Source organism: Rhodococcus sp. IEGM 27 (assembly GCF_033142305.1).
Taxonomy (GTDB): domain Bacteria; phylum Actinomycetota; class Actinomycetes; order Mycobacteriales; family Mycobacteriaceae; genus Rhodococcus_F; species Rhodococcus_F oxybenzonivorans.
Genome location: NZ_JAWLSG010000004.1, coordinates 176,549 through 232,278, shown reverse-complemented (window position 1 = coordinate 232,278; position 55,730 = coordinate 176,549). Strand labels below are relative to the sequence as shown.

The following is a 55,730-nucleotide window of genomic DNA, read 5'->3' as shown; positions in this document are numbered from 1 at the left end:
TCGAGGACCCAGCGTCGGCGGTCTTCGGACCACGCTGCCTCGATCAGCTCCGTGTGCATCGAGATCTTGGATCGGACGCCGAACTTGTCGACCGTTTTCTCGATATACGACAGCAGTTCCGGCTGTAGTGCAAAGTTGCTCCGCCATTGCGGGTTGGGATTGAAGGAGAACGAGTACACCGGTGCGGGTATGTCGACACCGCAACCGGGGTAGGTGTTCTCCCGCCACACGCCGCCGACGCGTGCTGATTTCTCGAGCACGAGGTAGTCCGTGATTCCGGCCTTTTCCAGCTTGACCGCTGCGGCGACGCCGGACAGACCGGCGCCGACTACGACGACCGACAGATGCCGTTCGGCCTCGGAGGCCTGGGAGGCGACGCCGGCCTGCTGCGGGGCACTCACTGTCATGTCCTCTTCCTGGGCCGAGGTGGAACGGTCACCGATAATTAACTGAGACTCGATGTCACAGTAAAAGGAAGAAGGCGCAATGGCAAGTGGCGCTCCGCGCCCGTGCGCCTTTCTGGTAGCGGTGGCAACCAGAAAGGCGCACGGAGCGGCTGGAAAGCTCGAGAGATGGCTCGGGAAACTTACGGCTGAGGGACCTCGACGCTATCGGGCAGCTTGTCCCGCATCTTGTCGAGTTCCTGCTCGATTCGTTCGACGGCACTGTCGTTGTTGAGCACAGTGACCATTCCGGCCGCGAAAGCTATCGAGATGACGATCGCCAGCGCGCTCAGTACAGTGCCGGCAATCGCCACGCCTTTACCGGTGATACCCACCTTGCGGGACGCCCTCAGTCCGAGGATGCCGAGAATCAGCCCGATGATGCCCAGCACCAGTCCGACCGGAGACAGGATCACGATCAGCACGCAGACGAGGGCGGCAACACCAATAGCGAGGGCGAATGCGGCAGCAGTACTGGTACGTGCGGGTTTGGTGACTACTCGTTGCTCGACGTCGACGGAACGACCGTCGACGGAACGACCGTCGATATCGGTCACTCGATGCGGGTCGTTTTCGTCGCCGCGACCTGTCAGTGGTCTGCTCATCATTGCCTCCGGGCGTAGTCGATCTAAGGTGTACAACGCATGCCCGGTTCGGTGGCCTTCAAACCGTATCGGTGAGGGGCCGGGTGCCTACTCGGTCGCGGCGTGGTCGGCGAGCAGGGCGGTCAACTCTTCGGCGTAGGCGACTTGTGTGCGGAGTTTGCGGCAGCTTTCCTCCGCCCGCGTGTGGCAGTCGGTGACGAATGCCTGGGCGTCGGCGCGTTCGTCGGCTGCGGGGTCGGACGCCAGAATCTCGAGCGAGTCGAGGAGCTGGCGCATCTCGTCGAGGGTGAATCCGAGCGGCTTCATCCGCCGGATGACGAGCAGGCGTTGGACATCAGCATCTGTGTAGAGGCGGAAGCCGCCGGCACTGCGCTCAGAAGGCCGTACCAGGCCGACCTCGTCGTAGTGGCGGATCGTCTTGATCGACAGTTCGGTGCGTTCGGCGACCTCGCCGATCTGCATGTGCCGCAATGTCGAACCCTCGATGCGGTCCGTCATCTGCTCACCTTTCTCTGCATTCGTCCGGGCACTGATGATGTCAGTGCTCGGCACCCATCTGCCCGCTCAGGCGCACGTGGCGTTCGGCGGAGGCGGCGTTGAGGCCGACGATCTCCACGTTCTTACCCTTGGCAGCGTATTTCGTGGTGATCGCGTCGAGGGTCGCGACGGTCGAGGCATCCCAGATGTGGGAGTCGGACAGGTCGATGATGACGTTCTCCGGATCGCCGACGTAGTCGAACTGGTAGATCAGGTCGTTGCTCGAGGCGAAGAACAGTTCGCCGCGCACCTTGTAGATGCGGGTGTTCTCGTCGGGGTGGGCAACGTCCACCACTTCGGTCAGGTGCGCGACCCGGCGGGCGAAGAGCACCATTGCGGTGACGACACCGACGATCACCCCATAGGCGAGGTTGTGGGTGGCAACGGTGACCGCGACGGTCGCAAGCATGACCAATGTTTCGCTACGGGGCATGCGCCGCAACGTCTTCGGGGCGATGCTGTGCCAGTCCAGGGTGCCGACCGAGACCATGATCATCACCGCGACCAGGGCAGCCATCGGGATCAGCGCGACGATGTCGCCGAGTCCGACGACGAGGATCAGCAGGAACACCCCGGCCAGGAAGGTGGAGATGCGGGTGCGGGCTCCGGAGACCTTGACGTTGATCATGGTCTGGCCGATCATGGCGCAGCCGCCCATGCCGCCGAAGATTCCGGTGACAATGTTCGCCACACCCTGCCCCCAGCCTTCGCGGGTCTTGTTCGAGTGGGAGTCGGTGATGTCGTCGACCAGCTTCGCGGTCATCAACGACTCGAGCAAGCCCACCAGGGCCATCGCCAACGCGTAGGGCGCGATGATCGACAGCGTGTCCATGGTGAACGGCACGTCCGGGATCACCCAGGACGGCAGCGAAGACGGTAGCTCGCCTTCGTCGCCGACGTTCGGGACGTTCAACGCGAAGATCACGGTGGCAGCGGTGAGCAGCACAATGGCCACCAGCGGGGCGGGGATCGCGGTCGTGAGCTTGGGCAGGAACACCATGATCAGCAGTCCGGCCGCGACCATCGGATAGACCAGGGCGGGCACGTCGATCAGGTGGGGGAGTTGCGCGGTGAAGATCAAGATCGCGAGAGCGTTGACGAAGCCGACCATCACACTGCGCGGGATGAATCGCATCAGTTTCGCGACACCGAGCAGGCTCAGGACGATCTGCAGCACACCGGCCAGCAGGACGGCGGCGATCAGGTAGTCCATGCCGTATTCCCGCGACAGCGGCGCGACGACGAGGGCGATCGCACCGGTCGCCGCGGAAATCATCGCGGGGCGGCCGCCGACGATGGCAATCGTCACCGCCATGGTGAAGGAGGCGAACAGACCCACGCGGGGATCGACCCCGGCGATGATCGAGAACGAGATCGCTTCCGGGACCAGGGCCAGCGCGACCACCAGTCCGGCCAGTACCTCAGTCTTCAATCGGCGAGGAGATCGAAAGGCATCACGAACAGACCCTTCGTCGAGGACGCGGTCGTCGTGCTGGGGCCGGTCGTTCTGGGGCACTGCCATTCACTCCGTTCGCACCAGTGCAGGCGCACAGTGCTGTCGAGTCGAAGCGCCGCCGTGGCGCCGAGGGTCGGGTCTGCGGACTAAGACGATCCGCGCGAATCCTTCGTCCACCCGCGCAGACTCTACCCTCACGGGAGGGTAGAGTTTGAACCGGTCGATAGATTCAAGACTCCTTTGGCCGGATGCTGAGGGATTGGCCGGCGAGTCCCGCGAATCGGTGCGCGGATGCAGAGCGTCTGCCACGGGTCGGTGACGTGGTCCGCGCCGAGTTCGGGGAGATTCGGCGACCCACGACTTGCTGCCGCAGTGCCGCACATCCTGGGAGAATCGGTGTATGACCGAGCGCAAGCCTCCCGAGGTGAGCTTCGAGAGCTGGATCGACAAGCAGATCCGGCTGGCGCAGGAGCGCGGCGACTTCGACAACCTTCCCGGAGCAGGTAAACCGATACCACTGTCCGGCGACGTCGATGACGAGTTGTGGTGGGTCAAGGGTTATTTGCGGCGCGAGAACCTGCCCCTCGACGCACTGCTACCCACGCCGCTGCAGTTGCGCAAGCAAATCGAGCGGCTCCCCGAGACGGTCCGCGGAATACCGTCGGAGGACGCGGTGCGCGAGATCGTGCATCAGCTCAACCTTGAAATCGTGGCCTGGTTGCGCGCGCCGTCCGGTCCGCGAGTGCCGGTCAGCCCCGTCGACGCGGACGAGGTGGTGTCGCAGTGGCGAATGGACCGCCGAGCGGTGCGCACGCCGCCCCCATCGCTGCCGCCGTCCGTAGAGAACCCGCCGTTCGCAGAGAACCAGTCGCCGACGCCGCGACCGCGGCGGTGGTGGCGTCGGGGACGGTGACCGGTCAGGCGCCGGGCGGCCAGGGTTGCGCGGGTGCGACCCTGGCGGCCGGAGCAGCACGCGACGGACCAGGGTGAGGGTGGCTGGTGATGAAATCGCTTCTCCGAAAAGTTGATGTGCCCAGTGCTGTTGGTGTAGCCGGGCTGGTGATCACGGCGCTCTACGCATACTGGGCAACCGGACTGGAGCCGTTCACGGGCCTTGCCTACATCGCCGTCGGAATACCCGTTGTTCTGCTGGCAGGTGCGGCCGTCATCGGCGGCGCTCCCGAACCTCGGGACAACGGCACGCCACGGGCAGGGGAGATCACGCTACGCTCGGTGCTCCCGTGGCTGGTTTTGCTTTTTGTTGCCGCCGGCCTCGAAGGACTCGGTCTCGCCCTGGGTGGCCGGTCCACCACCGTTCCCACACTCAGCACGGTGATCGATCATGCGCTGGCGTGGCATCCGGTTCGATTCGTCCTGTTTTGCGGATGGCTTGCTATCGGCGGAGGCCCAGTCGTCCGGATGTACCACAGGTGGGTGCGACCCCATTCTTCCGCGGGAGGGTGAGGTGATAGTCACGATCATCTGGCTGATGTTGATCGGCACCGGCATCGGCATCGAGTTGTACAGCCGCCGAGCCGGCGGACGGTGGTCGAGCCTTGCGAACGTCGTCTCCGCGCTGTGGGCCCGGCTGCCCGGACGACTACTTCTCGTCGGCCTCTGGGCTTTCGCTGGGTGGCACATGTTCGCCCGGTACACCCTGCCCTGATCGCCTGGTCAACCGCCGTCCAAGGGCGACTTCGGGGCCGTGCCGGTGCCGGAGCGGTGAGCCCGAAGCGGGGTGAGCGCGTCGCGCCGCTGGCGGCCGGGGGGCTGTGGGACCTGCGGTTCGCAACCGGCGATGCGGCAACAGGGCACGGGGCATCCCAAGCAGACCGAATGATGTTGCCGAAGAAATGAATGGGGCCGAATCGACGTCATCGGAGTCCGGGGTGGCGAGCCGTCGTGCGCTCGCTTCGTGCCTCGGCAATCAGGAGACGAGGTCGTCACGTGCGGCGGCAAGCTCGAGTAATCGGGGCAACATGTCGGGGGCGGCGATCGAGGGGAGCAGCAGCGCCCACATGTCGGCGAGGCGTTCGTACAGGTCGGCTCGACCGCTCAGTGCCTCGGACACGAGTTGCATCCCGGTGAAGGAACTCACCAGGAAGCGGGCAAGAGCGGCGGAATCGACCGTCGCCCGAAGCTCACCCGCGGCTGTCGCCTTGACGGCCAGTGCCACGAGCGTGTCGGTCCAGTCGATGTAGGGATCGGTGGCCGGTCCGCGAGAATTGCCGAGTTCGAGGGTGAGACGGACCCCCGCCCGGACGATCGGTTCGGTCAGCAGTTGCCGCGCCATTTCCTTGGCGCACAGGACGATAGCCTCCATCGGGGACTGGGCCGTGGCGAGCACTCGCTGCGCCGCCAGCATCGACATGGCGTGCTGCTCCTTGATCACCGCCCAGGCGAGGGCTTCCTTGGACTCGAAATGGAAGTACAAGGCACCCTTCGTGACATTGGAGTACGCAAGTATCCGGCTCAGGCTGGCGCCGCCGTAGCCGAGCTTCTCGAAGCTGAGCGCGGCGCCTTCCAGGACCTGATGGCGGGTGGCTGCCGCGCGTGCCTGTACTGCCATGACCTTTGCCTCACGATCGCCCTCGTCACCGTCGCATTCCAACCTCCAGTCAACCACTCGAGCGCGCGGTACCCTCGGCGCGACCGCAAGTGTGGGAGGAAGATGTGACGTCGAAGGATGACTGGGGTCTGGAGCACATGGTGTTCGCGGGGGCGACTGTGGCCACCGTGGTCGGCGCTGTGACCAGACGCGAGCGACTGCAGAAGTTCGCGAAGCCTCTGATCGCTCCGGCACTGGCGGCCCGGGTCGTGCGCCGGCGAGGCGCGACCGACTCCGTGGACGCGGCGCTGTTGCTGGCCGGGCTCACGGGTGCGACGGTCGGTGACGTCTTCATGATCGACCCGGATGACGAGGCCCGCCTGGTGCGGGGCGCTTCGGCCTTCGCGGTCATGCAGGCGTGCTACTCGGCTTTGTTGCTGCGCAACGGTGCGCGTCCCATTCCGGCGGCGTGGGGTCCGCGGCTGGCCGGCTGGATCGGGGCGGCCGTGTTGCTGCGGGCTCGGTCCGCCGGTGTCGCTGCGCCCCTCACTGCTTATGGATCAGCCTTGGCTACGACGTCCACACTGGCTGCCGATCCGTCCCTCGCCCCCGGCGCAGGCGTCGTTGCGAGCGTGGCGATACCGAGCGGCGACCGGCGCAGCTGGCTCGGTCTGGGCGGGGTGCTGTTCACGGCGTCGGACGGGCTGATCGTGGTGCGGAGATTGTTCGTGCGAAGTGGCCGCGGCAGGGCTGCCTCCGAAGGACTGATCCTCGCCAGTTACGCCGCCGCGCAACTGTTGCTGGTCGAGGGGATGCTCGCGCTGCGCCGCCGGAACACAGGTCGCCGGGTCACAGGCACAGCATGATGCGGTCCCGATTGTTCGGGTCCACCAGGATCGTGATGGTTTCGCCGGGCACGAAACGGGTGGCCTCCTCGCGCCGCACCTCGTACACGACGCGTCCGGAGTAGCTCTCGGACCCCGGCACGGTCAACCGCAGATCCAGTTCGGTCAGTTCGCCGTTGTCGGGGGTGCGGCGAAGCGGGGTCACGCGCTCGATGCTGGCCCATCCTTCGAGCCCGCGCCGCGCGAGTTGGCGGTCTGCCCGGGAGGGTCGTTCGGCGGCCATCATGCCGAACCCGAGCGCCGACCCGAAGGCGGCGACCAGTCCCATGATCTGGTACGGAATCGTGGCCTCGGGGGTGTGCTCGATCAACCATCCCAGCCAGACTGCGAGGACGATGACGTAACCGGCTGTGATGAAGCAGACCGTACGCACGATTCGCTGATGATTCATCGTTGTGCCTCCGTGTCCAGGGTAGACCGCCGCGGGGACGCCGGGCAGTGGTGCCGTTAGAGTGCAGTGTCGGCAGCAGGCAAGTATGTGGAGGTGGCCGTATGGCGTGGCGTCGGGTGTCGTTGGTAGGTTTGAGCATTGGTGCTGCTCTGACGCTCGCAGCATGTGGGGGTTCGTCCGAGGCGGTGGCTCCGCCGACGACCACCACCACCGCAGCGCCGGTGACTACTACCACCACCACGGTTCCGCCAGTCACGACCACCACGACCACGATCGCGCCGACCACGACGACGGAAGCACCGACCACCACCCTCGTCGACGTTCCGTACGAGCACAACGAGTCGTACTTCTTCACCTCCCCGGACGGCGCATTCCAGTGCGGCATCATCAAGCTGCCGAGTCGCACGGAGGCGGGATGCCAGGGGTCGACCAGTCCGGTCCCGCCGCGGCCGGCAGACTGCATGGTCGACTGGGGCCACGGCATTCGCGTCGAGAACGAGGGTGAGGGAGCGTTCATGTGTGCCGGTGGCCTCGTGTACACCTCGGGCGATGCCGAACCTGATCCGGTGTTGCCTGCCGGATCCAAGCTCACCGAACTCGGCTACTCCTGCAGCACCACAGCGACCGCTGTGACGTGTGTCAACGACGAGACGTCCCACGGATTCACGGTCTCACCCGACTCCAACGAGACGTTCTGATTTCATGATGGGCGCAGAGGTGGGTTCACTTCCGGTCCTGGCCGAGTCGGGCGAGCCGGGCCCTACCGAGTGGGGCGAGAATACTCACGGTGTCGGTCCGTGGACGGAAGAACACGACGTACCGGTCCCGACGGATCCCCGCTACGATCCCGAACTGCTGGCCGGCGGTGACCGACGGAACGTGGTCGACGCCTACCGCTATTGGACACGTGAAGCCATCGTCGCCGACATCGACAGCCGGCGCCACCCGCTGCATGTGGCGATCGAGAACTTCGGGCACGACGCCAATATCGGCACCGTGGTGCGGACGGCCAACGCCTTCGCCGCCGCGGAAGTTCATATCGTGGGACGGCGGCGCTGGAACCGGCGCGGGGCGATGGTCACCGATCGGTACCAGCACGTCAGGCACCACTCGAGCATCGACGAATTGGTCGAGTTCGCGCGTGAGGAGGGTCTCACGATCGTGGCCGTGGACAACACGCCTGGCTCCGTTCCGCTCGAAACCGCGAGCCTGCCGCGGGACTGCATGCTGCTGTTCGGTCAGGAGGGTCCCGGAGTCACCGACGAGGCGAAAGAGGTTGCAGCCATGACCGTATCGATTGCGCAGTTCGGTTCCACGAGGAGCATCAATGCGGGTGTCGCGGCAGGCATTGCCATGCATGCGTGGGTGCGGGAGCACGCCGACCTCGGTCGGGCGTGGTAGCGGATCGCCCGGAGAATAGGCAAGATCAACCTTCATGCAGGACGAGTGGTCGGCGCGCGCCGACGCCGCTGAAGAAGCGGTGGTGAGCAGGCATCTTCGCCGGCTGTGGGGTCTTCCGGGCACCACGCTGGGCGTGGTGGCCTGGCCGGCGGTCAAACGTGAACGGTTGTTCGTCAGTTGGCATTACTGGTGGCAGGCGCACCTCATCGACTGCGCCGTCGACGCACTCGAACGCGACCCCACTCCGCGTCGTCGCCGTCGGATCGTGAAACTGGCTCGTAGTCACCGCCTTCGGAACATTACGGGCTGGACCAACAATTATTACGACGACATGGCGTGGCTGGGCATCGCGCTCGAGCGCGCGCAGCGCACGCACTTGATCGACAACCGGAATGCGGTGCAGACACTCGAATCTCAGCTGTTCGACGCCTGGGATCCCGACGGTGGCGGGCTGCCCTGGCGCAAGGGCTCGGATTTCTACAACGCTCCGGCCAACGGCCCGGCCGGAATCATGCTGGCCCGCACAGGCAAACTGTGGCGGGCACAGGCCACCGCGGATTGGATCGACGACACACTGCTGGACGAGAACACCGGCCTCGTCATCGATGGGATCCATCGCGGCGGTGAGGCCGAAAGGGTCATCTATTCGTACTGCCAGGGGGTCGTCCTCGGGCTCGAAACCGAGCTGGCGGTGCGTCTCGGTGCGCCGCGGCATCGAGGCCGCATTCACCGGCTGGTCGACGCCGTCGACGAGCACCTGGCTCCGGGTGGGGTCATTCGCGGCGGTGGCGGGGGAGACGGTGGTCTGTTCAACGGTATCCTCGCCCGCTATCTGGCGCTGACCGCGGTGATGTTGCCCTGGGAGAACCATGACGACATCCGCGCGCGTGAGATCGCAGCGCAGATCGTGCTCACCTCTGCCGAAGCTGCGTGGGAGAACCGCTTGCAGATCGAGGGTCAGCCCTTGTTCGGCGCCGACTGGGGCAAGCAGGCCCGGCTTCCCGGTCTCGGCAGGAATATCGCGGCGTTCACCGGGGGCACGGTGCGTTCGTCCGACATCCCCGAGCGCGACCTCTCCGTCCAGTTGGGTGGCTGGATGCTGATGGAGGCGGCGCACGCGGTCTCGGCCGCCGGGTATCCCCGGCGGTAGTGCGTTTCGATCACACGAAACTTAACCGTGGGCAGGCGGTTTCCGCGCTGCTAGACATCTCGGTATGTCAGATCAACAGCGGAAGCTGAGTCTCAATGCGTTCATCTATCCGGCCGGGCACCACGAATCGGCCTGGCGTCACCCGCTGACTTCACCGGAGCGGTTGTTCGACGTCGACTACTTCCAGGAGATCGCGCGGACTGCGGAGGCGGCGAAACTGGATGCACTCTTCTTCGCGGACGGTCCCGCGCTGCGTAGCGATGCCGGGCACGGCGCGGCCGGAGCGCTGGAACCGATCACCTTGCTGACGGCGATCGCCGCAGTCACGGAACGGATCGGGCTGATCGCCACCGCGTCCACGACGTACTTCGAGCCCTACAACCTCGCGCGTCTGTTCGCCTCCTTGGACCACATCTCGAAGGGCCGGGCCGGCTGGAATATCGTCACCACCGGAACGGATCTGGCGGCGGCGAACTTCGGCCTTTCCAGTCATCCCGACCACGCCGACCGATACGCGCGGGCACGCGAATTCGTCGATGCGACGGTCAAGCTGTGGGACAGCTGGGAAGACGACGCCATCGTTCTCGACACCGCCGGGGGTGTCTACGCCGACACGTCGAAAATTCATGAGATCAACTACGTTGGACGCCACCTGCGGGTCCGCGGACCGTTCAACGCGCCGCGCTCGCCGCAGGGTCACCCCGTGCTGGTACAGGCGGGTGCGTCGAACGAGGGACGCAGCTTCGCAGGGCAGTACGCCGAGGCCATCTTCACCGCCCATCAGCGACTGTCGGACGGGCAGGCGTTCTACGCAGACATCAAGAGACGTGCGTCGCAGTTCGGACGCAACCCCGACCACGTGAAGATCCTTCCCGGAATCAGCCCGTTCATCGGCGACACCGAGGCGCAGGCAAAGGATCTCGAACGCGAATTCAACGAGCTGACCTCCCCCGAGTACGGCCTCGCCCAGCTCGAGAGCATCACCGGAACTCAGGTGCGCCACCTCGACCTCGATGCCCCCGTGCCCGCCGAGTTGTTCGGCGACGCCGGCGACGTGACGGACAACCAGCAGAGCCGGCTGCAGGTGGTCGCAGGCATCGTGCAGCGGGAGCGTCCGACGCTGCGAGGGCTGCTGCATCGCCTCGCGGGCGCCCGAGGACACCGAGTGTTCGTGGGAACGCCGGTGCAGGTGGCCGACACCATCGAAGAATGGTTCACCCAGGGAGCAGCCGACGGCTTCAACGTGATGCCCCCGTACTACCCGGGAGGTCTCGAGGTGTTCGCCGAGAAGGTGGTGCCGATCCTGCAGGAGCGGGGTCTGTTCCGCACAGAATACTCGGGTACGACGCTGCGCGACCACTTCGGGCTGGAACGTCCGGCCAGCCAGTACGCGCAGACGTCGGGCAGGGTGGCCCTCTAGTCCCGTCCTTCGCCCGACGCCACCGCGTACTTCCCCTGACGACGACGGTGGCATCGGGTGGAGTGGCTGCTCGAATCGCTCGTTTATGAAAACAGTTATCATTTCCGGATGACTCGTCCACTTCCTGTCACCGTCCTGTCCGGCTTCCTCGGCGCGGGCAAGACCACTCTTCTCAACCACATCCTCGCCAACCGGGACGGCCGGCGTGTCGCCGTGATCGTCAACGACATGAGTGAGGTCAACATAGACGCCGCCCTCGTCGCAGGGCAGGGACATCTCGATCGGACGCAGGAGAAGCTGGTCGAGCTCACCAACGGCTGCATCTGCTGCACGCTCCGCGAGGACCTGATCGAGGCGGTCGCCCGCCTGGCCGAGGAGGGACGGTTCGACCACCTCGTCATCGAGTCGACGGGCATTTCGGAACCCATGCCCGTCGCCGCCACGTTCGACTGGGAATTCGAGGACGGCTTCAGCCTCGGCACGGTCGCGGCGCTCGACACCATGGTGACAGTGGTGGACGCGTCGACGTTCGTCGGCGAGCTCGCGAGGGGTGAGCGCCTCGACGAGCGCGACCTCGAGGCGGGAGAGGGCGACGAGCGCAGCATTTCCGACCTACTCGTCGACCAGGTCGAGTTCGCCGACGTGATCTTGCTGAACAAGACCGATCTGGTGAGCGAGCGCACAGCCGGCACGGTCGAGGCCCTCCTGCGCAGACTCAATCCGACGGCGAGACTCCGGCGCACCACACGTGGTGTGGTCGACCTGGCCGACGTTCTCGACACCGGTTTGTACGACCCGGAGTCGGCTGCCCTGGCGCCCGGGTGGGCGGAGGAGCTTGCGGGCGGCCACACACCTGAAACGGAGGAGTACGGGATCCGAAGTGTCACCTACCGGGCGACGCGGCCGTTCCATCCCGCACGGCTCGACCAGGCTCTGGGCCAGTTCACCGGACTGCTACGAAGCAAGGGGTCCTGCTGGATAGCGAGCCGCCCGGACCTTGCGGCGATCTGGTCGCAGGCGGGACCCAATCTGGTGATCGAACCGGCGCAGCTGTGGTCGGGCGCGGAGGAGACGCCCGGTCAGGAGATCGTCTTCATCGGTGTCCGGCTCGACCCGGAGGCGCCTGCGCGCATCCTCGATTCGGCGCTCCTCACCGACGACGAATGGGCGTCCGGTCCGGCCGAGTGGGTGCATTTCGACGACCCGCTGCCCGAGTGGGAAGCGGTGCATCAGCACTAGTCGAGAACTTCCTCGACTTCCACCTCTTCGGGCGGACGGGCCATTTCCTGGCGGTAGTGCCAGATGCCGACCACAGTGCCGATCACCAGCAGTGCAACCATGCCGCCCAACACCACCGGCATCAACCACGACACCCGGTCGAGGAAGGAACCGCAGTAGAACCCGATCAGCAGCAGCACCGGCGCCCAGAACACGGCGCCGATGCTGCTGGCGACGGTGTACTTGGTGTGGTTCATCTTCGCTGCCCCCGCAACGAGTGGGCAAAGGGTACGTACCCACGGGATCCAGCGGGCGATGAGCACAGCCCAGAACCCGTGACGTTCCAACAGGATGTTCACCCGGTGGAGGTTGGCGTAGTTGAGGTACTTGCCGCCCTTGCGCGCCAAGATGCGGTTGCCGGTGCGGTGCCCGATGACGTACCCCACCTGATTTCCGCAGATAGCAGCGACCATCGCGCCGACCGACAGGGCCCACACGTGACCTGCTCCCGACTCGTGACCCGCGAGCACGATGCCCGCGGTGATCAGCATCGAGTCACCTGGCAGGAAGAGCCCGAGGATGACGGCACATTCGATGAAGACGAACGCCAGCACGATGACCCATACCAGCGCAGGGCCGGCGGAGACGAGGGGCCCGAAGGTGCCAGATGCCGATACGACCATGGTCAGCGCATTGCCTCGATCTCGATCAGGAGGGATCGGTGGGGGTGGAGACAGGCCGTGCGGCCTCGGGAGCAGCCGTCTCTCCCCGGCGAGCCTTGAGGACACGCTTGCCGACCTCGACGATGATCGGGAGCACCGACACGAACACGATCAACAAGAAGATGATGTCGACGTTGTCGCGGATGAACTCGATCTGGCCGAGCAGATAGCCGAGCAGCGTGACGCCGGCACCCCAGAGGATGCCGCCCACGATGTTGTACGTCAGGAACAGCGAATACTTCATGCGCGATGCGCCCGCGACCACCGGTGCGAACGTGCGGACGATGGGCACGAAGCGGGCCAGGATGATCGTGATCGGGCCGTGCTTCTCGAAGAACGCGTGCGACTCGTCGATGTACTTCTTCTTGAAGAACCGGGCGTCGTCGCTCTTGAAGAGCGCCGTTCCGCCCTTGCTACCGATGAAGAAGCCCACTTGGTCGCCGAGGATCGCGGCAATCGGGATCAGAACCAATAGTGCCCAGATGGGGGCGAACGGTTCGATCTCCGTCGACTTCGACGCCGCGATGAGACCCGCGGTGAAAAGAAGCGAGTCGCCGGGGAGCAGGGGGAACAGCAATCCCGACTCGATGAAGACGACCAGGAGAAGTCCGACGAGCACCCACGTGCCGAAGGAGTTGAGGAGGTTCACCGGGTCGAGGAACCCCGGCATCAACGCGAGGTTGGTCACGGAATCCGATGCTGCCTGCACAATCACGGCCCTCAGCGTACCGGCGTATGCGCGGAGTATCGGAATACTGCAGGTCAACGATTCCTGTCCGGTCTCGGACGGCCCGGAAACGAGGTGCCACGACAGCCACCGGGCGACGTAGGCTACCGGTATTGCCATACTGCTAGGACCACATCGCGCGCTGCGCTGATCGCGTGCGCGAAATCGACACGTTTATGGAGGACTGCCGCCGTGCCAATCGCGACTCCCGAGGTCTACGCCGAGATGCTTGGTCGAGCCAAGGAGCACTCCTTTGCCTTCCCAGCCATCAACTGCACTTCGTCCGAAACCATCAACGCCGCTATCAAGGGTTTCGCGGATGCGGGCAGTGACGGCATCATCCAGTTCTCGACCGGTGGCGCGGAGTTCGGTTCGGGCCTGGGCGTCAAGGACATGGTGACCGGCGCTGTCGCGCTGGCCGAGTTCGCACACGTGATCGCCGCGAAGTACGACGTCACGATCGCCCTCCACACGGACCATTGCCCCAAGGACAAGCTGGACAGTTTCGTCCGGCCGCTGCTCGAAATCTCTCAGCAGCGCGTCAGCGCCGGCCGCAACCCGCTCTTCCAGTCCCACATGTGGGACGGCTCGGCCGTGCCGATCGACGAGAACCTCGAGATCGCCAAAGAACTCCTTGCTATCTCCAAGGCCGCGAACATCATCCTCGAGGTCGAAATCGGCGTCGTCGGTGGTGAAGAGGACGGTGTGGAAGCCGAGATCAACGACAAGCTGTACACCAGCCCCGAGGACTTCGAGAAGACCATCGACGCTCTGGGCACCGGCGAGAACGGCAAGTACCTGCTGGCAGCGACCTTCGGCAACGTGCACGGCGTCTACAAGCCGGGCAACGTGAAGCTGCGTCCCGAGGTGCTCGAGACCGGCCAGAAGGTCGCCGTCGCGAAGCTCGGCCTGCGGGACGGCGCGAAGCCGTTCGACTTCGTCTTCCACGGCGGGTCGGGTTCGCTGAAGTCGGAAATCGAGGAGGCGCTGAGCTACGGCGTCGTCAAGATGAACGTCGACACCGACACCCAGTACGCCTTCACCCGTCCGATCGTCGGCCACATGTTCAGCAACTACGACGGAGTGCTGAAGATCGACGGCGAGGTGGGCAACAAGAAGGTCTACGACCCGCGCAGCTACCTGAAGAAGGCCGAGGCCGGGATGACCGCCCGTGTCATCGAGGCCTGCAACGACCTCAAGTCCGCGGGACGCTCGGTCTCCGGATAGGCCCTTCGGGCTCGTGCGCCTTTCCGGTAGTTACCGCTACCAGAAAGGCGCACAGTCGTTTATCGGGGGTCGCAGACCTTCCAGGTGCCATCGACCTTTTCCAGGTTGAACGTGCGCCACGACTGCTCGTTCGGGTTGGCGGCGGTATGGGCTTTCACCTGGGCGATGGCGGTGTCGCCGGTGATCTGGACGGCGTCGACCTCGCCGACCACCGGAATGTTCTGTTGAGTGATCGCGACCTGGTGGACCTCGGCGAAGTCCTGATCCGAGATGCCCTGGTAATACTCGGCGAGACCGCCGCAGGTACTGGTGCGCAGGGTCGCGAGGTCGCCCTGGGTGAGCGCCGCCACGAACGTATCGATGGTGCCCTGTACCTGCGCCTCGGGTGAGTTCTCGGCCCGATTGTTGTTGTAGACCACCACACCGGCGACGGCAATGGCGGCGATCACGAGGACGCCTGCGGCAATGGCCGCCAGGAGCCAGGCCTTGCCATGCTTCCTGGCCGCGGGAGCTACGGGCCCGACCCGCTGCGGGGCGCTCGGCTGGGTCGGGAGCACTCGCTGGGGCGCCGCTTTGGGCGTGGGTGGCGGAGAAGCGGGTGGCGGAGTCGGACGCGTCGCGGGTGGCTGCTGGGCGGATGCCGCTGGTCGGGGCGGGGCAGCTTGCTGGGGACGAGCGGGCTGCTGGGCCTGTGCGGGGCGGGGCGGTGGCGGCGTCTGCGGTGCGGGGGACTTCGTGACCGGGATGGCGACGGTCTCCGTGTCGGCGGGATCCGCCTTGCCGGGTTCCTGCTTCCCCTGCCCGTTCGCCCCCTGCCCGTTCGCCCCCTGCACAGCCTGCGGCGGGGATTTCGGGTGCATCTTCACCGTTGCCGCATCAGGCTTCTCCGGCGGACGCTTCTCCTGTAGACGCTTCTGCGTCGGAATCGCCTTCGTCACCGCCTCGGACGCGGCGCTGTCAGGAGAGGACTGTGCCGACTCGGGAGTCTTCGCAGAGGGTGTGGCGGACGGCGTGTTGTCGGCCGGCTTCTTCGCGTCAGATGCCGGGGTTCCGGTCGCGGCCTTGTCGGTACCGGCGGTGACCGGCCGGGCCTTGTCGGTGTCGGCGGTGACCGGCCGGGCCTTGTCGGTGTCGGCGGTGACCGGCCGGGCGGTCTCGTTTGCCGGTGTATCCGTAGTCGGCTTCTCGGTCGGTTCGTCTTTCTTCGGGTCCTGCACGCGTTGCCCCTCGGTCTGCAGAGAAATGAACGTTGGACCGAAGCCTAACGACAACGTGCGGCAATGCAGACCACCACAGGGCGCTTCGCCTACGGGGCGGGGCGGTGGAGCAGTCCCGCCGGGGGCACAATAGGCGCATGACCTCTTTCGGTGACCTTCTCGGACCCCAGCCCACACTGCTTCCCGGTGACGACGAGGCCGAGTCGGCCCTGTTGAACCACGAGGAACCGGCTTCCGTGGCGGCCGCACACCCCACCGCCTCCATCGCGTGGGCGTATCTCGCCGAGGCAGCTCTCGACGCCGGCGAGACGATCGCCGCGTACGCCTACGCACGCACCGGATACCACCGTGGCCTCGACCAGCTGCGCCGCAACGGCTGGAAGGGTTTCGGCCCCGTTCCCTACAGCCACGAGCCGAATCGCGGATTCCTGCGCTGCGTCGCCGTTCTCGCGAAGGCCGCGAAGACGATCGGCGAAACCGACGAATACGCCCGTTGCCTCGACTTGCTCGAGGACAGCGACCCCCGAGCCGCCGAAGCGCTTGGCCTCGGGTAGCGCCGTCACCGCAGCGCCGGTTCGAGTTCGGAACGGACTGAAGACTTCGGCCCAACGGCTGCGAGTGTCGGCCCTGCCGATCCTGCAGTGCGCCGTCGCGGCGGGTGCCTCGTGGTGGGTTGCCACGGTGGTGATCGGTCACACGGCCCCGTTCTTCGCGCCGATCGCCGCGGTGGTGTCGCTGGGACTGTCGCTCGGCGCGCGGCTGCGTCGATCCGTCGAACTCGTGGCCGGTGTGACCATTGGGATCGGGGTCGGGGACCTCCTCATCGCGTTCATCGGCAGCGGTACCTGGCAGATCGCCCTCGTGGTGGCCTTGGCCATGACCGCGGCGGTGCTCCTGAACAGCGGCCCGGTCCTGTCGATGCAGGCGGGTAGTTCCGCTGTTCTCGTCGCAACCCTGCTTCCACCCGGCGGCAATGCGGGCATCAATCGCATGGTGGACGCACTGACCGGTGGCCTGGTGGGCATCGCGGTGGTGGCGTTGATTCCCACGCATCCCGTGGGCCGGGCGAGGCGCCACGCCGCCGGAGTCCTCGGAACTGCCGCCGAAGTGATGCAATTGGTGGCGGACGGCTTGGTCGCCAACGATGACAAGCCCATCGAGGAGGCGCTGCGGAAGGCGCGAGCCACCCAGTCGTCCATCGACAACCTGCGGACGCACCTCGCGGGCGGCCGTGAGGTCAGCCGTATCTCGCCGCTGTACTGGAACACCCGCGGCAGACTCGAACGCTTGAGCGCCGTTGCCGACCCGCTCGACAACGCTCTGCGCAACATTCGTGTCTTGGCCCGGCGTTCGCTCACTTTGGTACGTGACGACGAGATCCTCAACCCGCGACTGGTCGACCAGGTCGAGAAATTGGCCCAGGCCATCGAAACGCTGCGCCTGATGGTGCTCGCGGACCCCGGTCAGCAACCCGACCAGGCCGAGGCTGCCCGCGTGCTCCGTTCGGTGGCGTCCGGACTCAAACCGGAACTGGTGGAGAATGCAGGTCTGTCGGCCACCGTCGTCTTCGCCCAGATCCGTTCGCTCACCGTCGATCTGATGCAGGTGGCAGGGCTGAAACGCATCTCTGCCATCGCGCATCTGCCCCCGACGGTGCAGAAGCCGGCGTACCGTCCGGAACTCTGAAGTCTCAGCGGTCACGGATGCGAGCCTGGAAGCCGGCGAGTACGACGTACGGCGCTGGACGCGACCGGAACTGTGCCGGGATGGCCGGAAGAGCAGCGGACCGTCTCGTCACCGCATCCTGGTGCACGGGGTGGCCGAAACTCATCGCCACGCCGGACACGCCGACATCGTCCGCGAACTCGTCACGGAAAGGTGGGGCTGCGGGCCGACTACGACAACATGCCGTCGGTCGATCAGGCCTGGTGGGAGACCTATCGGAGCCGGCTCGATCGCGCCGCCCGGGACGCAGGCAACGGCTGAGTCGCCGTAGTCGCCGACACGACGCTGTTGATACACATGCACAAGTACGCATATGATCGGCAGAACTTCGGGAGGAGCTCTACACATGGGAGTCGGCCACGGTCATTCGCACGGCCATACGCAAGGCGGGGGTGAGGTAGGGCCATCCAAGGGGCGGGTCCGTCGTATGGCGATCGCGCTCGTCATCCTCTTCGCGTTCCTCGTCCTCGAGGCGGGAGTCGGCCTTACGGTCAACTCGCTGTCGCTTCTTGCCGACGCCGGGCACATGCTCACCGACGTCGTCGGCATGGCGATGGGTCTCGTCGCGCTTGTGCTCGCGCGCAAGGGCAGCGCCGCCGCCGCACGCACCTTCGGCTGGCACCGCGCCGAGGTGCTGACCGCAATGGCCAACGCCGCAATGCTTCTCGCCGTCGCGGTATGGGTGTTCTACGAGGCGATCTCCCGCATCGGCGACGCACCCGACCTTCCCGGTCTCGCACTCGTCCTCACGGCTACCGCCGGTCTGGCCGCGAACCTCGTCGTCATGCTCATGCTGCGGGCCGATTCCAAGGAGAGCCTGGCCGTGCGCGGAGCGTACCTCGAAGTTCTCGCGGATGCGGTCGGCAGTGTGGGCGTCCTCATTGCCGGTGCAGTCGTGATCGCGTTCGACTGGACCTACGCCGACATCGTCGTCGGTGTCCTCATCTCCCTGTGGGTGGTGCCCCGCGCACTGAAACTCGCCGCCGCATCGCTGCGGATCCTCACCCAGGCGAGCCCCGCGGACGTCGACGTCGAAGCAGTGGAAGCCGACCTGGCGGCAGTTCCCGGCGTCATCGGCGTGCACGACCTACACGTGTGGACTCTCACCACCGGCATGGACGTAGCCACGGTGCACCTCACCACGGAATCCGACTCGGCCCTCGTCCTCGAATCGGCCCGCACGGTCCTGGAAACGCACCAGCTCTCACACGCCACAGTGCAGGTGGAATCCACGGCGAACGGACGCCACTGTGAAAAGAACGTGACCTGGTAAGCGAGAGGATGGTTGGTTTCTTTCCGCTAACAATCGTGGCGTCCGCCGCAGTCGGCGGGTCAGACTTACCGGAACAGTCGGTGTCGTCTCACAAGGGAGCCAGATTCATGTCCACTCTCGGAGCGCTCACGAAATCCGCAGCAGCCGTGGCCATCGGCGCGGCCGCCCTCCTCTCCGCGCCCGCCGTGGCGTCGGCCGCGCCGTTCATGCCCGATCCGTTGGCGAACTGCAACGCCGAAGCATCATTCGATGTGGAGCGAGACGAAGATACGCAGAAGATCGAGTGGGAGTTCGATGGACCTCCAGATGCGACCACCGATGCCCAGGTGACGTATCTCAATATCGGGCAGGCCGGCCCCACCATCGGATCCTCGGGCCCGCTGGTGAATGACAAGGACGCAGAGCGGGATCTGCCGGGCTTCACCGCACACCTGATTCCCGGCGGAACCTATGACCCGGACGGCACCAAGGGGCAGGCCGCAACCTGCGCCCTCGGTTTCGGATTCGCCGTCACCCAGTGACCCGCTATTTGGTGAAGCGAGTGACGCCCCGACCCGGCTTCCACAGGTCGACGTACAGGTGTTCGCCGTCGACGGTGGTGAGTACCACCTCGTCGACGGAGAGTTCGAAGACGTCTGCCTCGCCGATCTCGTCGGGATAGTGATCGACGATCTGCTGTTTCCGCTCGCCGACTATCTCCTCGGCGCGGCCGCTGATCTTCGCGTCGCCGCCCTCCATAGTGTGGTGCCCGGGGTTGCTGTGGAGGGCGAACCGTGGATCGCGCCGCAGGTCGAGCACCTTCCGGGCCCCGACCATCGAACCGAGCAGCAACGTGCCCTCGTAGAACTCGACTTCGGTGCCGCTGACTCGGGGTGAGCCGTCTTTGCGGACGGTCGCGAGAACGTGGTGTTTGTGTGCCTCGAAGCGGGCGATCACGGCTTTGGCGAGGTCGGGCGCTTCGGTCTCGAACTGTGTCCAGTGCGTCATGTACGTCAGTGTGCGCGCCTATCCCTGACACCTTCTGTCAGTCATTTTCTCTAGACTCGGGCAATGCGTTCGAGTCGGCTCGTCGAACTGATGCTGCGGCTGGAGGGGAGCCGCGGTGTCACGGCTGGGCAGCTGGCCGAGGAGCTGGGTGTCTCGGTGCGCACGGTGTACCGGGATGTCACGGCGCTGTCCGCGGCGGGCGTGCCCCTCTGGACCGAAAGTGGTCCCGGTGGGGGTATTCGGTTGCTCGACGGATGGCAGTCGAAACTCGGTGGGATGACGGGGGCGGAGACGTCGGCGCTGATGCTGCTGGGTGTGCCTTCGCTCGCCGACGACCTCGGTCTGCGTGAGGTGACCGCGGCGGCGCAGTCGAAGTTGCTGCACGCGTTGCCTGTTCCGCTGCGGGCAGGTGCACAGTTGTGGCGCGATCGTCTGTACGTCGACGTGCCGGGATGGTTCACGCCACCCCGCGACAACGAGAACCTGCCCGACGTCGCCGCCGCGGTGCTCGAGGGACGGCGCCTGCGCATCGACTACAGAAAAGGTGCCGACGTGGTGACGCGGACGCTCGATCCACTCGGTCTGGTGGCCAAGGCGGGTGTCTGGTACCTGGTTGCGCAGCATCGCAGCAGAACCCTGTCGTATCGGGTGTCCCGGATCAGCGACGCCACGGCCCTCACGGAGCAGGCACTGCGGCCGGAACAGTTCGATCTCGGCGCGTGGTGGTCGGCCACCGTCGCGGAATTCGATCGCGCGATGCTCCGGTTCCGGTGCCGGGTGCGCCTGTCACCGCGGTCGTGGCGTCAGTTGCCCCGGATCGTGGGTGTGGAGGCTGCGCGTGTCGAGGTGGGACCTCCCGACGAGGACGGTTGGGTGGCCGTCGACCTGGTGCTCGAGGCCGAGGACGTGGCCCTCGAACAGTTGACCGCGCTGGGTGCAGGGGTCGAGGTACTCGCACCTGCGTCGCTGCGGGCGGCGATGCGCGACACCGGTGAGGCGATGATGAACCGCCACCGGTGACGCGCAGCCACACCTCTACCCGAGGCGCTCGATCAGGGTCGCGTTGGCGAGCCCGCCGGCCTCGCACATGGTCTGCAAACCGTATCGCGCGCCGCGCTGCTCCATGGCGTTCACCAGCGTGGTCATGATGCGCGCCCCGCTGGCACCGAGCGGATGACCGAGTGCGATCGCGCCGCCGTGCACGTTTACCCGATCGAGGTCGGCGCCGGTCTCGGCCGCCCATGCAAGGACCACCGATGAAAACGCCTCGTTGACCTCGAACAGATCGATGTCGGAGATGTCGAGCCCGCTGCGCGCCAGCACCTTACGGGTGGCCGGGATGACCGCGGTGAGCATCATCAGCGGGTCGTCACCGGCGACGGCGAAACTGTGCAGTCGGGCCAGGGGTGTCAATCCGAGTCGGCCCGCGATCTCCGATGTCGTGATCATCAGAGCGGCGCTCCCGTCCGAGAGTGGACTGCTGTTGCCCGCGGTGATCGACCAGTCGATGTCGGGAAACCGATTTGCGTAGTGCTCATTGTGGAAGGCGGGACGTAGCCCGGCCAGGACGTCGAGTGTCGTGTCCGGACGGATCGCTTCGTCGACGGCGAGTTCCGGCAGGACGGCGAGTTCCTTCGCGAAGTTTCCCGCGCTCGTTGCCGCGGCGGCCTTCTGATGACTACGTAACGCGAACTCGTCCAGTTGCTGTCGCGACAGTTCCCAGCGGGCGGCGATGAGTTCGGCACTGATGCCCTGGGGAACGAGGCCGTCGGGGTAACGGCGCTCGAATCCCAGACCCAGCGACTCCCGGCCGACCACGTTCGAGCCCATCGGGACCCGGCCCATCGACTCGACACCGGCTGCGACCACGATGTCGTAGGCCCCGGACAGCACGCCTTGCGCGGCGAAGTGGACGGCCTGCTGACTACTGCCACACTGTCGGTCGACCGTGGTGCCCGGCACGGACTCGGGATACCCGGCGGCGAGAAGTGCGGTGCGGGTGAGGTTTTGGCCCTGATCGCCCACTTGCGTCACGGTGCCGCCGATGACGTCGTCGATGAGTGCGGGATCGATACCCGTGCGCTCGACGAGGGTCGACAGACTGTGTGCGAGGAGATCGACGGGGTGCACATCGTGGAGGGCCCCCGAAGGTTTGCCCTTGCCGATCGGTGTGCGGACGGCCTCGACGATGACGGCGTCTCTCATGGGAGTTCCCTTTCTTTGTGCTGCTGAGCTGTGGGTGGCGATCAGGGGGTGAGGATTCTGCGGAGCTGACGCGCCTGACCCGCGAGGTGTCCTGTGGCGGTGCGTAGTTCGGTCTCGTCGACGCACGAGTCTTCGGTGGCCCAGGCCGTGCGGTGGCGCAGGTGGTACCACCCCTCCCGTGAGTACTTGTTAACACCGGGCTGTTGATAAGTACTCACAGGGAAGTGGGCACTGAACTCGACGGTGGGGATGGCTACCGGCGCGTCGAGTACGGCGAACAACCCCGGCGGTAACGCGTCGAGTAATACCGCCGCGCGTTCCGAAGGGCTGAAATCGATCGATGAGAGCAGACGAATCCACACCTCGAATTCAGGGTCGGCGCCGCCGGCGAAGGGACGTGCCGAGTTGATAGGGCGGATGTCGAGGTACTGGGCGAAGGGCATGTAGTCGACCGGAATCACCAAGGGCGTGAGGAGTTCCGGATCTTCGTCGCCGAGATCGGGTGCATCGAGAGGCCACGTGATGGCACTGGGCGTGCGGGTGAGGCGGATCAGGGCACCTGCGGAACCTGGTATCGATACGCGGACACTCGGTGTCCGCCCGCCGTGCACGACCTCGACCTGATGGTCCACCGGGCCCGGGTCCACGGGCCGGGTGAAGTGGGCCGAGACGGTGACCGGTGTCGCTGCCGTCTCGGCCTCGGCCGCGTGCAGCATCGATGCGACGACCAGTCCGCCGTGCATACCGCCGAAACCACGCCAGGTGGAGTCGAATTCGGTGGGGAAAGCAAGTGCGGTCAGCGGGGTCATGCCGGTACCTCCACGGTGAGCGGGTTCTGGGAATTCATGCCGATGGATGTGGCCGCCGCACCGACGCCGACTGCCGCGATCACCCACCAGGCGACGATGAAGGCAGAGTGGGTGTCGTCGTAGCCCACGGTGGTGCCGAGGACCGCGACGAGCACGCTGACCCCGATCACGGTGCCGATCTGCCGATTCATGTTGACGATCGCACTCCCGGTCGCCGACCGGGACTGCGGAAGCCCGGCAGTGGCGGACGAGAGAATGGTGGGGAGTGCGAGGCCGACGCCTACTCCGCCGATCAGCAAACCCGGAAGAAAATCGGTGACGTAGTGGGGCTCCGCCCCTACCGACGCCAGGATCAGTAGCGTGCCCGCCGCCCACAGCAGACTTCCCGCAGCGGCAATGGTGCCGGGGGACAAGCGCCGGGCGAGGAGCTGACCGGCGATCGCAAAGACCGGCACGAGGATCGGTCCGGGAGCGATGGCGAGTCCCGTCCTGATCGCCGAGTACTCCCACACGTTCTGCAGCCAGAGGATGTTCGACAGCAGTCCCGCCGCGAACGCTGCGCTGAACACCAGGGCGGTCGCGTTGGACCACGCAAACGTGCGCACTTTCAGCAGGGCCGGTTCGATGAGGGGTGCCCGGTGACGGCTGTTGCTCCACCAGAACAGGGCAAGGCAGGCGGCGGCGAGGGTGAAAGCGAGCGTGATCCGGGGGTCCCCCCATCCCCATTCCGGCCCCTGGACCATCCCGAGCGACAGTGCGCCGATCCCGAGAATCAGCAGGGCCGCCCCCATCAAGTCGAGTTCGGTGTCGGTGGCGCTGGGGCGGACGTCGGGCACGACACGGGTCGCCGCGATCAGGAGTGCGATTCCGATCGGAATGTTGATGAGGAACGCCCAGCGCCAGGAGGCCTCGACGAGGATTCCGCCGACGACGGGGCCGAACGCGGCGGCTGCCGCACCAGACGCCGCCCACATGCGGACTGCGCCGGCGCGTCGTTCCGCGGGGACGGTTCCGACCAGCAATCCGAGGCTTGCGGGGGTGAGGGCGGCGGCGCCGACAGCCTGCAGCAGGCGGAAGAGGACGAGAAACCACAGGGAGGGGCTGAGCGCGCAGGCGGCGCTCGCTGCCGTGAACAGCGCCAGTCCCAGCATGAATCCGCGCCGGTGACCGATGCGATCCGCCCACCGGCCGAGTGGAACCAGTAGTGCCGCATAGACGATCGCATAGCCGTTGAGTACCCAGCTCAGGTCGCCGAGGGAGTAACCGGCGTAGCTGGCGGCGATGTCGCCGAGGGCGATGTTCACGACGAAGAGATCGAGGCTCGCGACGAACGGGGCGCCACACAGGACGAAAAGAAGAGGACGCAGACGGATATCCCCTCGAACCTGACTGCTGAATACCATAGCCAGCAATGTACACCTGGCTTTGCTTTTTGCAAGTCAGCTATCATGGTGGCATGAATGCGGCACGACTGGACGGCTTCCTCGGCGATCGCGACACCTGGCGGGCCACGCACTGCTCCATCGGAAAGGCGATGGATGTAGTGGGCACGCGTTCGGCCATTCTCATCCTCCGAGAGGCCTATTACGGGACCACGCGGTTCGACGACTTCGTCCAGCGTGTGGGGGTCACCGAGGCGGTGGCGGCGGCGCGCCTGCGGGAACTCACCGCAGAAGGATTGTTCGAGCGGCAGCCATACAAGGAACCTGGACAACGGACCCGCTTCGAATACGTGTTGACAGAGAAGGGTCGTGACCTCCTGCCTGCCGTGCTGGCACTCATGCAGTGGGGTGACAAGTACCTGCAGGGATCACGCGGCGCGCCGATCGGACTGCGGGACGACGCGACGGGTCGACCCGTCCGCGTGGAGGTGCGCAGTCCCGACCGCGAGGTGCCGTTGACCGAATTGCGGTTGACGCCCAACTTCACCGAGGAGCAGGGTCGCCGCTCCCTCCCGTGAGTGCTTGTCAACAGCCCACTGTTAATAAGTACTCACGGGGGTACTCACGCAAGCCAGAAACGCATCAGGTAGTTGCCGTACTGCGCGTAGATCGCCGGCACACCCGACAGCTCGAACAGCGAGTAGATGCCGTCGAAGAACACGGTATTGATCGACGGCACGAAGAGCAGGGCCACGAGGACGAGCAATCCGTAGGGCTTGTACTGATCGACGGACCGGCGGGTCCGCGGCGGAAGGAAGGGCTCGAGCGCGGCGTAGCCGTCGAGCCCCGGAACGGGGAGCAGGTTGAGTACCGTCGCCATCACCTGCAGAAAAGCCAGGAAACTCAGGCCCGTCCAGAACACCCGATGATCGCCGCCCAGGCCCCACCCGCGAATAGCGGTCAGCAGGACCACTGCCGACACGAGGTTCACGGCCGGCCCCGCGAGCGACACCTTCGCCTGGACCTTCGGCGGGAACAACCCCGTCCGTAGGTAGACGGCACCGCCCGGTAGCCCGATTCCGCCGAGGGCGATGAACAGCACCGGAAGGCCTATCGACAGCAAGGGGTGGCTGTACTTCAGCGGGTTCAGGGTGAGGTATCCGCGCACCGCCACATCGGTGTCGCCGTGCCGCCACGCCGTGTACGCGTGCGCGAACTCGTGCAGGCACAGCGTCACCACCCAGCCGGCCACCACGAGGAGGAAGACCCCGACGTGGCCGACGACGGACTCGGCCCGGGCGCCCCACGCGAGTACTCCACCGGCGACGGCGGTGGCGACGACGAGGAGGAAGACCGGGCTGGGCCGGACGGCGGTGGACCGCGTTCTGGGCAGGTTCATCGAACGAGCAACCACTCGCGGTCGTGACGGTAGAAGGTCGAACGTTTCACCGCGCGCGGATTGGGCACGTCGTCACGGGTCAGCGCGGCGGCCGGCGACCCGAGTTGGACCGCGCGCCCCTCGATCCATCGACGCGGCAACCAGCGCCGCCGGGGATCGATCGAGGCGCGCAGCCCGGGCATCCGTGGAGTGGGGGTGACGTGCATGTTCGTGGCGGTACCGGAGAACAGCCGGGTGTCGTCGACGTACGCCTCGCCGACCAACGGTTCACCGCCGGGCGCCGTCACGGTGGCGAGTCCGACCAGCGCGATGCCCGCGTCGTCGCGGATGAGAGGTACCGGCTTGGCCGTTCCTTTCAGTGCCGTGCGGGCGGCCCGTGCGCCCGCGGACAGGTGATAGGCGTCGGTCGCCGGTGAGCTGTGTTCGGCGACGTAGGCGAGTTCGATATGCAACCGGTCGGTCCGCATCAGCCGGGTCAGGGTCGCGGCCAGTGCGGCATCGCTACCGACCACGATGAGCCGCGGATGCGTGACGACCTGGAGTTTGGAGAAGACCTCGTCGAAGTCGTCCTTGTCCGGCACGGTGGGAGCGCTCGACGCCGAGATCGACCCCAAGGGCAGGGGAAGCGGCACGTCACCGCAAATGAGCACAACGGGGGTCAACGCCACTCCTCGCCCGGATATGTCCCGCTACGGCTGCCGCAGCTTTCCATCCGGCCATCCTAGTTGTATGCCCGACACCGGCCCCGAAGCCACTCCGGTCGTACTGTGGGGTCTGTTCTCTGTGCGCTCGGCTAGACTGTTCCCCCGGCCACTGCCTACGAACGGCAGAACCACGCAGTCGGATACGACTGTACGTCGACCGTAGGAGACAACGTCATGCCGGCAATCGTCCTGATCGGCGCCCAGTGGGGCGATGAGGGCAAGGGCAAAGCGACCGATCTATTGGGCGGACGCCTGCAGTGGGTGGTGCGCTACCAGGGCGGAAACAACGCTGGACACACCGTCGTTCTTCCGAACGGCGACAAGTTCGCGCTGCATCTGATCCCGTCGGGCATCCTCACGCCGGGCGTCACCAACGTCATCGGCAACGGTGTGGTGGTGGATCCGGGAGTGCTGCTCACCGAACTCGCCGGACTCGACGAGCGGGGCGTCGACACCAGCAAGCTGCTGCTCTCGGCTGACGCGCACCTGATCATGCCGTACCACGTGGCCATCGACAAGGTCACCGAACGCTTCCTGGGCGCCAAGAAGATCGGCACCACGGGCCGCGGCATCGGGCCCTGCTACCAGGACAAGATCGCCCGTGTCGGCGTCCGGGTGCAGGACGTGCTCGACGAGAAGATCCTCACCCAGAAGGTGGAGGCGGCACTGGAATTCAAGAACCAGGTGCTCGCCAAGATCTACAACCGCAAGGCGCTCGACCCGCAGCAGGTGGTCGACGAGGTGCTCGAACAGGCCAACGGATTCAAGCACCGCATCGCCGACACCCGGTTGCAGCTCAACGAGGCCCTCGAGCGTGGCGAAACGGTTCTGCTGGAGGGATCGCAGGGAACTCTCCTCGACGTGGACCACGGGACGTACCCGTACGTGACTTCGTCCAACCCGACATCCGGTGGCGCGGCGGTCGGTTCGGGCATCGGACCCACCAAGATCACGACGGTGCTGGGCATCCTCAAGGCTTACACCACGCGAGTCGGCTCCGGTCCGTTCCCGACCGAGCTGTTCGACGAGCACGGAGAATACCTGGCCAAGACGGGTGGCGAGGTGGGTGTCACCACCGGTCGCGCCCGCCGCACCGGCTGGTTCGACGCCGTGATCGCCCGCTACGCAACTCGCGTCAACGGCATCACCGACTACTTCCTCACCAAGCTCGACGTGCTCAGCAGCCTCGACACCATCCCCATCTGCGTCGCCTACGACATCGACGGTGTACGGCACGAGGAAATGCCGATGTCGCAGACGGATGTTCACCACGCCACCCCCATTTACGAAGAGATGCCCGGATGGTGGGAAGACATCTCGCACGCACGCACCTTCGAGGAACTGCCGAAGAATGCGCAGAACTATGTGCTGCGTCTCGAAGAGCTGTCCGGCGCCTACATTTCGTGCATCGGTGTCGGCCCCGGCCGTGACGAGACCATCGTGCGCCGCGACGTGGTGCGCTGACCAGTCGGACTGAACGGTGACGCTGAACGGCTGTGACGTCGAACGGCTGTGACGTCGGTCTGGCCCGTGCGGTTGCTCAGAACAGCACGGGGTCGTCGAATCCGGGTGCGTGTTCGAGGGCGAGTAGTTCGCGTTTGGTGAGGGTGCCGCTGCCCGCGGAGAATCCGCCGACCTTGTTTCCGGCGGCGAGGACGCGGTGGCAGGGGACGACGATCGGCAAGGGGTTGCGTCCGAGTGCCTGGCCGACGGCCTGCGCGGCGCCGGGTTTGCCGAGTGCTGCAGCCACCTCTCCGTAGGTGAGGGTGTCGCCCGGGTCGATGGCCCGGGCGATCTCGTATACGTTGCAGTCGAACTCGGGGACGCCCTCGAAGTCGAGGTCGATCCAGCGCAGGTCGTCGAGTGCGCCGCCGAGGTGTTCCCGAATGGCGTCCAACGCCTGCTGGACCGGTGTGGGCGGGGAGTGCTCCACCGCACCCGGAAAGCAGCGCTCGACGCGGGCCCGTGTCGCCTCGGGTGAACCCTCCGACAGTTGCACACCGACGATCCCGGCGGCCCGCCAGGCAATGGCGCACGTGCCGAGTGCTGTGTCGAACAGGCAGAATCCTGTGGTCACCAACCCAGTATGCGCCCCACATCCGACGTTTACCGTCTGTTGGCCACGGTTGGACATCCTCGAGGATCCCACCACCGAGGAGATGTCCCGTGCACCTGTCGCGCCGTACCCTGCTCCGCGCCACCGCTCTCGGCGTACTCGCTGTTCCCGCCGCCGCGTGTTCCGGCTCGGCCGGTTCGAGCCCCACCCTCCTTCGCCCCCGGCCCGCGCTGACCCATGGAGTTGCCGCCGGCGATATGCGTGCCGACGGCGCAGTGATCTGGGCGAGGTCCGACCGGCCGGCGACGATGATCGTCGAGACGGCGGCCACCGAGTCGTTCACCGACCCGGTGCGATTCGAGGGTGGACTGCTCACCCCGGACACGGACGGCACCGGACGGTTGCGTGTGACCGGACTACCCGCCGGGCAGCAGGTGCACTACCGGGTGACCCCTCGAAAGCGACGACGGCGCCACCTCGGAGGCGGTGACGGGTGTCTTCCGCACCGCGCCGAGCGCCGCAAGCGACGTCCGACTGCAGTGGTCCGGAGACACGGTGGGTCAGGGTTACGGAATCAACCCCGACCTCGGCGGTATGCGGATATTCGAAACGATGGCCGCACGCGACCCGCATCTGTTCCTCCACTCCGGTGACGTGGTCTACGCCGACGGACCCCTGAAGGAGTCGGTTGCGCTGCCGGACGGCCGAATCTGGCGGAACACGGTGACCGAGGCCAAGAGTGCGCTTGCACAGACATTGGACCAGTACCGCGGTCAGTACGCCTACAACCTCAGCGACCAGCACTACAGAACCTTCAATTCCTCTGTTGCGCAGATTGTTCAGTGGGACGACCACGAAACGGTCAACAATTGGTATCCCGGCGAACTCCTCAGCGCCGAGGCCTACTCGGAGAAGAGCGTCGACGTTCTGGCGCAGCGAGCTTTCCAGGCGTTCCACGAGTGGCTTCCGATCGAGCCCACCGAGGCGGTGGACGGGCGCGTGTACCGCAAGATCGGCTACGGACCTCTTCTCGACGTCTTCGTGCTCGATATGCGCACCTACAAGGACGCGAACGGTGTCAATACCGGTCCGGCCGGACAGATCCTCGGCGCAGCACAGAAGGACTGGCTGATTCGCGAACTCGGTGCGTCGACGGCGACCTGGAAGATCATCGCCAACGACCTTCCCCTCGGGGTGGTGGTGCCGGACGGCGACACCGCGTTCGAGGGCATCGCCAACCGGGATCCGGGACCACCGTCGGGCCGTGAATCCGAGATCGCGCAGGTACTGTCCGCGATCAAGGCGGGCGGCGTCACGGGAACGGTCTGGCTCACCGCGGACGTGCACTACACCGCCGCGCACCGGTACTCGCCGGACCGTGCCGCGTACAAGGATTTCGACGAGTTCTGGGAGTTCGTGTCGGGCCCGCTCAACGCCGGTGGTTTCGGCCCCAACGACCTCGATCCGACGTTCGGTCCCGAGGCCGTGTTCGTGCACGCACCGCCTGCCCCGAATTCCTCACCCCTCGACGGATACCAGCATTTCGGGGAGGTCTTCATCGACGGGGAGACGTCCGAGTTTCGAGTCGACCTGCTCGACGCGGCCGGGACGGTGCTGTTCAGTCAGGTCTTGGCGCCTCCTGCCCGGTGACATCGCGGGAATCCGCAAGGCGCCCTGAACTACCTTCGGTGCTCATCGGGCGAGCAGTCCAGTCGGCAGATTCTGGACTGCTCGGTGGATCGGCGAATATGCCGCCGAGAGGTGCGCCCAGGCGAAATTGCTCCACGCGAAACAGGCCTTCACCTCCTTCTTTGGGGCCGTATCGGGCGACGGCCGCGGCCAGGAGGAGGATGCAGGCGAGGGTGAGGAGTGTCGTCATGGAGTCAACTCTGCGCCCGACTGGCTTGGGATCGAATAGCCACAGGGCCGATACTGGACTGCATGATGACCCGTGTACTCGGTGCGCGTTCGCTGGCGAGGGACCTCGGCAACTGGCAGGACGACAGCACCCGTCGTTCGGCGGTCCGGCCGGCATACCGGGCGCTCGCCGACAGCATCCGGCTGCTCGTGCACGACGGCCGCGTCCCCCTCGGTGTGGCACTCCCCAGCGAACGCGAACTGGCGTCGGTGCTGGAACTGAGCCGCACGACGATCACGTCGTCGTATTCGGTGCTGCGCGACGAGGGGTACCTGATCAGCCGACAGGGATCGCGGAGCACGGTGGCGTTGCCGCCCGGATCCCGCCAGAACGGCCTCATGTTCCGCGCGCATCAGCCCGGGCCGGAGGGTGCGATGATCGATCTCAGTTATGCGGCGATGGCAGCGCCGGGAGAGGCGGTCGAGAATGCGTACTCGTCTGCCTTGCAGTCTCTTCCGCAGTTCCTTCCGACGCACGGCATGGAACCGGTGGGCATCGGCGCCTTGCGCGACGTGATCGCCGCCCGGTATCGGGCACGCGGACTGGACACGACACCCGAACAGATCATGGTCACCTCGGGCGCGCAGCACGCCTTGCGACTGCTGCTGAACGTGCTGACAGCGCCGGGGGAGCGGGTGCTGGTGGACCATCCCACCTATCCCAATGCGCTGGAGGCGATCCGGAGAGTGGGGGCGCGGCCGGTGCCCGTTCCCGTCCGTCCCGAGGGAGGCGGTTCCGCGGCCTGGGACCTCGACGGAATCCGGAGCGCCGCACGGCAGACCGCGGCGCGAATGGCGTATCTGATTCCCGACTTCCACAACCCCACCGGTCTGTGCCTCGACGCACCCGGCAGAGCGGAACTCGCGAAGATCGCCCGTGAGACGCGGATGACGCTGATCGTCGACGAGACGATGGTCGACCTGTGGCTCGACGAGCCGTCGCCGGGGCCGGTCGCCGCGTACGGCCGGGGAACGGCGAAAACGGAAGTGGTGACCATCGGGTCGACGGCCAAGTCGTTCTGGGGCGGGCTGCGGGTCGGGTGGATACGCGCCGATCCGTCGTTGATCTCACGGCTCGTCGGCGCCCGCGCAGCGGTCGATCTCGGCACACCGGTGATGGACCAGCTGGCGGCCGCACACCTGCTCACCGACGACGACGCGGTGCTCACCCGCAGGCGTGCCGAGTTGCGCGACCAGCGCAGTGCCATGCTCGACGCCCTGGCCGATCGGCTTCCCGACTGGGTCCCGACCATTGGCTCCGGCGGCATGTCGCTGTGGCTGCGGCTTCCGGCTCCGGTGTCGACCGCGCTGGCCGCGACGGCACCCCACTTCGGCGTGCTGCTCGCCGCTGGACCACGGTTCGGCGTGGAGGGCGCCTTCGAGCGATTCATCCGATTGCCGTACGCCCGGACACCCGATCAATTGCGACGCGGTGTCGACGGTATCGCCGCCGCGTACGCCACCCTGGCCGTCGGACCGGAGTTGGCCGAACCGTCCCTCGTCGTCTGAGAGGCAGTGGCAGAGGACGTGGAAACGTACTCTGCCACTGAGCTCAGGTCCAGACGGTGTCGATGTCGACGCCTTCGCGTGCCGGTGGGGTGGGTGCGCCGGCGGGGGTCCGGGAGAAGCGGGGGGCCGGGGCGTGCTGGGTTACGCCGTCGAGTTCGATCAGTGACCCGCGGGCGGCGATGTGTTCATTGGACGGCGCCTCCGAGAAGGTGAGGACCGGGGACACGCAGGCGTCGGTGCCGAGGAAGATGGCAGCCCACTCGTCGCGGGTCTTCGACAGGAACTTCTCGGCAAAGACCTTCTTCATCTGCGGCCACGCCGACACGTCCATCTGGTGCGGCAGGTCGGCGGCGTCGAGTTCGAGTCCCTGCAGCAACAGGGCGTAGAACTGCGGCTCGAGCGATCCCACGGCCATGTACTTGCCGTCGGCCGTCTCGTAGGTGTCGTAGAACGGCGCGCCGGTGTCGAGGAGGTTGACGCCCCGCTCGTCCGACCAGACACCGCGGCCTCGGAAAGCCCACATCATGTGCGACAGCGCCAGCGCGCCGTCCACCATCGCGGTATCGACAACCTGACCCTTGCCGGAGGTCTGGCGTTCCACGAGCGCGGACAGGATGCCGAAGATGAGGAACATGGAACCGCCGCCGAAGTCGCCGACCATGTTCAGTGGGGGGACCGGGCGCTCACCCTTTCGGCCGATGGCGTGCAGCACACCCGTGAGGGAGATGTAGTTGATGTCGTGGCCGGCGGCATTGGCCAGCGGGCCTTCCTGTCCCCAGCCGGTCATCCGGCCGTAGACCAACCGCGGGTTGCGCTCGAGGCAGACGTCGGGGCCCAGGCCCATGCGTTCGGTGACGCCGGGGCGGAAGCCCTCGATGACGACGTCGGCGCGCGCGATCAGGTCCAGCACCTTCTCGACCTGCGCGGGGTCTTTGAGGTTGGCTTCGACGACGCGACGTCCGCGCTGAATCTGGTCGTAGGGTCCGTCCTGCGGGATCACGCCGGGGCGCTGCACGCAGACGACGTCCGCACCGAGATCGGCGAGCAGGGTGGCCGCGTGGGGGCCGGGTCCCAGACCTGCGAATTCGACGATGCGAATGCCCGCGAGCGGGCCCTTCTTCTCTGTAACGGGAGCAGACACTCGAGTTCCTCATTCCGATGCGGGACAACCTGTCGAATCGACGTTAACTTGTCGGGTGAGGGAGCTGTGCCGCGGGTCACGACACAGCCGTCGTGTCACGCCTCTCCCTTGCCCCGTGGTGGGTGGGCGGCGCAAAGTTGATGTATGAGTTTTCCGGGTGAGCTCGTCAGTTTCGTTCCCAGCACCGACCTCGACGTCTCCCAGATGTTCTACGTGGACACCCTCGGGCTCGAGCTCGACTCCCGCGACGAATTCGCGCTCGCCCTGAAATGCAACGGATCACTGCTGCGGGTCACGCTGGTCCAGTCGCGTGCCGACACCGGATACACGGTGCTGGGATGGAAGGTCCCCGATCTCGACGGTGTGGTCGACTCACTCCGGACCAAAGGAATCTCGTTCACCGAGTATCCCGGCATGGACCAGGACGAGCACGCCGCCTGGACCGCGCCGGACGGCATCCGCGTGGCATGGTTCCGGGACCCGCACGGGAACGTGCTGTCGTTGTTCGAGTACCCGAACCGATAGGTACCACCCGGACCTCACGCGTCGAGGTCGGCGCCGCCACGTCCGGCCACCAGCGCCTCGGTGGCCTCCCACAACCTGGCCGCGAGTTCGGGGTTCCGTGCATCCTTGCTCGGCTGAACCACCTTGCAGGCCTTGACGTATGCGCCGGTGAACTTGCCCGCCTCGGCAGCCGTGGCGGTCCACACGATCGTCTTCGCGCCCTTCTCGGCATCGGCCATGAACGGAGTGAGCAGGGTTCCGATCACCTGGTAGCCGAACGGAAGGTCGCGGCCGAGGCTGGTGCCCTTGACGAAGCCTGGATCCGCGCAGTTCACCACCAGCCGTGCGGGGTCGAAGCGCCGCGCCAATTCGTTACTGAACAGGGTGAGTGCGAGCTTGGAATTGTTATATACGCGTTGGCCGCGGAACTTGCCGTTCGAGGCCTGCAGGTCGTCGAAGTCGAGGTGCCCACCGCGATGCCCCGACGAGCTGACGTTGACGATGCGCGCGGGGTGGCGGAAGCCGGCGGCATCCGTGGTGGCGGCCTGCGCCATGGCGTCGGCCAGGGCGGTGCCGAGTACGAACGGTGCGAGGTAGTTCACCGCGAAGGTCGACTCGATGCCGTCCGGGGTGAGGCGACGCACTCCCACATCGATCCCCGCATTGTTGATCAACACGTCGATGCGGACGAATCGGTGCCGGAGTTCTTCGGCCAGATTCCGCACCTGTGCCAGGGAGGACAGGTCGGCCGTTGCCGACCTCAACCGGCCAGGGTCGTATGCCGACGTCAACTCGGCGATCGTCTCGTCGACCTTCGCCCGGTCGCGGCCGACCAGCACGACCGTCGCACCGCGGGCCGCCAACTGACGGCACGTCTCCGCGCCCAGTCCGGACGTGGCGCCGGTGACCACCGTGGTGAGTCCTGCGAGATCGTCGTGTTCGATCATGTTCACCTCCGGTACCGCGGAGAACAGGCGTGCGAGTGTGCGGGTGTTTCAGAGTAGGACACACCGCAGGGCCTGCGGGGGTGAAACCGCAGGCCCTGCGCGACTCGCGACAACGTTCCGGAAGTGGACTAGCGCCGGTGTTCGTAGCCGAGCCAGGCGCGACGACGCTCGCCGAGCGGATCGTTCTCGACCCGACTTCTCTCGTCGATGATGAGGGTTTCCCTGTTCTCCCGCGAGTAGGTGGGCCAGCCGGGCGCCGGCGTGCCGTGCCGTGCGAAATGCAGCCAGTGCGACTGCACCGTGTCGGTGACGGTGCGTAGCGCTTTCCACCCACCGAGTGCGGTGAGTGCCCGCGCCCAGGGTCCGGTCAGCCCGAACACCGCGTACATCTCCGTGGCGTGCGTGGCGCCGAGCCCGGCGAGGCGGAGGAGGCGGGGAGCGAAGTCGTATCGGTAACTGTAGGTGGGCGCTACGGCGGCATGACCCTCGGCGCAGAGTAGGGATGGTTCCCAGAACGTGACGTCACCGCCGAGGTCCGCGGCAGCACGCCGACCGGGATAGCCGGGGTACGCGGAGATCGCCCGCTTCTTCACGGACTCGTCCACATGCGAGAACATTTTCTCGATGCGGGTGGCGTCGGTGGGCAGGATATCGAGGAACCGCGGAAACACCCTGCCCTCGTACTGGTTGGTGCCGATGATCAAGGGAACCGGGTGACCGGAACCGGAGGCGAAGGTATCGAGCGGGTGAGCGGGAAGTAGGAAGCCGTCTACTACCGGCGCGAACACTCGTGTTCCGGGCTCCTCGTCGGCGCCCCGATCCGCCAAAGTGGTTCCCACCTCGACGAAGTCGGAGGCCGTCGCGGTCTGCAGCCAGGTCGCGGCCTCGGAAAGGGGCACTCCCGCGATCTCGACGAATTCGCGTGCCCACCGTGCCGCCCGCTCGGGATGGTATGCCGACGCCGCCGGAGGACTCTGTGCGATGGCCTTGCTGAACAGTCCTTTCGCGGCGGGTGTGCCCATCAGGGTGGTGACGGCGTTGGCGCCGGCCGACTCACCGAAGATCGTGACATTGTCGGGGTCGCCGCCGAACTCGGCGATGTTGCGTTGCACCCATTCGAGCGCAGCCACTTGATCGCGGAGGCCCAGATTCGAGTCGAAAGGCCGCTCCGGCGTAGAGAATTGGCTGAAATCGACGTATCCCAGGGCGCCGAGCCGATAGTTGATGGACACATAGACGATGTCGCCGCGCCGTACCAGCGAGTGGCCACCGTACAGCGAGGACGAAGAGCTTCCCCCCGAGTACGCGCCTCCGTGGATGAACACCATCACCGGGCGCGGCGTCGCGGACGGCTCCGCGGGAGCCACCACGTTGAGAGTCAGGCAGTCTTCGTCGCACGGCCCGCTACCTTGGGGCGCGCTTGCCCCATAGTGGAAGGCTCGCCGGACATCTGACCATGGCTCGGCCGGTTGCGGGGCACGTAACCGTAACGGGCCCACCGGGGGAGCCGCGTACGGGATGCCGCGCCAGGTGATCAGGTCGTCGAGTCGACGCCCTCCGACGGCGCCGCTCTCGGTGTGGACTTCGAGTGGACTCACAGGCCCTGCCCGTAGTAGCCCTCGTACCCTTCCCACGCCAGTCGACGTTCCCTGCGCGGATCGTCCTGGACTGTGGTGACGGTGTCGAACACGAGCGTTGCCCTCCGATCGGTGTCGTATCTCGGCCACGCAGCCGAAGGTGTGCCGTGCGTGGCGAACTGCAACCAGTTCCTCTGCACCGTATCGGTCACGTCTTTCAGGCCACGTCGGCCCCCCGCCAACGTGAGCGCGCGACCGAAACGAGTGTCGGCGACGCCGAAGACGGCGAGCAATTCGAATCCGTGCGTGGCGTCGAGTCCGAGCCACGTCATGATCCGCGGAGCGAAGTCGAACCGATAGCTGTACGTCGGCGCGTAGGCGCAATGCGCCTGGGCCAGTTCCACCGACGGCTTCCAGAACGTGAGGTCACCACCGAGGTCCACCGCGGCGTCGGGGGCTGGATAGCCTGGATAGGCTGCGGTGACCCGGGCTTGTGCTGCCGGGTCGGTGAGCTCGAACATCCGGCCGATCCGCGCAGGATCGGTGGGCAGGGCGTCCAAGACCTTAGGGAACAGTGTGCCCTCACGGCTGTTGGTGCCGATGATCAGCGGGACACGGTGCGCGGAGCCGTCGGAGAACGCGTCGAGCGGTGGCTTCGGAAGAAAATCCCCGTCGATCACGGGACCGAACGGGTGAAGCCCGGGAGTTTCCACCAGAACCTTGGCCCCCAACCGGTTTCCCGCTCGACCGAGCGCTCCGACGGGTGAGGTACTCAAGGCCTCGGCTGCGTTCTCCGGTTCGGCGCCCAGGAGTTTCACGTAGTCGGCGGCCCACCCGGCGGCCCGCTCGGCCGTCGTGACGAGACCGGGCGCCGAGCTCTCGGCGATCGCACGAGCGAACAGACCGCGAGCGGAAGGTGTGGTCATCAAGGTGGTGACGGCGTTTCCGCCTGCGGACTCACCGAACAGGGTGACATTGTCGGGGTCGCCGCCGAATCCGGCGATGTTGCGTTGCACCCACTCGAGTGCCGCCACCTGGTCGCGGAGCCCGAGGTTGGAATCGAATGGCCGCTCGGGGGTGGAGAACTGGGTGAAATCGAGGTAGCCGAGCGAACCGAGCCGGTAGTTGATCGACACGTAGACGATGTCGCCCCTGCGTACCAGTGACTGACCGCCGTACAGTGCGGTCGCAGACATGCCCAGTGTGTATGCGCCGCCGTGGACGAACACCATCACCGGGCGGGGCTTACCGGAGGTGCCGGGCCTGGCCAGAACGTTGAGGGTCAGACAGTTCTCACTGCTCGGCTGGTACTTGCCCGGCCGCAGCACCGTGAACTTCTTGTGCTGCACGGCCGCGTCCCCGAACTCGGTGGCATCGAGTTCCCCGCTCCACGGGGTGACCGGCTGGGGCGCCCGCAGTCGCAGCGGACCTACCGGCGGGGCAGCATAGGGAATCCCGCGCCAGGCCACGAGGTCGTCGAGCCGTCGGCCGCGCACCATCCCGTCGGTCGTCTTCACCACTGTGTCGGTCGCTGCCCTGTCGGTCGCGACTGTGCCTGTCGTGCGAATGTCGGACGCCATGTCGGCGACTATACGTAGACGTCCTGAGAAACCGATTTGAACGGCGTTCTCGCGCCGGGACCGCTCAGCGCCGTGCCTCGAGCAGCCGCAGCCACACCTCGCTCACCGTCGGGTAGGACGGCACTGCATGCCACAGGGCGTCCAGCGGCACCCTTCCCACGACGGCGACCGTCGCGGCATGCACCAGTTCAGCGACGTCCGTGCCGGCGAAAGTCGCACCTAACAGGGTGTCGGTACCTCGGTCGACGACAAGTTTCGCGTGGCCGGCGAAATCGTCGCGAGAGAGGGACGAGCCTGCGACAGCGATGTCGACTTCCACCGTCTCGACGTCCACGCCTGCGTCGCGGGCCTCCTTCTCGGTGATCCCCACAGCAGCGACCTCGGGGTCCGAGAACACCACCTGGGGAACTTGACCGTGATCGGCGGACGCACTGTAGCGGGAACCGTCGAGCGGTCTTCCCTCCGCGCGCGCCGCGATCACGTCACCACAGACCCGCGCCTGATATTTGCCCATGTGAGTGAGCAATGCCCGCCCGTTGACGTCACCGACGGCGTACAACCATCCGTCCGGTGTCGTCATGTGGTCGTCGGTGGGAAGGTAACCGCGCGCGTCGAGCAGTCGCGGGTCGACCCCCAGCCCCGAAGTCGCAGGGGTGCGGCCGGTTGCGACCACGATCTCGTCGACCTCGAACGGGTCCTGCCCGGCCACGTCGAGCGTGGCGGGGCCGCCGTGGACCCGGCCGATACCGGTGTCCTGCGGATCGGGCCGCTCCACACGGCGGAGTTCGGCGCCGAAGAGGAGTCGGGCGCCCTTCTTTTCGAGTCCCTCGGCCACCAGCTTCCCGGCGAACGGCTCGTTCTTCGCCAGAAGCCCTCGGCCTCGCACCACCATGGTGAGTTCCTCGACACCGAGGTCGAGCAGCCACGACGCGCTCTCGCAGGCTACGACGCCGCCGCCGATCACCGCGACCCGGCGCGGAACCTCCCGCAGATTGGTGGCATCCCGCGAGGCCCACGGCAAGGCTGCGCGGAGCCCGGGTGTGTCCGGAATCGCTGCCGTGGTTCCCGTCGCCACGACGACGGCGTGCCGGGCGCGGATACGGCGGGAGCCGCCCACCGTCACCGTCCGCTCACCGGTCAGGCACGCCGAGCCGCGGATCACCTCGATTCCCTGCGCATCGGCCCACATCACCTGCGACGAGTCGTCGTGGTTGTTGGTGAACGAGTCCCGCCGGGCGAGTACGGCCTGCGGATCGAGGGCTCCGGCGGATACACCGGCCATGTTGCGTGCGGCCCCCAGGACCTCCCCGGGACGCAGCAACGCCTTGCTCGGCATACAGGCCCAGTAGGAACACTCGCCGCCGACGAGTTCGTGCTCGATCAGTGCGGCGGTGCGCTCGCTGCCCGCGATGGCATAGCTCGCCGCGTTCTCCCCCGCGGGGCCGCCTCCGATCACGATGACGTCGTACTCTTCCGCGTCGTCCACCGAGTCAGTCATGCCTGTCACGGTAGGCCGGTCGAGGGTCGGCTGTCAGAACTTCGAGCACGCCTGCGGTGTGTGTGGCTGCAAGTATCGTGACCGGATGATGCGCAACAAGATCTTGATCACCGGAGCCAGCTCGGGCCTGGGCGAGGAAATGGCCCGCCGATTCGCCGCCCAAGGGCGAGACCTCGCGCTCTGCGCGCGGCGCGGCCCCCGCCTCGAAGCCTTACGCGACGAACTGAGGTCGGCCCATCCCGGAGTGACCGTTGCGATCCGCGAACTCGACGTCACCGATCACGAAGCGGTGGTACGCGTCTTCGGGGAGTTACGCGACGAGCTGGGTGGTCTCGACCGGGTAATCGTCAACGCCGGACTCGGCAAGGGAGCCAGGATCGGGACGGGCCGTGCCGACGCCAATCTCGCCACCGCCCGCACCAACTTCGTCGGCGCGCTGTCGCAGTGCGAGGCCGCCCTCCAGATATTTCGGGAACAGAATTTCGGTCATCTCGTGCTCGTGTCGTCGATCAGTGCCGATCGCGGTCTGCCCGGTCCGAAGGCGGCCTATTCGGCCAGCAAGGCCGGCGTCTCCGCACTCGGGGAGGCGTTGACGGCAGAACTGGTGAAGAGTCCCATCGCGGTTACTACACTGTTGCCCGGATACATCGCTACCGAGATGTCGGGCAAGGCCGGTGACAGCGACTCGATGACCGCAAGCCTGGACGAGGGCGTCACCGCGATGGTCGACGCGATCGACAAGGAATCCCGCCGGGTGGCGTTGCCCGGCACCAAGTGGAAAGCAATCGACGTGGCGCTGAGGTTCCTTCCGCATGCATGGACATCACGGTTCGTGTAGGACTGAGCTGTGCCGGCCAGTGACGACGAGCGTGAGGTGTCCACAGTGACGACAACCCAGGAATCTTCGTCTCTCGGCTTGCAGCGCTCGCGGCCGCGGGTGGTGATCGTCGGCGGCGGATTCGGTGGCGTCCACGCCGCCAAGCGGTTCCGGGGTGTGGACGTCGACGTCACTCTGCTCGATCGGGGAACCAGCCACGTCTTCCAGCCGCTGCTGTATCAGTGCGCCACGGGACTCCTGTCCGAAGGGGAAATCACCACACCGTTGCGGCACCTGCTCCGCGGCTACAGCAACATTCACGTCGCCCTCGGGGAAGCGCAGTCGATCGACGCCGAACAAAAGGTCTTGACCGCAAGCAGATTCGACGGCTCCACCTTCGACGTTCCCTACGACTACTTGATCGTCGCTGCCGGGATGCGCCAGGCGTATCACGGTCACGACGAGTACATCCAGTGGGCGCCCGGGATGAAAACTCTCGACGACGCCCTCGCGATCCGGCGAAAGCTCATCTCGGCCTTCGAAATGGCCGAGTCGCTTCCCACCCCCGAAGAGCGGAAGCCGTGGCTGACCTTCGCCGTCGCCGGCGGTGGGCCCACCGGGGTCGAACTGGCCGGGCAGATCAGGGAACTCGCACTGCGGGCCCTCGCTCACGAATTCCAGTCCATCGATCCCGGTGAGGCGCGGGTACTGCTCCTGCACGGCGGCGACCGGGTGTTGCCGTCGTTCAACCGCAAGTTGTCGGCGGCAGCGCAGGCCACACTCGACAAGATCGGTGTCGAAACACATCTGGGCGTGCATGTAACGGATGTGTCGGAGACGAGCGTCGAGACGACGTCCAAGGACGGGGCGAAGACGAAGAACCGGTTCGACGCCCGGACCATCCTGTGGACGGCCGGCGTCGAGGCGGTCCCGTTCGCCTCCGTACTCGCACAGGCGCTCGGCGTGAAGCAGGCCGCGGGTGGTCGCATCGAGGTGAATCCCGACCTCAGCATGCCGGGTCATCCCAACGTCTGGGTGGTCGGCGACATGATGGCGCTGAAAGAACTTCCCGGTGTGGCCGAGGTGGCGATGCAGGGTGGCAGGCACGCCGCCGGGTGCATTGCCCGCACCGTCGAGCGTGGCGAACCCGACCGGAAACCGTTCAAATACCGCGATCTCGGCAGCGCGGCGTACATCGCCCGCAGGCACGCGCTCGTTCAGGCGGGGCCTGTCCAGATGTCCGGTGCTGTCGGGTGGGTGTCGTGGGGAGTCATCCACATCGCCTTCCTCGCGGGCTACCGCAACAGATTCGGCACGTTGCTGAACTGGGCGGCAACGCTCGCGTCGGGGGCGCGGCGGGAGCGGGCCATCACCTACGGCGATCCGCAGTCGGCGCGCCAGCCCTACGACGCCTGACCGTCGACTTTCCGGGACGTCACCAGCCGCGGGCCCGGAGTTCGTGCCGGGTCAGCACGTTTTCGGCACGTTCACGGAGGGCGGTGTGGCTCGGGACATCGAGTGATTCCAGGGCGAGGGTGTAGCGCCCGTCGAACTTGCTCAGGTAAGCCGACATTCTGGTGCGGCTGGAGACGATGCCGGGGTGCACGGCCCGCGTGGCGATACCCGTTGTGTGATGTCCACCCAGGACACCGAGTGCGTCGGGAAGCGGCCCGATGTTCGAGCACAGAACGTCCCGCTCACCGGGGTTGCCTGTCAGCGCGTGGGCGAGCCGGTCGGGGATCAGCTGCAGCATTTCTTCCGGGAAACCTGCCGGGCTCGTCATCGGCGTCGAGGTGAACGCCGCACGACTCGACGCACGGACATCGGCGACGGTGTCGTCCGGTGCCACCGCCACCTCGACCATTGCCACCGAGTTCGCGGCCGCGGTGGAGTCGCCGCCGCCGCGCACATCCATCGGCACGCTGATCGTCAGAGGCGCCGACTCGTCGTCGCGGCGGGCGATCTCGGCGACCACCGACAGGAACAGACTGTTCGCCGTCCCGCCGGACTCCTCGGCGGCGACTTCCCAGGCACCCGCGTCCACATCTACCACCGCCGAAGCGGCCCTGCGGTGGAACACCTCGGGGCGCACCGTGCTGTCCGCGCGTACGAAGTCGCGCAGCTCGGTGCGGCGGTCGGAATCGATCAGCAGGCCGGCAACTGCGCGCACCGTTCCTTCGGTGACCCGCCGGGTCAGAAGGGCCGCGTCCCAGACGTCATCGATCGGCCCACGGTGACGCGGCGCAGCGGACGGTGGCGTGCCCTGCAACGCGTCCGCGATGGCGGCGGTCAGGCCCCTCGCATCCGCGAGCACATGTGAACACACCAGCGACAGCACTGTGCCGCCGCCGTCGAGACGCCCGCAGGCCAGCCGCCACCCGGGGCCCCGTTCGGGGTCGACCGGCAAGGCGGCCTGCTCGTCGGCCCATTCGAGCAACGCCGCGGCAGGGACGGTGGCGTACTCGACGGGGAATGCTCCCGAGCTGGGCGCGAACCGTGGCCGGGCACCGGGGACCCGCGAGCGGATCACCCGCCTGCCCAGCGGACCGCGTGACAGCAGGACGCGGAGAGACTCCAGGACTTCTTCGTCGATCCGGCCGTCGGTGCGCCACAGACCCTGCATCACGATCGGCGTCCCCCACCCCCGATGGGTGCGGAGAAACATCTCGTCGACAACGCTCAACCGGGCGCTCACCTGCCGGAGTCTACGACCGCCGGCAACACAGGCGCACGACCTCCTGGACAACCGGCGCATACTGGATTTGCAGCACAGTGAAGGAACTGCACACGGAGCACGCCATGGTGAGTGTCGAGAAGTGGAAGGTCTGGGGTTCCGTCGTGGAAGTCGACGTCACCGAGGGTGCTGCACTGCCCGAGGCGACCGCGCTGATCGCAGGTGTCATCGAGGAAACCGAGGCGGTGTGCGACCTTCAGCGCGGGGATGCCGAGATTCACGCCGTGAACCTGTCACAAGGCGCACCGGTGAAGGTGAGCCGGCGGATGTCGGCGCTGCTTCGTTCCGCGTTGTGGGCGGCGCGGATGACCGACGGTGTGGTCGATCCGCTCGCCTCCGAGATGGCGGACGACACCCTCATTCCCACCGTGCATCCGGTGCCGAGTTTCCGTGACATCCAGATCGACGACGACGTGGTGTTCGCGCCGTGGGGCGCATCCTTGGACATCACCGACACCGCGAAGGCCGATACGGTCGATCGTGCGGCGGCGCTCGTCGCGCGCGAACTCGAGTGCGGCGCAGCGGTGCGTATCGGCGACGTGATCGCTACGGCGGGTCACTGCCCGGCCGGCGGCTGGCAGATTTCGGTGCCCGGAAACGGAGACGTCGAATTGGTGAACGGAACGGCGATGGCGACGGCATTCGCGCCGCCCGTCAGCGAACCGCCGTCGAAAACCGAATGGGAATCGGTCACGGTGATCGCCGACGACGCGCTGTGGGCCTACGCCGCCAGTGTCGCCGCTCTCGCACGGGGCATCGGCGCCATCCGCTGGATCGAACAGCAGGAGCTACGCGCCCGGCTGGCGGATCGCTCGGGCCGCGTCTACACCACCGAGAACTGGTAAGTCAGGCGAGAACTGGTAAGTCAGGCCCGACCGCGCTGACGGCGGTACCAGCGCACCAGGCTGTCCGTCGACGTATCACTCTGCGCGGCAGGTGACTCCGCGGCGGTGAGCACCGGCTGCAATTCGACGGCCTGCGTCTTCCCGAGTTCGACGCCCCACTGATCGAACGAGTCGATGCCCCAGATGACGCCCTCGACGAACACCTGGTGCTCGTACAGCGCGATGAGCTGCCCGATGACGGACGGGGTGAGCTTGGGCGCGAGGATGGTGGTGGACGGCCGGTTCCCGGGCATCACCTTGTGTGGCACCAGGTGCTCCGGGGTTCCCTCCGCCGCGATCTCCTCCGCGGTCTTGCCGAACGCCAGGACCTTGGTCTGGGCGAAGAAGTTGCTCATCAGCAGGTCGTGCATGCTGCCCGTGCCGTCCGCGGTGGGCAGATCGTCGGTGGGTTCGCCGAAGCCGATGAAGTCGGCGGGAACGAGCCGCGTCCCCTGATGCAGAAGCTGGTAAAAGGCGTGCTGGCCGTTGGTGCCCGGCTCGCCCCAGAAGATCTCACCGGTGGAGGCGGGAACGGGGGACCCGTCGGCCCGCACCGACTTGCCGTTCGATTCCATCGTCAGCTGCTGCAGGTAGGCCGCAAAGCGCACGAGATCGTTGGAATACGGCAGCACCGCACGGGACTCGGCGCCGAAGAAGTTGGAGTACCAGAGCCCGAGGAGCCCCAGGAGAACCGGCGCGTTCTCCTCCAGTGGAGCCGTCCGGAAATGCTCGTCCACCGCGTGGAACCCGGCGAGGAACTCCGCGAAACGCTCCTTGCCGATCGCAGCCATCACCGACAGTCCGATCGCCGAATCGACCGAGTACCGTCCCCCGACCCAGTCCCAGAATCCGAACATGTTGGCAGTGTCGATACCGAAGTCGGCCACGCGGTCGGCATTGGTCGAGACCGCAACGAAATGTTTTGCCACAGCATCGGTCCCGAGACCCAGGCCGTCGAGAAGCCACCGCTTGGCGGCAGTGGCATTGGTGAGGGTTTCGAGTGTGGAGAATGTCTTGGACGCCACGATGAAGAGCGTCGTGGCCGGATCGAGACCGTGCAACGTGCGCACCAGATCCGACGGGTCGATGTTCGAGATGAAACGCACGCTGATCCCGGCATCGACATAGTGCCGCAGGGCCCGGTACACCATCACCGGCCCCAGATCGGACCCGCCGATGCCGATGTTGACGACGGTCGTAATCCGCTCGCCCGTGGCGCCTCGCCATTCCCCGGACCGCAACCGATCGGTGAAATCGCCCATGCGATCGAGAACCTCGTGCACGTCCGCCACCACGTCCTGGCCGTCCACGGTGAGCGACGCGTCGGCAGGCAACCTGAGAGCGGTGTGGAGGACGGCGCGATCCTCCGACGTGTTGATGTGCTCGCCCGCGAACATCGCGTCCCGGCGGGCTTCCAGGTCTGCGCTGCGCGCCAGATCGACCAGCGACTCGAGGGTCGCGCGATCGACGCGGTGCTTGCTGTAATCGATGAACAGATCGCCCGCAGACACGGTGAGTTCGCGGCCCCGAGCCGGATCCTGATCGAAGAGCTCCCGCAGATGAACGGACTGGATTCGGGCGTGATGATCGCGCAATTTCTGCCAGGCAGCGGTTTCGGTGATGTCTGAGCTCACGAGGTTCGAGCTTAGTGCCCGCGCGTCGAAACTTCCGTGTGAAGTCTGGTGCGGCGCATGATGGACCCCATGGATTCCCGCGAACTCATTCGACAAGTTCCGACGACCCTCTTCCTCGGTGGTGAGCAGCGCGACGCCGAAAACGGTGCCACCTTCACCGTCTTCGACCCATCCACCGGTGAGGCCCTCACCGAGGTGGCGGACGCCAGTCCGGCCGACGCGATGAAAGCTCTGGACGCCGCAGTGGCGGTTCAGAGCGAGTGGGCGGCCACGCCGGCCCGCGCCCGCGGTGAACTGCTGCGAGCCGTGTTCGACAGGATCATCGAGCGTGCCGACGACTTCGCCCTGTTGATGACCCTGGAAATGGGCAAGGCCCTACCGGAGAGCAAGGCGGAGGTGAAGTACGGCGCCGAGTTCTTTCGCTGGTTCAGTGAGGAGGCGGTGCGGATCTCCGGCCGCTACACACCCGCGCCCGCCGGCAACGGACGGGTGCTCGTGACCAAACAGCCGGTCGGTCCGTGTCTCGCGATCACCCCGTGGAACTTCCCCCTCGCGATGGGCACCCGAAAGATCGGTCCGGCGCTGGCCGCGGGCTGCACCATGATCGTCAAGCCTGCCTCCGAGACGCCGCTGACGATGCTGTTGCTGGCCGAGGTCATGGCCGACGCGGGACTGCCGAAGGGTGTCCTGTCCGTACTGCCCACGTCGAAGTCCGGGGAAGTGACGGGTCCGTTGCTGGACGATCGGCGCCTGCGCAAGCTCACGTTCACCGGTTCCACCGGGGTCGGGCGCATGCTGATCGAGAAGTCGGCCAAGGGTCTGCTGCGCACGTCGATGGAACTGGGTGGCAACGCGCCCTTCGTGGTCTTCGACGACGCCGACGTCGACGCAGCGGTAGAGGGCGCCGTTCTCGCGAAGATGCGCAACGGGGGCGAAGCGTGCACGGCCGCCAACCGTTTCCACGTCGCGAACAGTGTCCGCGAGGAATTCACCGCCAAGCTCGTCGACAAGATGTCGTCGTACACACTCGGACCGGGGCAGGACCCCGACACCACACTCGGCCCGCTGATCAATGCGGATCAGCTCGAGACCGTCAGCGAACTCGTGCAGGACGCCGTCGGTGCGGGAGCCCGCGTCCGGCTGGGCGGTGCGGCGCCGGAAGGGGCGGGCTACTTCTATCCGGCCACCGTCCTCGACGACGTCCCACGACAGGCCCGAATCCTGAAGGAGGAAGTGTTCGGCCCGGTTGCCGCGATCAGCGGTTTCGACACCGAAGACGAGGGCATCGCCGCAGCGAACGATACTGAATACGGTCTCGCTGCCTACATCTTCACCCGGGACCTCGACCGTGCGCTTCGCGTCGCCGATCTCCTCGAAACAGGCATGGTGGGCGTCAACCGAGGCGTCATCTCGGACACCGCTGCCCCCTTCGGCGGCGTCAAAGCATCAGGCTTCGGGCGCGAAGGGGGCAGTGAAGGTATCGAGGAGTACCTGGAGACCAAGTACGTGGCACTCGAGTCGTAGAGATCGAGGGGCACCGGGTGAGGCGGCCGCTGTCGTGAACCGACGGCGGCCGCGCCTGAGGCGACTCGGTCGGGGCGACTCGGTGACCGAAGAGGCTCGGTGAGCGAGTCGGGCTCAGAGACCGAAGGGGCTCAGTGACCGAGGCGGCCGCGCCCGAGGCGCAGCAGGAGCATCGCGAGAGTGTGGCCTTCCTGGCCGAGTTCGTTGAACCGCTCGAGCACCTTCATCTCGCGGCTGTGGACCAGGCGCGGGCCGCCGGATGCCATGCGGGTGGCACCGATGATCTGCGAGACCTCGGACCGGCGCTTGATCGCGGCGAGAATCTCGGCGTCGAGCTTGTCGATCTCCTGACGGAGAACCTCGATCTCGGCCTCGCTGGTGGGAACAGCGGTGTCCTTGGCGGCTGATGCGACGGTCTGAGTGCTCATTGGTTCGTCTCCCTCTTGTCAGAACGTGGATCGTTGTTTCGGCTCGAGTCGTTACCGATCCAGGCTCGTTTGACGAAAAAAGCCCCGGATCCGGTGTGGACCTCGGGGCTCGTGAGCTGTTCAGTTCACGGGCACCGGAGGCCGGTACCCATAAAAAATCGCCACTGGGGGCGCGATGGCTGACTGAACACGTGTACCAGTTTGCCACGGGGGTACCACGCAGGCCAAGCGGCTGTGACGCTGTCGGTGGACGCCGGTAGGTTTAGTGGACGATGAATACTATTTCGCGTACTGCTTCGCACACCGGTGCCGTGGCCACGCCGCGCGCATCCACGCCCGCGCGCGCCGGCTCGGACACCCTTCTCGAGGGCCTCAATCCGCAGCAACGCGAGGCTGTCGTGCACGCTGGTTCTCCGCTTCTCATCGTCGCGGGTGCCGGGTCGGGGAAGACGGCAGTGCTCACCCGCCGTATCGCGTACCTGCTCGCGGAACGTGGTGTGATGCCGGGCCAGGTTCTGGCCATCACCTTCACCAACAAGGCCGCGGCGGAGATGCGCGAGCGGGTCGCGCACCTGGTCGGTCCGCGTGCCAACAACATGTGGGTGTCCACGTTCCACTCGAGTTGCGTACGTATCCTGCGCGCCCAGGCCGCGCTGCTTCCGGGGCTCAACTCCAACTTCTCCATCTACGACGCGGACGACTCGCGGCGCCTGTTGACGATGATCTCCAAGGATCTGAACCTCGACACCAAGCGATACACCGCGCGGCTTCTCGCCACCCACATCTCGAATCTGAAGAACGAGCTGGTCGACCCGGAGCAGGCCGCTGCCGATGCCGACAAGGATCCGGCGGAGCTGCCGCGTCTCGTCGCGAAGGTGTACGGCCATTACCAGCAGCGGCTGCGCTCGGCCAACGCCCTCGACTTCGACGACCTGATCGGCGAGACCGTCGCGATGCTCCAGGCGTTCCCGCAGGTCGCTGAGTACTATCGGCGCCGGTTCCGGCATGTGCTGGTCGACGAGTACCAGGACACCAACCACGCGCAGTACATGCTGGTCCGCGAACTGGTGGGCAGCACAACGGTGGACCCGAATGCCGAGCACAGCATCGCTCCTGCCGAACTGTGTGTGGTGGGCGATGCGGATCAGTCGATCTACGCGTTCCGTGGTGCCACCATCCGCAATATCGAAGAGTTCGAGCGTGACTATCCCGACGCCCGCACCATCCTGCTCGAGCAGAACTACCGGTCCACGCAGAACATTCTCTCCGCGGCGAACTCCGTGATTTCCAAGAACACGGGCCGTCGTGAGAAGCGGCTGTGGACCGACTCGGGCGAGGGCGAGCTCATCACCGGCTATGTCGCCGACAACGAGCACGACGAGGCGTCCTTCGTCGCGTCGGAGATCGACAAGCTGGTCGATTCCGGAGAAGCCAAGTTCGCTGATGTTGCGGTGTTCTACCGCACCAACAACTCCTCGCGTGCACTCGAGGAAATTTTCATCCGCCTCGGTGTTCCGTACAAGGTGGTCGGCGGCGTGCGGTTCTACGAGCGCAAGGAGGTTCGCGACATCGTCGCGTATCTGCGGGTGCTCGCCAACGAGGACGACACTGTCAGTCTGCGTCGTATCCTCAATACCCCGCGCCGTGGCATCGGGGACCGGGCCGAGGCGTGCGTGGCGGTGCATTCGGAGCAACGGGGAATCAGTTTCGCGGAGGCGCTGCGCGATGGCGGCGAGGGCCGGGTGCCGCTGCTGAACACCCGCTCACAGAAGGCCATCGCGTCCTTTCTCGAGTTGATGGACGGATTGCGGATGATGCTGCCGCCCGAGTTCAGCTCGGACGAGGTGGTCCCGGATCAGCTGGGCGACATCGGCGACGTCGTCGAGGCGGTGCTCGAGCGGACGGGGTATCGCGCCGAGCTTGCCGCCAGCAGCGACCCACAGGACGGTGCCCGGCTCGACAACCTCAACGAATTGGTGAGTGTTGCACGGGAGTTCAGCTCCGACGCCCGTAATGCTGCCGGGCTGATCGACACCCCCGAGGACGGTGACGTCGACGCGCGCGACGGTGAACCCGACCCCGGCTCCCTGGCCGCCTTCCTCGAGCGAGTGTCGCTGGTCGCCGATTCGGACCAGCTGCCCGACTCCGACGAGGGCGTCGTCACCATGATGACTCTGCATACGGCGAAGGGGCTCGAGTTCCCCATCGTGTTCGTCACCGGGTGGGAAGACGGCCAGTTCCCGCACATGCGGGCGCTCGGCGACCCCACCGAACTGTCGGAGGAACGCAGGCTGGCCTACGTCGGCATCACCCGTGCCCGGAAGCGGCTGTATCTCACCCGCGCAGTCATCCGGTCGGCGTGGGGGCAACCCATCCAGAACCCGGAGTCACGGTTCCTGCAGGAGATTCCGACCGATCTGGTGCATTGGCGTCGTGAGGACCCGGGAACCGGAATCGGTTCCGGCGGCGCGATCGGTGGCGGCCGCGCCCGAAGTTCCGGCTATGGCGGCCAGGGTTACGGTGGCCACAGTTACGGCGGCAGTTCGTCCGGTACGCCGAGTTTCGGTGCGGCCCGCTCGCGCAACAACAACCTGGTCCTCGCCGTCGGCGACCGTGTCACCCACGACAAATACGGTCTCGGCACGGTGCTGGAGACCAAGGGTGCCGGACCGACTGCCACCGTCACGATCGACTTCGGAAGCGCCGGCAAGGTCCGGCTCATGCTGATCGGTGGAGTTCCCATGACCAAGCTGTAGGGCTGCACACAGACAACTGCGGCGCATGCACTGTGCATGCGCCGCAGTCGTCTGTGGTTACGTTCCGGAGTGTTTTCCGCTCAGTCCATCTCGGGGCCGAGGCTGATGCCGCGCGAGGCCAGCCACGGCAGGGGATCGACCTTGTTCTCGCCGCCGAGGTGAACCTCGAAGTGCAGGTGCGGGCCGGTGGAGAATCCGCGGTTGCCGACGGTGGCGATCTGGTCACCCGCCATAACCTTCTGGCCCACGGTGACGTTGGAGGTGTTGATGTGCCCGTAGACGGTGACGGTGCCATCGGCGTGCTTCAGGCGGACCCACATGCCGAACCCGGAAGCCGGCCCGGAGTCGATGACCTCGCCGTCGGCCACGGCCACGATGGGGGTGCCGATGGGGGCCGCGATGTCGACGCCCGCGTGGAGCGTGCCCCAGCGCGATCCGAAGTTCGAGGTGAAGGTGCCGATCGTGGGGAGAACGAACAACGGCCGACGGGCCGCAGCCTCGCGGGCGGCGCGCTCTTCGCTGAAGCGCTGTCCCTTGGCGAGGAGGTTGCTGAACTGGGACAGGTCGGTGGGATTCGCGACGTTCAGGACCTGGGGGGCGTTCGACTCGGATGCGACGGTGTCGGCGACGGTGGAGAACTGGGCCGCCTGCGGCTCGGCGGTGGTGCCGATGACGCTCGACTCGTCACTGGCGAGGGCGACCTCGGAGTGATCGGTGGAGTTGGACGAAGAGCCGCTGACTGCGGCCTGACCTGCTGCGACGACGGCGCCCGCTGCGACTGCGAGAACAGCTGCGCGGCCCTTGAGGGCTGAGGGGGGAGTGGGAAGTCGGTGCGCTCCGCGGCGGGAGTGGGAGGGCGTGCCCTCGGGGGACTCGATACCGCTGCGGGGAATGAAGCCGGGGATGTCGAACTCGGAGTCGTAACTGCTCACAGCGTCGACGCGGTGATGGCCGGAACGCGGAGCGTTGTGCCTGCTGGAGCGGGGAGAATGCGAATCACGGGAGAACATTGTGGAAATCTCAGAACTATCGGTCTCGGTGTAACGCTCGACCGATCGTGGGGGATACGTGGGCGTGACCTCGTCGTTGTGACCAACCGAGAACGAAGGCTCACGTTCCTCGTCAGCGTGGTGATTCACAAAACGGCTGGCCGTGAACTGGCTGCGGTGGTGCATACGCCCGTCCAACCTCCTGCTCGTGACCTGCCTGTGACTTAGACCCTGGCGACGGTAACGAAACGGTTGCGATGCGCGCAACCTGTAACGCGAATGAACAGCTACTTGTGACGGGCATCACAACGTGAGCTGGGGGAATGTGGGCGCGGGTAATCGGTCTCGATTCGATCTCCAGGGGAGAAGCGCGTGTCACACCGGCCGCGGGCCGGGTGCGAGGCGTTAGCGTCGGTCCGTGGCGTCATCAACTCGTTCCGGAGAAGGCCCCCGGGCGCAGCCCGAACGTATTCCCAGAGCCGAGCCCGAACGTATCCCTTCCTCGGGAGGCGGCGCTCGATCCGCCGCGGTCGAGGAGCCGGATCCCGACAAGGCGCGTCGAGGGTGCACGACCGCTGCCATCCTGGCTTTCGTCGGAGGACTGGGTGTCGCTGCCGCACCCGTCCTACAAGCGGCACGGCCGGCGGTAGGCGCCACGGAGTTGCCGGGAGTCGGCGCCGCGGCCGTGTGGGCGGCAGTATTCGCCCTCGCAGCGCCGATCGTGGCGGCCGCCGCCCTCGTCGCGCGCAGGACGGCATTCGCCGGCGGCCTCCTCGCGGGCGCGGGTGCGGTCTCGATCGGCCCTGCCATCCTGGACGTTCAGCTGTGGACGGACGCAATCGATGCCAACCGACTGGAGCTGTTCCGTCCGCAAACGGCGGCGGAACTCACCGCGGGTACCGGCGCCTACACGCTCGTGGCCGGTCACATCCTGATCGTGCTCGCCGGCCTTCTCGGGATGGTGACGGTCCACCGCTGCTCCCTCCTCGACGGCTACGGCGATGCGCGCAGTTCCGAACAGGTGGGACGCGCGACCGGCGCGCGAGTCGGTTTCCTCTTGTCCGTGGTGACGGTGGCAGCGGCCGTGGTGCTGGTCGGAGCACTGTTCGCGCCCGCCCTCGTATCCTCCGATCCCGTCATCCTCGTGCCGACCGTGGTCGAATCCGATCTCGCGACCTCGATCGGGGCCGCGGCGATGGCCGTCGCCGTCCTGATCGCCGTCGCGTCCGCGTTGGCGTCGATCTCCCCGCCCGTGTCGGCGGGAGTCCTGATCGGGTCCGGGCTCGCTGCTCTGGGTGTAGTCGGGACGCGCCTCGTGGCAGGACTGGCCGCGGGCGAACGCATCGGGGTCGGGCCGGGCTCGGTGTGGGGAACCGTCGGGGCCGGCGCGTTGGTACTGGCGGGGCTGTGTGTCCCCGCGATCGACCGCGCCCGCGACGGGCGCATCCTGCAGGCGCTGGCCGGCGCCGCGACGGATCGGACGGTGACACCGGCCACGGGGAAGGCGGGGGCTGTCACACCGTCCGGAAAAGGCGTTGCCAAGGCCGCCGCCCGAGCGGAAGCCGAGGCAGCTCGCGCACGGCTCGCCCGATGGCACCTCGCCGCCGGAACCGCCGCAGCCCTCACCGCCGTCCTCGCCGCGACCGGGGCTTTGCTTCCGGTACTGGACACGCCCGCCTCGTTGGCGCGTCCCGACGTTCTGGCCACCCGGGTCGTCCTCGTCGCCGCCATCGTTCTCGCCGTCGGAACGATCTGGTTGTTCTTCTCCGAATTCGCTTCGACGGTGCGACCCGCGGTCGGGATTCTGTGGGTGACGATTCCCTTCTCCGTCGCGGCGGTGACCCAATCCGTGGTGCTCGCCACCGATGTACCGGGTATCAGTGCCGGCGCCGGCGCGGTTCTGCTGTGGTGCGCCGCGGTCACCGCCGGCGTGACCGGGGTGCTCACCTGGTTCGCCGGTTCCGCGGAACGGGAGGAGATCGATACCTCCGAGGAGCGCTCGACCGATCTCGCGGTCCTCGTGGTCGGGGGACTCGGCGCCCTGTCCGCGTTCGTCGGACTGGCACTTCCGCTCTACTCCGGCACCGATGCTGTGGGCGAACACACCGCTGCCGCCACCTTCGGGGAACTTCCCTGGGGGCTCGACGTGTGGGGGCGGGCGTTGCTGGGCGCGACGGTCGTCCTCGCGGTGATCGTGGCCGCGCGTGCGAGGCCCGTCCGGGCATGCGCACTTCTCCTGGGGACAGGCGTCGCCATGGGGGTGTATTTGCTGTCCTGGCCACTCACCCGAGCGCGGCTGGAGGCCCCGGAAATGGGGGCCGGTGTCATCCCGTCCGCAGTGGGCATAGTGTTGGTTGCGGCTGCCGCGGCCCTCACAGCACGCACCGGAAAACGGTGAGCGCCCCGCCGAAAAATCGGTGAGGCGCACCTCAGGGGGGCGTATCGCGTGATGTGGACCACATACCATGCACGCGGGCGCAGACCTGGCCCGGCAACTGGTTAAAGTCCAAAACAGACCCGCTCCTACCCCTCGAGCGGGTGTCAACGCAGACGAGACGGTGAGCAGATGGATCTCTTCGAATACCAGGCGAAGGAACTCTTCGCCAAGCACGAGGTGCCGACTTCGGCTGGGCGTGTTACCGACACGGTCGCCGGCGCGCGCGAGATTGCCGAAGAAATCGGCAAGCCCGTGATGATCAAGGCACAGGTCAAGGTCGGCGGCCGCGGCAAGGCGGGTGGCGTCAAGTACTCCGCAGACGTCGACGCCGCCCAGGCGAACGCCGAGGCGATTCTCGGCCTCGACATCAAGGGCCATGTCGTCAAGAAGCTCCTGGTCGCAGAGGCGAGTGACATCGCCGAGGAGTACTACATCTCATTCCTGCTCGACCGCACCAACCGCACCTACCTGGCCATGTGTTCGGTGGAAGGTGGAGTCGAGATCGAGGTCACCGCCGAGGAGAACCCCGACGCCCTCGCCAAGATCCCCGTCGACGCCGTGAAGGGTGTCGACCTCGCGTTCGCGCGCAGCATCGCCGAGGCAGGAAAGCTGCCCGCCGAGGTGCTCGACGCAGCGGCCGTCACGATCCAGAAGCTGTGGGACGTCTTCATCAAGGAGGACGCTCTCCTCGTCGAGGTCAACCCGCTGGTCCGTACCCCTGACGACCAGATCCTCGCGCTCGACGGCAAGGTCACGCTGGACGAGAACGCTGCCTTCCGTCAGCCCGGCCACGAGGCGTTCGAGGACAAGGACGCCACCGACCCGCTCGAGCTCAAGGCCAAGGAAAACGACCTCAACTACGTCAAGCTCGACGGACAGGTCGGAATCATCGGAAACGGCGCCGGCCTGGTCATGTCGACCCTGGACGTCGTCGCCTACGCCGGTGAGAAGCACGGCGGCGTGAAGCCCGCCAACTTCCTCGACATCGGCGGCGGTGCGTCCGCCGAGGTCATGGCCAACGGGCTCGACGTCATCCTGAACGACGAGCAGGTCAAGAGTGTGTTCGTGAACGTGTTCGGTGGCATCACCGCGTGTGACGCGGTCGCCAACGGCATCGTCGGCGCCCTGAAGACGCTCGGTGACGAGGCCAACAAGCCGCTGGTCGTCCGCTTGGACGGCAACAATGTCGAAGAGGGTCGCCGTATCCTCGCCGAGGCCGCTCACCCGCTGGTCACGGTCGTCGGAACCATGGACGAGGCCGCCGACAAGGCTGCCGAGCTGGCCTTCGCCGCAAAGTAAAGGGACTTAAAACAACATGGCTATCTTCCTGACCAAGGACTCCAAGGTCATCGTCCAGGGCATCACCGGCGGCGAGGGCACCAAGCACACCGCGCTGATGCTCAAGGCCGGTACTCAGGTCGTCGGCGGCGTCAACGCCCGCAAGGCCGGCACCACCGTCACCCATGACGGCGGCGTCGAGCTCCCCGTCTTCGGCACCGTCGCCGAGGCGATCGAGAAGACCGGTGCGGACGTCTCGATCGCGTTCGTTCCGCCGGCCTTCGCCAAGGACGCCATCGTCGAGGCCATCGACGCGGAGATCCCGCTCCTCGTGGTCATCACCGAGGGCATCCCCGTGCAGGATTCGGCGTACGCCTGGGCGTACAACGTCTCCAAGGGCAACAAGACCCGCATCATCGGCCCGAACTGCCCCGGCATCATCACCCCGGGCGAGTCGCTGGTCGGCATCACCCCCGCCAACATCGCGGGCAGCGGCCCCATCGGTCTCGTTTCCAAGTCGGGCACGCTGACCTACCAGATGATGTTCGAGCTGCGTGACTTCGGTTTCTCCACCGCCATCGGCATCGGCGGCGACCCGGTCATCGGTACCACCCACATCGACGCCATCGAGGCGTTCGAGAAGGACCCCGAGACCAAGGTCATCGTCATGATCGGTGAGATCGGTGGCGACGCCGAAGAGCGTGCCGCCGACTACATCAAGGCGAACGTGACCAAGCCGGTCGTCGGCTACGTCGCCGGCTTCACCGCGCCCGAGGGCAAGACCATGGGCCACGCCGGCGCCATCGTCTCCGGCTCCTCGGGAACCGCGCAGGCCAAGAAGGACGCCCTCGAGGCGGCCGGCGTCAAGGTCGGCAAGACGCCGTCCGAGACCGCTGCGCTCGCTCGCGAGATCCTGCAGAGCCTGACCGTCCAGGCCTAGGCGCTCCGCGCCCGTGGGGGGGGGGGGGGGGGGGCCTCGAGCGCACCCCCCCCCCCGCCCCCCGCGCCGGGGCCACGGCACGCCCCCCCCGCGCGGGGGGGGGCCGCCCCCCGCCCCGCGGCCGCGCCG

General features: G+C 66.5%; 55 protein-coding genes and 1 pseudogene (1 of these 56 cut by a window edge). 29 read left to right on the top strand and 27 right to left on the bottom strand.

Annotated elements, in window-relative coordinates; genetic code table 11:
* The 4 genes from R4P95_RS15985 to R4P95_RS15970 all read right to left on the bottom strand — a co-directional run.
* A protein-coding gene (locus R4P95_RS15985) for an NAD(P)/FAD-dependent oxidoreductase (protein WP_317745987.1) crosses the window boundary here: on the bottom strand, positions 1 to 407 show its start. It extends 1,138 nt beyond the left edge of the window; the window shows 407 of its 1,545 coding nt (coding positions 1-407); the start codon lies at positions 405 to 407; the stop codon falls past the left edge of the window.
* A gap of 179 nt (positions 408 to 586) precedes the next feature.
* A complete protein-coding gene (locus R4P95_RS15980) occupies positions 587 to 1,048 on the bottom strand; it encodes a DUF4190 domain-containing protein (RefSeq protein ID WP_317745988.1) in 462 nt (153 codons plus the stop codon).
* An 87-nt stretch (positions 1,049 to 1,135) separates the two neighbouring features.
* The gene (locus R4P95_RS15975; RefSeq protein WP_317745989.1) at positions 1,136 to 1,546 is read right to left on the bottom strand and encodes a MerR family transcriptional regulator; all 411 of its coding nucleotides are present in this window, start codon (positions 1,544 to 1,546) and stop codon (positions 1,136 to 1,138) included.
* A 40-nt stretch (positions 1,547 to 1,586) separates the two neighbouring features.
* Positions 1,587 to 3,107: a SulP family inorganic anion transporter gene (locus tag R4P95_RS15970; protein ID WP_317745990.1), complete on the bottom strand. Its 1,521-nt coding sequence runs from the start codon at positions 3,105 to 3,107 to the stop codon at positions 1,587 to 1,589.
* Positions 3,108 to 3,441: 334 nt separating this feature from the next.
* On the opposite strand from R4P95_RS15970, the gene R4P95_RS15965 reads away from it, so the two are divergent.
* The 3 genes from R4P95_RS15965 (at position 3,442) to R4P95_RS15955 (ending at position 4,707) form a co-directional block, all read left to right on the top strand.
* Entirely contained in the window at positions 3,442 to 3,954 is a 513-nt protein-coding gene (locus R4P95_RS15965) for a DUF1992 domain-containing protein (protein ID WP_317745991.1), read from the top strand.
* 89 nt (positions 3,955 to 4,043) lie between these two features.
* Positions 4,044 to 4,505, top strand: coding sequence for a hypothetical protein (locus tag R4P95_RS15960; protein WP_317745992.1), 462 nt, complete (start codon positions 4,044 to 4,046; stop codon positions 4,503 to 4,505).
* A gap of 1 nt (position 4,506) precedes the next feature.
* Positions 4,507 to 4,707, top strand: coding sequence for a DUF6186 family protein (locus R4P95_RS15955; RefSeq protein WP_317745993.1), 201 nt, complete (start codon positions 4,507 to 4,509; stop codon positions 4,705 to 4,707).
* Positions 4,708 to 4,968: 261 nt separating this feature from the next.
* Here R4P95_RS15955 and R4P95_RS15950 read toward each other — a convergent pair whose 3' ends face one another.
* Positions 4,969 to 5,610 (bottom strand): ScbR family autoregulator-binding transcription factor, encoded by a 642-nt coding sequence (locus R4P95_RS15950; protein WP_317745994.1) that lies wholly within the window; start codon positions 5,608 to 5,610, stop codon positions 4,969 to 4,971.
* A gap of 137 nt (positions 5,611 to 5,747) precedes the next feature.
* Here R4P95_RS15950 and R4P95_RS15945 point away from each other — a divergent pair, with 137 nt between their 5' ends.
* Entirely contained in the window at positions 5,748 to 6,455 is a 708-nt protein-coding gene (locus R4P95_RS15945) for a lysoplasmalogenase (protein WP_317746111.1), read from the top strand.
* Here R4P95_RS15945 and R4P95_RS15940 read toward each other — a convergent pair.
* Positions 6,439 to 6,885 carry a hypothetical protein gene (locus tag R4P95_RS15940; protein ID WP_317745995.1) on the bottom strand — a complete coding sequence of 149 codons (447 nt, stop codon included), beginning with the start codon at positions 6,883 to 6,885 and terminating at the stop codon, positions 6,439 to 6,441. The genes R4P95_RS15945 and R4P95_RS15940 overlap by 17 nt on opposite strands.
* A gap of 101 nt (positions 6,886 to 6,986) precedes the next feature.
* Between R4P95_RS15940 and R4P95_RS15935 the strand changes: the two genes are divergently transcribed.
* From R4P95_RS15935 to R4P95_RS15915, 5 genes are all read left to right on the top strand, one after another.
* Positions 6,987 to 7,583: a DUF6636 domain-containing protein gene (locus tag R4P95_RS15935; RefSeq protein ID WP_213576765.1), complete on the top strand. Its 597-nt coding sequence runs from the start codon at positions 6,987 to 6,989 to the stop codon at positions 7,581 to 7,583.
* Positions 7,584 to 7,587: 4 nt separating this feature from the next.
* Positions 7,588 to 8,286 (top strand): TrmH family RNA methyltransferase, encoded by a 699-nt coding sequence (locus R4P95_RS15930; protein ID WP_213576766.1) that lies wholly within the window; start codon positions 7,588 to 7,590, stop codon positions 8,284 to 8,286.
* A 34-nt stretch (positions 8,287 to 8,320) separates the two neighbouring features.
* Positions 8,321 to 9,436: a glycoside hydrolase family 76 protein gene (locus R4P95_RS15925; RefSeq protein ID WP_213576767.1), complete on the top strand. Its 1,116-nt coding sequence runs from the start codon at positions 8,321 to 8,323 to the stop codon at positions 9,434 to 9,436.
* Positions 9,437 to 9,500: 64 nt separating this feature from the next.
* Positions 9,501 to 10,856 (top strand): LLM class flavin-dependent oxidoreductase, encoded by a 1,356-nt coding sequence (locus R4P95_RS15920; RefSeq protein WP_213576768.1) that lies wholly within the window; start codon positions 9,501 to 9,503, stop codon positions 10,854 to 10,856.
* Positions 10,857 to 10,964: 108 nt separating this feature from the next.
* Positions 10,965 to 12,095 carry a GTP-binding protein gene (locus tag R4P95_RS15915; RefSeq protein WP_213576770.1) on the top strand — a complete coding sequence of 377 codons (1,131 nt, stop codon included), beginning with the start codon at positions 10,965 to 10,967 and terminating at the stop codon, positions 12,093 to 12,095.
* On the opposite strand, the gene R4P95_RS15910 is transcribed toward R4P95_RS15915, so the two are convergent.
* Positions 12,092 to 12,757, bottom strand: coding sequence for a DedA family protein (locus R4P95_RS15910; protein ID WP_213576771.1), 666 nt, complete (start codon positions 12,755 to 12,757; stop codon positions 12,092 to 12,094). The two genes, R4P95_RS15915 and R4P95_RS15910, sit on opposite strands and share 4 nt — an antisense overlap.
* A gap of 25 nt (positions 12,758 to 12,782) precedes the next feature.
* Positions 12,783 to 13,466, bottom strand: coding sequence for a VTT domain-containing protein (locus R4P95_RS15905; protein ID WP_249354612.1), 684 nt, complete (start codon positions 13,464 to 13,466; stop codon positions 12,783 to 12,785).
* Between the two features lie 249 nt (positions 13,467 to 13,715).
* On the opposite strand from R4P95_RS15905, the gene fbaA reads away from it, so the two are divergent.
* Positions 13,716 to 14,750 carry a class II fructose-bisphosphate aldolase gene (gene fbaA / locus R4P95_RS15900; protein ID WP_213576773.1) on the top strand — a complete coding sequence of 345 codons (1,035 nt, stop codon included), beginning with the start codon at positions 13,716 to 13,718 and terminating at the stop codon, positions 14,748 to 14,750.
* A gap of 59 nt (positions 14,751 to 14,809) precedes the next feature.
* Here fbaA and R4P95_RS15895 read toward each other — a convergent pair whose 3' ends face one another.
* Positions 14,810 to 15,967, bottom strand: a complete 1,158-nt coding sequence (locus tag R4P95_RS15895; protein ID WP_317745996.1) for a transcriptional regulator — start codon at positions 15,965 to 15,967, stop codon at positions 14,810 to 14,812.
* Between the two features lie 137 nt (positions 15,968 to 16,104).
* On the opposite strand from R4P95_RS15895, the gene R4P95_RS15890 reads away from it, so the two are divergent.
* A complete protein-coding gene (locus R4P95_RS15890) occupies positions 16,105 to 16,521 on the top strand; it encodes a DUF3151 domain-containing protein (RefSeq protein ID WP_109332741.1) in 417 nt (138 codons plus the stop codon).
* 64 nt (positions 16,522 to 16,585) lie between these two features.
* On the top strand, positions 16,586 to 17,653 hold the full coding sequence (locus tag R4P95_RS15885) for an FUSC family protein (protein ID WP_213576775.1): 1,068 nt from the start codon (positions 16,586 to 16,588) through the stop codon (positions 17,651 to 17,653).
* 4 nt (positions 17,654 to 17,657) lie between these two features.
* Here R4P95_RS15885 and R4P95_RS15880 read toward each other — a convergent pair whose 3' ends face one another.
* A complete protein-coding gene (locus tag R4P95_RS15880) occupies positions 17,658 to 17,813 on the bottom strand; it encodes a hypothetical protein (protein ID WP_317745997.1) in 156 nt (51 codons plus the stop codon).
* On the opposite strand from R4P95_RS15880, the gene R4P95_RS15875 reads away from it, so the two are divergent.
* The 3 genes from R4P95_RS15875 (at position 17,775) to R4P95_RS15865 (ending at position 19,486) form a co-directional block, all read left to right on the top strand.
* Positions 17,775 to 17,963 (top strand): hypothetical protein, encoded by a 189-nt coding sequence (locus R4P95_RS15875; protein WP_397517715.1) that lies wholly within the window; start codon positions 17,775 to 17,777, stop codon positions 17,961 to 17,963. The two genes, R4P95_RS15880 and R4P95_RS15875, sit on opposite strands and share 39 nt — an antisense overlap.
* A 75-nt stretch (positions 17,964 to 18,038) precedes the next feature.
* A complete protein-coding gene (locus R4P95_RS15870) occupies positions 18,039 to 18,965 on the top strand; it encodes a cation diffusion facilitator family transporter (RefSeq protein WP_317745998.1) in 927 nt (308 codons plus the stop codon).
* A 107-nt stretch (positions 18,966 to 19,072) separates the two neighbouring features.
* Entirely contained in the window at positions 19,073 to 19,486 is a 414-nt protein-coding gene (locus R4P95_RS15865) for a hypothetical protein (protein ID WP_317745999.1), read from the top strand.
* A gap of 4 nt (positions 19,487 to 19,490) precedes the next feature.
* On the opposite strand, the gene R4P95_RS15860 is transcribed toward R4P95_RS15865, so the two are convergent.
* Positions 19,491 to 19,952 (bottom strand): pyridoxamine 5'-phosphate oxidase family protein, encoded by a 462-nt coding sequence (locus R4P95_RS15860; protein ID WP_317746000.1) that lies wholly within the window; start codon positions 19,950 to 19,952, stop codon positions 19,491 to 19,493.
* Between the two features lie 63 nt (positions 19,953 to 20,015).
* Between R4P95_RS15860 and R4P95_RS15855 the strand changes: the two genes are divergently transcribed.
* The gene (locus R4P95_RS15855; protein ID WP_317746001.1) at positions 20,016 to 20,972 is read left to right on the top strand and encodes a YafY family protein; all 957 of its coding nucleotides are present in this window, start codon (positions 20,016 to 20,018) and stop codon (positions 20,970 to 20,972) included.
* 15 nt (positions 20,973 to 20,987) lie between these two features.
* Here the strand turns inward: R4P95_RS15855 and R4P95_RS15850 are convergent, their stop codons facing one another.
* The 3 genes from R4P95_RS15850 to R4P95_RS15840 are packed head-to-tail and all read right to left on the bottom strand — an operon-like array spanning position 20,988 to position 24,369.
* Positions 20,988 to 22,157 carry a thiolase family protein gene (locus R4P95_RS15850; protein WP_317746002.1) on the bottom strand — a complete coding sequence of 390 codons (1,170 nt, stop codon included), beginning with the start codon at positions 22,155 to 22,157 and terminating at the stop codon, positions 20,988 to 20,990.
* A 41-nt stretch (positions 22,158 to 22,198) separates the two neighbouring features.
* Positions 22,199 to 22,966, bottom strand: a complete 768-nt coding sequence (locus R4P95_RS15845) for a thioesterase family protein (protein ID WP_317746003.1) — start codon at positions 22,964 to 22,966, stop codon at positions 22,199 to 22,201.
* Positions 22,963 to 24,369: a DHA2 family efflux MFS transporter permease subunit gene (locus R4P95_RS15840; RefSeq protein WP_317746004.1), complete on the bottom strand. Its 1,407-nt coding sequence runs from the start codon at positions 24,367 to 24,369 to the stop codon at positions 22,963 to 22,965. The genes R4P95_RS15845 and R4P95_RS15840 overlap by 4 nt, the downstream gene beginning before the upstream one ends.
* A gap of 53 nt (positions 24,370 to 24,422) precedes the next feature.
* Here R4P95_RS15840 and R4P95_RS15835 point away from each other — a divergent pair, with 53 nt between their 5' ends.
* Entirely contained in the window at positions 24,423 to 24,926 is a 504-nt protein-coding gene (locus R4P95_RS15835; protein ID WP_317746005.1) for a helix-turn-helix domain-containing protein, read from the top strand.
* A gap of 44 nt (positions 24,927 to 24,970) precedes the next feature.
* Here R4P95_RS15835 and R4P95_RS15830 read toward each other — a convergent pair whose 3' ends face one another.
* On the bottom strand, positions 24,971 to 25,747 hold the full coding sequence (locus tag R4P95_RS15830) for a site-2 protease family protein (protein WP_317746006.1): 777 nt from the start codon (positions 25,745 to 25,747) through the stop codon (positions 24,971 to 24,973).
* A complete protein-coding gene (locus R4P95_RS15825) occupies positions 25,744 to 26,397 on the bottom strand; it encodes a hypothetical protein (protein ID WP_213577762.1) in 654 nt (217 codons plus the stop codon). Before R4P95_RS15825 ends, R4P95_RS15830 begins: the two co-directional genes overlap by 4 nt.
* Before the next feature lie 228 nt (positions 26,398 to 26,625).
* Between R4P95_RS15825 and R4P95_RS15820 the strand changes: the two genes are divergently transcribed.
* Positions 26,626 to 27,915, top strand: coding sequence for an adenylosuccinate synthase (locus R4P95_RS15820; RefSeq protein ID WP_109332728.1), 1,290 nt, complete (start codon positions 26,626 to 26,628; stop codon positions 27,913 to 27,915).
* A gap of 76 nt (positions 27,916 to 27,991) precedes the next feature.
* Here R4P95_RS15820 and R4P95_RS15815 read toward each other — a convergent pair whose 3' ends face one another.
* Complete coding sequence (locus tag R4P95_RS15815) at positions 27,992 to 28,585, bottom strand: methylated-DNA--[protein]-cysteine S-methyltransferase (protein ID WP_204164811.1); 594 nt, start codon at positions 28,583 to 28,585, stop codon at positions 27,992 to 27,994.
* A 32-nt stretch (positions 28,586 to 28,617) separates the two neighbouring features.
* Between R4P95_RS15815 and R4P95_RS15810 the strand changes: the two are divergent.
* A pseudogene (locus tag R4P95_RS15810) lies at positions 28,618 to 30,157 on the top strand (alkaline phosphatase D family protein).
* Here the strand turns inward: R4P95_RS15810 and R4P95_RS15805 are convergent.
* Positions 30,126 to 30,386, bottom strand: coding sequence for a hypothetical protein (locus R4P95_RS15805; RefSeq protein ID WP_317746007.1), 261 nt, complete (start codon positions 30,384 to 30,386; stop codon positions 30,126 to 30,128). The pseudogene R4P95_RS15810 and the gene R4P95_RS15805 overlap by 32 nt on opposite strands.
* A 62-nt stretch (positions 30,387 to 30,448) precedes the next feature.
* On the opposite strand from R4P95_RS15805, the gene R4P95_RS15800 reads away from it, so the two are divergent.
* A complete protein-coding gene (locus R4P95_RS15800; protein WP_317746008.1) occupies positions 30,449 to 31,933 on the top strand; it encodes a PLP-dependent aminotransferase family protein in 1,485 nt (494 codons plus the stop codon).
* A gap of 43 nt (positions 31,934 to 31,976) precedes the next feature.
* On the opposite strand, the gene R4P95_RS15795 is transcribed toward R4P95_RS15800, so the two are convergent.
* Complete coding sequence (locus R4P95_RS15795) at positions 31,977 to 33,074, bottom strand: CaiB/BaiF CoA-transferase family protein (protein WP_317746009.1); 1,098 nt, start codon at positions 33,072 to 33,074, stop codon at positions 31,977 to 31,979.
* Positions 33,075 to 33,218: 144 nt separating this feature from the next.
* Between R4P95_RS15795 and R4P95_RS15790 the strand changes: the two genes are divergently transcribed.
* A complete protein-coding gene (locus tag R4P95_RS15790) occupies positions 33,219 to 33,599 on the top strand; it encodes a VOC family protein (protein WP_213576787.1) in 381 nt (126 codons plus the stop codon).
* A gap of 14 nt (positions 33,600 to 33,613) precedes the next feature.
* On the opposite strand, the gene R4P95_RS15785 is transcribed toward R4P95_RS15790, so the two are convergent.
* From R4P95_RS15785 to R4P95_RS15770, 4 genes are all read right to left on the bottom strand, one after another.
* Positions 33,614 to 34,525: an SDR family oxidoreductase gene (locus R4P95_RS15785; protein WP_317746010.1), complete on the bottom strand. Its 912-nt coding sequence runs from the start codon at positions 34,523 to 34,525 to the stop codon at positions 33,614 to 33,616.
* 128 nt (positions 34,526 to 34,653) lie between these two features.
* A complete protein-coding gene (locus R4P95_RS15780) occupies positions 34,654 to 36,123 on the bottom strand; it encodes a carboxylesterase/lipase family protein (RefSeq protein ID WP_317746011.1) in 1,470 nt (489 codons plus the stop codon).
* Positions 36,120 to 37,682 carry a carboxylesterase/lipase family protein gene (locus R4P95_RS15775; protein ID WP_109332716.1) on the bottom strand — a complete coding sequence of 521 codons (1,563 nt, stop codon included), beginning with the start codon at positions 37,680 to 37,682 and terminating at the stop codon, positions 36,120 to 36,122. The genes R4P95_RS15780 and R4P95_RS15775 overlap by 4 nt, the downstream gene beginning before the upstream one ends.
* 64 nt (positions 37,683 to 37,746) lie before the next feature.
* The gene (locus R4P95_RS15770; RefSeq protein ID WP_213576790.1) at positions 37,747 to 39,180 is read right to left on the bottom strand and encodes a dihydrolipoyl dehydrogenase family protein; all 1,434 of its coding nucleotides are present in this window, start codon (positions 39,178 to 39,180) and stop codon (positions 37,747 to 37,749) included.
* Positions 39,181 to 39,265: 85 nt separating this feature from the next.
* Between R4P95_RS15770 and R4P95_RS15765 the strand changes: the two genes are divergently transcribed.
* Together R4P95_RS15765 and R4P95_RS15760 are read left to right on the top strand one after the other, a co-directional pair.
* Positions 39,266 to 40,018 (top strand): SDR family oxidoreductase, encoded by a 753-nt coding sequence (locus R4P95_RS15765; protein ID WP_213576791.1) that lies wholly within the window; start codon positions 39,266 to 39,268, stop codon positions 40,016 to 40,018.
* A gap of 45 nt (positions 40,019 to 40,063) precedes the next feature.
* Complete coding sequence (locus R4P95_RS15760) at positions 40,064 to 41,413, top strand: NAD(P)/FAD-dependent oxidoreductase (RefSeq protein ID WP_317746012.1); 1,350 nt, start codon at positions 40,064 to 40,066, stop codon at positions 41,411 to 41,413.
* 19 nt (positions 41,414 to 41,432) lie between these two features.
* Here the strand turns inward: R4P95_RS15760 and R4P95_RS15755 are convergent, their stop codons facing one another.
* On the bottom strand, positions 41,433 to 42,692 hold the full coding sequence (locus tag R4P95_RS15755) for a hypothetical protein (protein WP_317746013.1): 1,260 nt from the start codon (positions 42,690 to 42,692) through the stop codon (positions 41,433 to 41,435).
* Positions 42,693 to 42,796: 104 nt separating this feature from the next.
* Between R4P95_RS15755 and R4P95_RS15750 the strand changes: the two genes are divergently transcribed.
* On the top strand, positions 42,797 to 43,576 hold the full coding sequence (locus R4P95_RS15750) for an FAD:protein FMN transferase (protein ID WP_317746014.1): 780 nt from the start codon (positions 42,797 to 42,799) through the stop codon (positions 43,574 to 43,576).
* 20 nt (positions 43,577 to 43,596) lie between these two features.
* On the opposite strand, the gene pgi is transcribed toward R4P95_RS15750, so the two are convergent.
* A complete protein-coding gene (gene pgi, locus R4P95_RS15745) occupies positions 43,597 to 45,249 on the bottom strand; it encodes a glucose-6-phosphate isomerase (protein WP_213576795.1) in 1,653 nt (550 codons plus the stop codon).
* Positions 45,250 to 45,318: 69 nt separating this feature from the next.
* Between pgi and R4P95_RS15740 the strand changes: the two genes are divergently transcribed.
* Entirely contained in the window at positions 45,319 to 46,773 is a 1,455-nt protein-coding gene (locus tag R4P95_RS15740; RefSeq protein WP_317746015.1) for an NAD-dependent succinate-semialdehyde dehydrogenase, read from the top strand.
* A 131-nt stretch (positions 46,774 to 46,904) separates the two neighbouring features.
* On the opposite strand, the gene R4P95_RS15735 is transcribed toward R4P95_RS15740, so the two are convergent.
* A complete protein-coding gene (locus R4P95_RS15735) occupies positions 46,905 to 47,201 on the bottom strand; it encodes a chorismate mutase (protein WP_109332711.1) in 297 nt (98 codons plus the stop codon).
* A gap of 272 nt (positions 47,202 to 47,473) precedes the next feature.
* On the opposite strand from R4P95_RS15735, the gene pcrA reads away from it, so the two are divergent.
* Positions 47,474 to 49,957 carry a DNA helicase PcrA gene (gene pcrA / locus R4P95_RS15730; protein ID WP_213576797.1) on the top strand — a complete coding sequence of 828 codons (2,484 nt, stop codon included), beginning with the start codon at positions 47,474 to 47,476 and terminating at the stop codon, positions 49,955 to 49,957.
* Between the two features lie 80 nt (positions 49,958 to 50,037).
* Here pcrA and R4P95_RS15725 read toward each other — a convergent pair whose 3' ends face one another.
* On the bottom strand, positions 50,038 to 51,132 hold the full coding sequence (locus R4P95_RS15725) for a M23 family metallopeptidase (protein WP_213576798.1): 1,095 nt from the start codon (positions 51,130 to 51,132) through the stop codon (positions 50,038 to 50,040).
* Between the two features lie 232 nt (positions 51,133 to 51,364).
* Here R4P95_RS15725 and R4P95_RS15720 point away from each other — a divergent pair, with 232 nt between their 5' ends.
* The 3 genes from R4P95_RS15720 to sucD all read left to right on the top strand — a co-directional run bounded on the left by R4P95_RS15720 (position 51,365) and on the right by sucD (position 55,601).
* Positions 51,365 to 53,344, top strand: a complete 1,980-nt coding sequence (locus R4P95_RS15720) for a hypothetical protein (protein ID WP_317746016.1) — start codon at positions 51,365 to 51,367, stop codon at positions 53,342 to 53,344.
* A 168-nt stretch (positions 53,345 to 53,512) separates the two neighbouring features.
* Positions 53,513 to 54,682 carry an ADP-forming succinate--CoA ligase subunit beta gene (gene sucC, locus R4P95_RS15715; protein WP_109332700.1) on the top strand — a complete coding sequence of 390 codons (1,170 nt, stop codon included), beginning with the start codon at positions 53,513 to 53,515 and terminating at the stop codon, positions 54,680 to 54,682.
* A 16-nt stretch (positions 54,683 to 54,698) separates the two neighbouring features.
* Positions 54,699 to 55,601 (top strand): succinate--CoA ligase subunit alpha, encoded by a 903-nt coding sequence (sucD, locus tag R4P95_RS15710; protein WP_015889388.1) that lies wholly within the window; start codon positions 54,699 to 54,701, stop codon positions 55,599 to 55,601.
* The last annotated feature ends 129 nt before the right edge of the window (positions 55,602 to 55,730 follow it).

Bases quoted from the DNA above. Each gene is read 5' to 3' on its own strand.
- R4P95_RS15860 (WP_317746000.1), bottom strand. From the start codon at position 19,952: ATGACGCACTGGACACAGTTCGAGACCGAAGCGCCCGACCTCGCCAAA.
- R4P95_RS15920 (WP_213576768.1), top strand. From the start codon at position 9,501: ATGTCAGATCAACAGCGGAAGCTGAGTCTCAATGCGTTCATCTATCCG.
- R4P95_RS15735 (WP_109332711.1), bottom strand. From the start codon at position 47,201: ATGAGCACTCAGACCGTCGCATCAGCCGCCAAGGACACCGCTGTTCCC.
- R4P95_RS15750 (WP_317746014.1), top strand. From the start codon at position 42,797: ATGGTGAGTGTCGAGAAGTGGAAGGTCTGGGGTTCCGTCGTGGAAGTC.
- sucC (WP_109332700.1), top strand. From the start codon at position 53,513: ATGGATCTCTTCGAATACCAGGCGAAGGAACTCTTCGCCAAGCACGAG.
- R4P95_RS15830 (WP_317746006.1), bottom strand. From the start codon at position 25,747: ATGAACCTGCCCAGAACGCGGTCCACCGCCGTCCGGCCCAGCCCGGTC.
- R4P95_RS15935 (WP_213576765.1), top strand. From the start codon at position 6,987: ATGGCGTGGCGTCGGGTGTCGTTGGTAGGTTTGAGCATTGGTGCTGCT.
- R4P95_RS15890 (WP_109332741.1), top strand. From the start codon at position 16,105: ATGACCTCTTTCGGTGACCTTCTCGGACCCCAGCCCACACTGCTTCCC.
- R4P95_RS15775 (WP_109332716.1), bottom strand. From the start codon at position 37,682: ATGGCGTCCGACATTCGCACGACAGGCACAGTCGCGACCGACAGGGCA.
- sucD (WP_015889388.1), top strand. From the start codon at position 54,699: ATGGCTATCTTCCTGACCAAGGACTCCAAGGTCATCGTCCAGGGCATC.
- R4P95_RS15805 (WP_317746007.1), bottom strand. From the start codon at position 30,386: ATGACGACACTCCTCACCCTCGCCTGCATCCTCCTCCTGGCCGCGGCC.
- R4P95_RS15840 (WP_317746004.1), bottom strand. From the start codon at position 24,369: ATGGTATTCAGCAGTCAGGTTCGAGGGGATATCCGTCTGCGTCCTCTT.
- R4P95_RS15835 (WP_317746005.1), top strand. From the start codon at position 24,423: ATGAATGCGGCACGACTGGACGGCTTCCTCGGCGATCGCGACACCTGG.
- R4P95_RS15790 (WP_213576787.1), top strand. From the start codon at position 33,219: ATGAGTTTTCCGGGTGAGCTCGTCAGTTTCGTTCCCAGCACCGACCTC.
- R4P95_RS15980 (WP_317745988.1), bottom strand. From the start codon at position 1,048: ATGAGCAGACCACTGACAGGTCGCGGCGACGAAAACGACCCGCATCGA.
- R4P95_RS15925 (WP_213576767.1), top strand. From the start codon at position 8,321: ATGCAGGACGAGTGGTCGGCGCGCGCCGACGCCGCTGAAGAAGCGGTG.
- R4P95_RS15940 (WP_317745995.1), bottom strand. From the start codon at position 6,885: ATGAATCATCAGCGAATCGTGCGTACGGTCTGCTTCATCACAGCCGGT.
- R4P95_RS15910 (WP_213576771.1), bottom strand. From the start codon at position 12,757: ATGGTCGTATCGGCATCTGGCACCTTCGGGCCCCTCGTCTCCGCCGGC.
- R4P95_RS15845 (WP_317746003.1), bottom strand. From the start codon at position 22,966: ATGACCCCGCTGACCGCACTTGCTTTCCCCACCGAATTCGACTCCACC.
- pcrA (WP_213576797.1), top strand. From the start codon at position 47,474: ATGAATACTATTTCGCGTACTGCTTCGCACACCGGTGCCGTGGCCACG.
- R4P95_RS15970 (WP_317745990.1), bottom strand. From the start codon at position 3,107: ATGGCAGTGCCCCAGAACGACCGGCCCCAGCACGACGACCGCGTCCTC.
- R4P95_RS15820 (WP_109332728.1), top strand. From the start codon at position 26,626: ATGCCGGCAATCGTCCTGATCGGCGCCCAGTGGGGCGATGAGGGCAAG.
- R4P95_RS15870 (WP_317745998.1), top strand. From the start codon at position 18,039: ATGGGAGTCGGCCACGGTCATTCGCACGGCCATACGCAAGGCGGGGGT.
- R4P95_RS15950 (WP_317745994.1), bottom strand. From the start codon at position 5,610: ATGGCAGTACAGGCACGCGCGGCAGCCACCCGCCATCAGGTCCTGGAA.
- R4P95_RS15915 (WP_213576770.1), top strand. From the start codon at position 10,965: ATGACTCGTCCACTTCCTGTCACCGTCCTGTCCGGCTTCCTCGGCGCG.
- R4P95_RS15930 (WP_213576766.1), top strand. From the start codon at position 7,588: ATGATGGGCGCAGAGGTGGGTTCACTTCCGGTCCTGGCCGAGTCGGGC.
- R4P95_RS15800 (WP_317746008.1), top strand. From the start codon at position 30,449: ATGATGACCCGTGTACTCGGTGCGCGTTCGCTGGCGAGGGACCTCGGC.
- R4P95_RS15740 (WP_317746015.1), top strand. From the start codon at position 45,319: ATGGATTCCCGCGAACTCATTCGACAAGTTCCGACGACCCTCTTCCTC.
- R4P95_RS15960 (WP_317745992.1), top strand. From the start codon at position 4,044: ATGAAATCGCTTCTCCGAAAAGTTGATGTGCCCAGTGCTGTTGGTGTA.
- R4P95_RS15785 (WP_317746010.1), bottom strand. From the start codon at position 34,525: ATGATCGAACACGACGATCTCGCAGGACTCACCACGGTGGTCACCGGC.
- R4P95_RS15815 (WP_204164811.1), bottom strand. From the start codon at position 28,585: ATGTCCAACCGTGGCCAACAGACGGTAAACGTCGGATGTGGGGCGCAT.
- R4P95_RS15975 (WP_317745989.1), bottom strand. From the start codon at position 1,546: ATGACGGACCGCATCGAGGGTTCGACATTGCGGCACATGCAGATCGGC.
- R4P95_RS15865 (WP_317745999.1), top strand. From the start codon at position 19,073: ATGTCCACTCTCGGAGCGCTCACGAAATCCGCAGCAGCCGTGGCCATC.
- R4P95_RS15855 (WP_317746001.1), top strand. From the start codon at position 20,016: ATGCGTTCGAGTCGGCTCGTCGAACTGATGCTGCGGCTGGAGGGGAGC.
- R4P95_RS15850 (WP_317746002.1), bottom strand. From the start codon at position 22,157: ATGAGAGACGCCGTCATCGTCGAGGCCGTCCGCACACCGATCGGCAAG.
- R4P95_RS15770 (WP_213576790.1), bottom strand. From the start codon at position 39,180: ATGACTGACTCGGTGGACGACGCGGAAGAGTACGACGTCATCGTGATC.
- R4P95_RS15765 (WP_213576791.1), top strand. From the start codon at position 39,266: ATGATGCGCAACAAGATCTTGATCACCGGAGCCAGCTCGGGCCTGGGC.
- R4P95_RS15965 (WP_317745991.1), top strand. From the start codon at position 3,442: ATGACCGAGCGCAAGCCTCCCGAGGTGAGCTTCGAGAGCTGGATCGAC.
- R4P95_RS15725 (WP_213576798.1), bottom strand. From the start codon at position 51,132: ATGCACCACCGCAGCCAGTTCACGGCCAGCCGTTTTGTGAATCACCAC.
- R4P95_RS15905 (WP_249354612.1), bottom strand. From the start codon at position 13,466: ATGCCGGGGTTCCTCGACCCGGTGAACCTCCTCAACTCCTTCGGCACG.
- R4P95_RS15945 (WP_317746111.1), top strand. From the start codon at position 5,748: ATGGTGTTCGCGGGGGCGACTGTGGCCACCGTGGTCGGCGCTGTGACC.